Source organism: Bacillus sp. F9_6S_D1_P_5 (assembly GCF_054823925.1).
In genome coordinates this window covers 173,015-230,685 of the sequence record NZ_JBTREW010000007.1, presented here as the reverse complement: position 1 = coordinate 230,685, position 57,671 = coordinate 173,015, and the positions used below count along the sequence as shown (strand labels likewise).

Below are 57,671 nucleotides of genomic sequence, written 5' to 3'. Positions count from 1 at the left end.
CTTTGAACTACCCGCTTTTATTTTGTTTGTTAATTCATTAAAGTAACTTGTAGTTGCCGCTGGATATTTACTGCGATCCCAGTCGTGATCTTTACTTAATTGCTCATCAGACATATTAAAATATGAATATGTTACGCGCCCAGCTTTATCGGGTACTGGATCATCGAATGTAGTATCAAGATGATACCATTTGTTTTCAATGTTCACTAAATTCCATGCGTGAGCTTGTCCATTTCCTGTACCTGTTACAATATGGTTTTGGATACCCGCTTCTTTTAGCAATTCATATGTTAATAACGTATATCCTTGGCAAACGGCAGAACGATTTGCTAATGCTTCATATGCTGTATACGCTTTATAAGACGTATCATACGATACATGTTTTACAACGTAATCATGAATAGTTTTTACTTTCTCATGCTCATCCATTCCAGGTTTTACAATTGAACCGATAATTGCTTTTGCCTGTGATTTTACATATTGTGTTTGCTCTTTTGATTCACGGTATTTCACTTGCAGTGTAAACGTATAGTTTCCTGGTAGCCCTTTAATAGAATATTTAGTAGAGGCTACATTATATTTTACATACTCATCTGCATCTACAATTATATTAAACTCGCCATACAATTGATCCATAACATTTCTAGCATTTCTATCTTTCGTTTTATATGTGATTGTAATATTTTCTTCTCGATTATCAACCTGTTTTTTTAATTCTTTTCTGAAATCATTTAAAAGCTTTGTATCTGATTGTGTTGTCGCTACAGTCGGATTCGTAGCTGCATAAGATACTGATGACGCGTGTAAGCCTCCCATTACTATAGTTGAACAAAGCAGGGTAGCTGTCACATACTTACTTGTCTTTCCCATCTCGTCACTCCTTACATTCTATAACTATACGAAAAAAGTATCGTATAGTTTCAGAGTATACAATACTTTCTCGTATAGGTCATATGAGATTATGCATATTTAACATTGTAAAAAGGTTGCTCTTTTTACAAGAACAACCTTTTTCATTAACAAGTTTGTAATACACAACATGCATTTTCAAAGCGTCGATTTTTTAAGTCTTCATTTCCAATGCAGAAATAAAGCATCCCTAAATCTCCCCACATCATATTACAATTTTTAGTATCTGAATCAATTTGGAATAAAAGCGTCATTTGCTGCGGGTCTATTTCCATATATTGTCCAGTCTCATGCAATACCTCATCTTGTACAGAGAATGGCTCACCAAACATTTGATGGTTATCGTAGTTGTCTGGAATTAACTCTTCAAGCAATTGTAAGAATCGATCTGAATCCGCCTCATCTTCAATAAAAAGCTCTGGCAATTTATATGTCAGTTCAAAAGTAGTTGCACACTCGTTATAATTCGTTTTCAATTCATCGGCTCTTCGCAATTGTTCTACAGGAACATCATAATAAAGTACACGCCCCGCTTCAGTTGGATTCACATCTTCTTCAAAGTAATTTTCAATACTAAAGAAATATAACATCCCCGCCTTAGGAAGATCATGATCCATACTAACATTTTGTAAATCATTCAAATTAAATTGAGCGATAAACTGTAACGGATTTCCTTTGTGCATTGGGTATTCAAATGAATCTGGTAAATCAGGAACGCCTCCCATTTTAGAACTACCTATCGCTACTGTTCCCTCCTGCTTTGGCACAACTTTCACACAAGAGAATACAGTATTCATAAGTTCCTCTTTTAAATGTGTCAGTTCATATTTATCAATTAATACTTCAATTTTATTTTTCATAAATTCTCCTTACATTTACATACTTATTTGTATCATCGCACAAAGATTATACTCCATTCTTTGTAAAAACAACAAGCCTTCAAAAAAACGGGCTCTTCCTCCATACGCGAACAAGTTAAAAAAAGCATAGTATACATTGTTCCTACAAACACGATAGTTCATTATTTCGTCCAGTACATTTTCCCCTCGTTCATTTTTATTTTTAATTTAAGGAGGAATTCCACATGGGTTACGGATATAGTTGCTGTGGTTACGGATACGGTGGCGGCGGTTGTGGTTATGGAGGTTTCGCTTTATTAATCGTTTTATTTATCCTTCTAATCATCATTGGAGCTAGCTGTTGGGGCGGCTTTGTAGGCTGCTAGTAAATTTAAAAACTATTGTAAAAAAGCACGTACAATACGTGCTTTTTTGCCATTTTCAAATCTTTTATGTGAAAGGAAGTATGATTAATGAAGATTGATGGTGTTTTTGAAGGAGGCGGTGTACGCGGAATTGCGCATGTAGGGGCAATTTGCGCGTTAGCTGAAAAAGGTTATGAATGGGAGCGTGTAGCTGGAACATCAGCTGGTTCCATTATCGCTGCGCTCCTAGCAGCAGGATATTCTTGTTCTGAGTTAAAAACGATTATAACTGATATCGATTATGATAAATTTACGAAGAGAACCTTTATTGACAGAATCGCCTTTATCGGAAAAGGACTAAGCGCATGGACTACTCTTGGTGTTTACTCTAATATATTTATAGAAGAATGGATTGAAGAATTACTTCGAAAAAAAGGAGTTCACTTATTTACAGATTTACCTGATTTAAATAAGCTGAAAATTATCGCCTCTGATATAAGTAATGGTAAAATGGTTATCTTTCCTGACGACTTACCAAACTATGGATTTTTAAATTATCGCTTCTCTATTGCTAAAGCTGTAAGAATGAGTAGTACAATTCCCTTCTTCTTTGAACCTGTAAAATGGAGAACCCCTAAATGGAAGCAACCTTGTTATATGGTTGATGGAGGAATTTTAAGCAATTATCCAATTTGGATTTTCGACTCACCTTCCTCTCCTCGCTGGCCAACTTTTGGATTTCATTTCGTAAAAGATGAGATTCAAGCTGATCCTGCCCACTATAACGAGCCTATCTCCATGTTCAAAGGACTTTTTAAAACAATGATGCAAGCTCATGATTTACGTCATTTAGACAAAGAATCAAAAGCAAGAACAATTACAATTCCAACAGGAACCATTACTAGTACAAACTTCGACTTAACAAAGGAAGAAAAAGAGTGGCTATACAATTCTGGTTATAATGCCGCAAATAAGTTTTTACAATCGTGGAACTTCAGGCAATACGTTGATGACTATAGAAACGGAAATCAGGACCGAAAAACAAATAGGTATTTCCGTCAACTTGACTCATAATATTATTATTTTCCATACGAAAACACGTAACGCTTTCAAAAAAAATAAGCCTAGTAATAATATATTACTAGGCTTATTTGACTTCCTGCATAAAGTGAAACTTTAATCAGTGGGGGGTGTTTATCCCCCACTGATTATTAGTTGAACCAATCGGACGTTTACGGACAGTTGATCTCCCACCTAACATCTTTGCTCCAACTGAATTTTGAGGTGGGAGTTTTACTGTCCGTTAACGCGGGATAAATTATTATGCGTCTCTTACGGATACGTTAACCCTTGCGCTTCTTCCGCAGTAATAACGGTATATCGATTTCCCGTTCGTAATCCTAACAACTCTGCTTTTTCAATTGCTTCTTGCTTCGTCTCCGCATATGCAGCTAAATATTTATCTCCATTGATAATTTGGCAAATTACATATTGTTTCATTGTTTTCTCCTCTTACTTTTTCATTAATTGTGCAAGTTTTTTTATACCTATTTCAATTTCTTCTAACGTTGCGTATGAATAGGATAAGCGCAAAAATTGATTTGCACTTCTATCATACAAAGTACCTGGATTTAATAAAATCTTTTCTTTCAAAGCTTTGTCAAATAAGCTACGGTTTGAAACGGGTACATTCATATGTAACCAAATATAAAAACCACCTACTGGTTCATACCAAGTTGCTATATCACAACAATATTTCTCTAACATTTGTAACATAAAATCTCTACGTTTTTTCAACTGAGTTCTTACAAACTGTAAATGTTCATCATACAATCCATTTGTAAACCATTCCGCTGCAATTTGCTGGGATATAGAACTCGAGCCATAATCTGTTTGCATTTTTATATCTGCCAATCTTTGAATGACTGGCTCTGATCCAACAATCCATCCGATTCTTAATCCTGGACTAATGACTTTAGACATACTCCCAATATGTAGTACAATTCCGTTTTTATCATATGCTTTTAAAGGCTTTGAAATAGGCTCATCAAACCATAAGTCTTGATATACCGCGTCCTCTATAATAGGCAATCCAATTTCATTACATATTTCCATTACTTCTATCCGTTTCTTCGCATTCATACTAACGTTCGTCGGATTATGAAAAGACGGGATTGTATATAAAATAGATGCATTAAATTGCTTCTTATATTTTGGAATATATGATGCATGTAAACCGTTCTCATCCATCGGTATACCAATTAATCGCATTCCTGCTGATTGAAAAACATTAAGAGAATATAAATAAGATGGTTTTTCTAATAAAATAGATGCCCCTTTTGGTAGAAGCCCCATAGAAATAAGTTGCAACGCTTGAATTGCCCCTGAAACAATTAATATAGAATCAGGCGTTACATATACACCATGTCCTTTTAAATAGTCCGCAATTTTCTTCCTTAAATAAAAATTCCCTTTCGGTTCTTCATATCCAAGTATCATGTTCGACTTTAAAAGCTTATTCATAATATCTTTCATCTTTTTTTCAGGTAAAAGACTTGGCGCGAGCTCACCTGTTCCTAAACGAATTACATGCGGATAAAATTCAGCTTGATTAATTTCTTGAATAGCAGGCAGATTTGGATAATGAAGTCCTGTTTCTACATAAGACTGCCAATTAGGCGGGGGGGCGTATATGGAAGCATTCTCATTATTATTTACAACAATTGTTCCTTTTCTGCCATTCCCTTCAATATACCCCTTTGCCACTAGTTCATCGAAAGCCATTACAATTGTACTCCGGTTCACACCAAATATATGTGCCAAATCTCTTTGCGAAGGTAATTTCGTTCCAACAGTCCATTCACCATTAACGATTCTTTCCTTAATATATGTTTCTATTTGTTTATACATAGGAGTCGCTAGAGACATATTCGGTTTCCAAACGAATCTTTCCATCATATCACCTTATATTCTTTTTGGTTGGTAACCTCCCCAACCATATGGATGGATACAAATTTTCATTTCTTCTATACAATATACACTATCATAATAAATTTAAATAGGAGGTAATATGATGAGTGAGGCAATTATTCATGGTATCATTCTTGCATTTGGTCTTATCATTCCATTAGGCGTCCAAAATGTTTTCGTCTTTAACCAAGGTGCGAGCCAACCAAACATTTGGAGAGCAGCCCCTGTAGTATTAACTGCCTCAATATGTGATACGTTACTCATATTGATTGCGGTGCAAGGTGTCTCCCTTGTACTCCTTACTTTTTCTTGGCTAACAAACTCGTTATATATAATTGGATTTTTCTTTCTCCTATACATGGGCTTTATTATTTGGAGAAGTAACCCTTCCAACGATGTAAAACAAGAAAAAAGTATGCCATTAAAAAAGCAAATTCTTTTCGCCGCATCGGTTTCGTTATTAAATCCACATGCAATTTTAGATACAATCGGTGTAATTGGAACAAATTCTATTCAATACATAGGAAATGAAAAATGTGCTTTCACACTTGCAACTATTATCGTTTCTTGGATTTGGTTTATAAGCTTAGCTTTCGCGGGGAAATTTCTAAAAAGAATGGACTCAACCGGAAAGACAATCGTGTTATTAAATAAAATTTCTGGTCTCATCATATGGGGTGTCGCGCTTTATATGTTAAAACAAGTTATTTATTCTTAATGAACGAAAGAGAATTGCATGTCCCTAAAAACATCATGCAATTCTCTTACAAATTATGAAGTAGGTTCCGTTTTCTGTTTTACCGTCTTTGTATCTTTTGCTGGTTTAATCCAAATGATTGCTATAACAGCACCGATACAAGCGCATATACTTGTTACATAAAACACTTCATGGTCAGCACCTTTCATGAAAAAAGAATATAAAGGTGGTCCAGCTGCTACACCGATAAATCGCATGGAACTATAAAAGGACGTAACCGTTCCCCTTTGCTCCTTTTCAATTCCTTGTGTGATAAGGGCGTCTAAACATGGGAGTGCCATTCCAATTCCTATCCCCATAATAACGAGACAAAGAAGTAGTAAATAGATCCCTTTTATAAATAAAGGAATGATGACTGATGCAGCTGCCATTAAAAAACCAATATAAATACACTTCTTCATAACATTTTGATTATCTCCAATTTTTTTACCGGCCATATATGAGCTAAGTGACAGTACAAGCAACGGAATAGCAAGTACACATCCTTTCCATATACCATGAATGTCATACTTTGATTCCAGTATAGTCGATAAATAAAAGAGAATTCCAAATAAAATAAGCATTATAATTGCACCTAATACAAAAATGGCAATCAACCATCTTCCCTTTTCTCGAAACGTAGAGAGAATAGATTTGATAAACTCTTTAAGTGGCGGTACTTCTCCTTCTTGTTTCTTCGCCTTTACTAGAACAAGTAATAAAACAATAGATACTACGCATAAAACTGGAATCGCCCAAAATGGTAAGAACCATACAATTGCAGCAAGAGCAGATCCTAAAATAGGACTCAGTACTTTTCCAAATGTATTGGATGTTTCGATGATTCCTAAACCTGTACTAACTTGTTTTTCATCTTTATATAAATCACCAACACACGGTATAACAACTGGCATTGCACCAGCAGCACCAATACCTTGAATTGCTCTACCAATCAATATCCAAGTGTAAGGATTATCAACTTTCCAAGATACCCAACCAGTTATCGCTCCTCCTATAGCCGCAATGAGCAAACTCGGAACCATTACCATCTTTCGTCCCCATCTATCTGATAAATAACCAGCAATCGGTATAAGTAAAATGGCTACAATAGAGTAAATTGTAATAATCATGGATACTTGAAATGATGAAATATGTAATTTCTTTTCAATAGTCGGCAGGATTGGAATGAGCATTGAATTCCCTAATGTCATAACAAGTGGAACTGATGCAAGCGCAATTAAACAACAGTTTTCTTTTTTTAACATGTTGACTTCGGAACCTTTCATCATATATTTCTTACCATATAATAGCCCTGCTGGAACGTAATTTTTCATTCCACCAGGGCTATTACATCTTTACTACTTCCCATTTACAACAAAAGAAATTGGGGAAAATATAGTATCATTCCTATTCTTTGAATCCAGTTCGCAATATATCCATACCAATTAATTGAAAAAAAGAAAGGAAGAATCCTTCCTTTCTCCTATAACCTTCTACAATTAGCGAGTATATCCGCCACCAAGTTGTTGCTCTGCCATCGCTACTAGGCGTTTTGTAATTTCACCGCCTACAGAACCGTTCGCACGTGAAGAAGTGTCAGCTCCAAGTTGTACACCAAACTCTTGTGCAATTTCATATTTCATTTGATCTAAAGCTGCTTGTGCTCCATGTGATGCTAATTGATTAGAATTACGATTTCTAGCCATTACCAATCACCTCCTTATTTATATATAAATTGTGTTAAATTTCAATTTAAATACATGGTAATTTTTGGTTAATTTTTCATTTTAAAAAAAGAGTCTCTACAATGAGAGACTCTTACATCATTTTATATTAAGAAGTTACTACTTCTAACTTTCTATTTGTTAATACTTTCATTTCTTCTTTTAATATATCTTTCGCATTATGCCCAAACCATTCGAGTGAAGCGAAATGGTCAGTATCTCTCACTTCCTGAATAATCTCTTCATAATTTACGATACCTTCAAATAGTGGGACCATACCAATACGACTTCCCGCTGCTGCATATACATTATTAGGCTCAAACACATGTAAATAATCTGCTGACGATATATTCTTAAAATGGTAATGTTGTACCCAAGGCTTTAGTTGATGGAAACTGTCTATTGGATTTGCTCCTGACTCCCATATATGAAGAAAATCCAGGTTTATTTTCAAATTCGGATGATCTACTTCTCCTAATAATTCCAAAGTAGAAGGCAACGTATCCGTTAACGTATTTGGATGTGTTTCTAAAAGTACATACATATTATGCTGAGCAAATACTTCACAAATGATGCGAATACGGTTCACATACTCTTTTCTCTCCTGTTCCGAGAAATCTTCGCTACCTTTTTGTCCAGCAAACGTACGAATTTTGTTCGTTTTAAACCAATTAGCTAGTATTGCAAGTTGTTCACATTTCTCTATCGTTTTTTGAAAATCTGACGATAATGATATGTCTAAGTAATCACTTATCATCGTAACTTCCAAGTTTTTATTCTTTAAACAATTCAATTCTCGTTCTGTCGTTTCATACTCTTGCATATACAAATTTTGTGCATGCGTCCCCCACAATTCAATTCCTTCAAAACCGTTTTCATATGCAAATTGAACAATATCAGTAAATGAAATTAATTGATGACGAAAAGAAATAGTACATAATGAATATTTCATAGGTTCGAACTCCCTTATCTTAAATTCAGTTAGGTTTTTTTAATGCTAAGACAGACCCGTTTGTTTTCATTTCTTTCCATAATAAAAACTGTTTCTCTAATTCAGCCTTTATTTGCAGTTCAATTGCATTCATTTCATCCAGCTTTTCAACAATTGATAATAGCATATCTTTATTATTCATCATTGACATTTTAATTGCACGATACTGTACATTTGTAAAACCTTGTACAATATCTTCTACCCGATCACACCAATAATCAAACTCTTGCTCCGAATATTGCAACGTTTCACGGAAGTATGCAAAGGCATGTTCATAACTATATTTACGAATTGCAAGTACTGGTATTTGTTTTACTGCCGCTACAAGACCAGAAAGCAAATACCCATCTTCTTCATTTGCCATTTTTATAATTACATTTTTCAGCTCCATAGTCAGTTCATTGTCATTTCTTTTGAAAGTTTCTACGAAATAACTTGCTACCATTTCTTCTGTTGGCTCTTGAATTTCCTCTATATCAATGTAATACCCTCCGCCAAATGGGTTATCTTGAACAGAGTGAAGCACTTTTTCTCTTTCCATATTCCCTTCCCAGCGAAAATCAGGATCTAGCATGAACCATTCTTCTTCTTTCTCTGTCTCTGATATCATTAAATAATGCGGAAACGGTTTTTGATGGAATTTATTTTCCCTCTCAGGTAATAAAGACATATCAACCATTACAATGACATAACGATTTTCTGGCTTGTTTTCTACTAATTGTAAAAACGTTTCTACATTTCTATCCTTATCTTCTGCATGATTATACCATTCGTTCACTTTTATTCCATACAATTTTTCATACCATAATAAATAATTATCATGGTTAATATTTTCGGAGTGATACGAAATAATGCCACCTTCAGTTATATCAAAATCTCCGTCCCATAGTCCAAAATAAAAAGGACGAAAATCTATATCGCTACGCCTTTTTATAATTTCACAAAAACAACTCACTAAACAGTGAACTTTAATTGAAGTCATGTTCTCATCCACTTTCCTAAAGGTTAGTTATTTCCATTCACTTCCTGTAACGGCTGTAATTCCTCCATAAAATCAAGCAAAGATCCTACAGTTAGAAATGCTTTTGGATCTACTTCATCCTCTGGAACACATAGTTTTACATCCATTTCTATGTAAACTATGAGTTGTAACATCATTACCGAATCTATATATAAATCTTGGTTTAAACGCATTGTTTCTTCTAAATGTGTTACATTTTTTAATTCCATTTTTTCTTTCATAATTTTCAAAACTTCATTCTTTAATGTTTCACGTCTCATGTTGTAACCTCTCCCATCTCTAGTAACTTTCTACTTACTTTTCCAGTTTTATTTTTCGGAATTTCAGTTACACTTTCAATCTCATGCGGAACTTTGTAAGCTGGTAAATGCTGTATACACCATTCTCTTATTCGAACTGGATCAATATAAGAGATTACTTTCGCTTTAACTATTTCGCCCATCACAGGATGTTTCCCTCGATATACGATTGCCTCTTGAACACCTTCTAGTCGAAGCATCGTTTCTTCTACTTCTATCGGAAAGACTTTTAATCCTGAAACATTAATCACATCATCCATGCGCCCCATAAAATGAAGGCCTCGCTCAGACTTATATCCCAAATCTTTCGTGAAAATTTCTTTATCGTTCATTTTCACTACGATTTCTTCAGGTATATTTTCATCTGAACCTATATTTATACTCGCATGAGGTAGTGGATTTCCTAAATCTAAATGGCTCTTCATATCATGACATATACTAATACACCCTGCTTCAGAACAACCGTATTGTTGCATCATATATGTTGTCGTTTCTTTTAGTTTATAAAACAATGCTTCTGGCAAAGGCGCACCGGATGTCATAATTTTATGAAACTGAAACGTTCCTTGCGGGAAACTCCCCATAATATGTAACATAAGTGGTACTGCATATATAATATGTTTTTCTGTATTGCGAACTATATTTAAGGCGAATTTTGGGTTTTTATTCGTAATGATGATCGGTTTGCTTCCCCTCGTAATTGCAGATAATGTTCCACATATTAATCCATATGAATGTGAAACAGGAGCCATAACAATCGGTACTTCATCCACTTCACAGTTTAAAGCTACATTATATGCAGTAATTTCTGTATCAACTTCCGTCCATGCTCTACGAATCAATTTCGGTTCTCCTGTAGTTCCAGAACTATATTGCAATAAAGATGGCTCTTCTAGTAAAGAGTTCACTACTTCTAATTTTGTAAAATCGCTATTTTCTCCATATAAAATTCCGATACACTTTGCTCGCTTTGCCATTTCAATAGCCGTTTCTTTTGGCGTATCTTCATGTATAAGTAATACGGATGATTTCTTTTCTTTTAAGAAAAACACAAGCGTAATAATATCAAATGGATCTTTCAGGCAAAGCGCAAATCTATTTCCTGCTGCTTCTTGAAATTGTTCCATTTCCTCATAAGCTTGAAACCTCAAATCAAAATCACTTTTGCTATACTCTTCTTTATTAACGATTAGCATAATTTCCCCCTGTAACAACTGATTTTTGTTTGTTAAGTTGTTTTGCTCTATACAATGGATTTGGAACTTCATGAACTAGCGATTCCACATCCATATATAATCGACGCTTCGTTAATTGCTCAGCATAAAATGTAGGAGTGTATAGCTGAATACTTTCAAATCTATCTTTCAAATGTGGATATTTTCTAAAATGGTTTTCAATTTCTTCAAACACTATCATCCAAAAACTTTCTTCTTTCCACTCATATTCATCCGCAAGTACGAAAGCTAATTCTCCTACATTAAATAAGAACAGTGCATCTAATACCATCTCTTGTAAACATTCGATACGATCCATTTCAAAGAAATCATTCATTTTTCCATTCGTATACGCTTTATGCATTTTAGTAAAGTCGGGACAATTATTCATTTCTTTTAAGAATGGACGATAAAACTCAAGTCCTTCATGGAAATCCTTTAATGCAATACGGACAGGTAACCCTTCTTTATGAACTAAAATCATATTTTGTCCGTGTGATTCTAATGCGATCCCATGTTCTACAACAAGATGTATAACTGGAATAATTGCTTTTTGAATAAGTAATCGCAGCCAACTTTCTATCCCATATTTGTTTAACCATGTATCAATAACCGGTGTCCCGTTCTTCTCTTTTGCATATAATCCGTTAAAAGGTACAGCATCTTCTTGCTCATCTAAATAATTATGAATACTTTCACGCCAAATGCACCCTAATGAACCATATGTTGCTTTCTTATTCTCATCATACGTTACACTCGAAAATTCCTTTAACAAAATTACACGCGATTCATTCCTTAAATAAGAATCCCGACTTACGATATCACTTAGCCAATTCGATATAGCTGGTGCACTCGCAACTGAGTATGGTTTCAGCGTACGGAGTGTTGAAGTATTAAGTATGTTCAGTGATAACTTTACATATGGTCTCTTTGGATTCGTAATATTTCTTAACGTCCTCATAGATTGTTGCGCACAATAATTGTCCGCTGATTTTCCTACATAAATAATATTTTTATCTTGTATATGATCAGCGTAATTGGGAATGATAAAATTTTCCCACTGCCAAGGATGAACAGGTATAAACACGTACTGCTTTGGATCACATCCCGCACTGTGAATTCGTTCCATATACAGTTCTAATGTAGGCTCGTCTACCTCACTTTTTAAAATATTGTCATAAATCACTTCATTTTTATAACCTACAGTCGCATATTTCTTATGGGCTGCAATCCATATAAGTTTTATTGGCCTCATAAACTCATATCCATATTGAAAATTGTCACGATATTGAAATCCAATACGTGCTTTATAGCTAGGATGATATGGGTGACCATCTACTAAATGACTTTCAAAGTCATCGTATGATTTTTGAGTATATTTCACCTTATTGTGTCTTTCATATTGTGCAATCGTGTCTTTAAATATCGTTTGTTCTAATTCGTGAATAAAAGAATCTAATTTCATTTGTTCTACGTTAACAACTCGAAAAACTTCTTCCAAAAATTGCGAAACTGATTGTATTTCTTGTTTTTCTTCTTGAACTCTCACTATTAATGAATCTATAGAAATACGTCCAAATGTCATTCGTTCTCTTCCGTAACATTCGTACGTTACACTTTTGTCGTCTTCATTAAGTCCTTGTATAAGGAAAAGAATTTGTTCTTTGCTCTCTATACGAACTGGCGTAATGATTCCCTCATAAATTAACGATTCTACTAATTGACGTAATACCCTTCTTCGCACTAAAATGTAATCTTCTGATTCGAGCGCTTTCAATGTTTTCATATGACACATGTCCACTCTCATAACCCCCTCCACCTTATGAAAATACCATTATTTGTATTACGTGAAATTTTAACGTGCTTTATGAACGGACAGCCACTTCTCTAACGAGCGGATTCTGTACCTGTACATAAATTGCTTGTTCTAAAGGATTACTTAACTCGTCGACATCGAAAAATCTCGTTAATAAATTTGCTTTACATGCCAACTTATCCTCTTCTAACAATTCTCTTAAAAAGGTCGAAGGTTCACGGTTATAAGGAAGGAATGATTCAAGTACAGATCTTAATTCCGAGAGAAGAATTTCCTCCTTAATTAATCCAGCTGTACCAAATCCGTTAATCAGTCCAAACATATGATTGAAAATTAAGTAGTAACGAAATCTTTCATCTACAATATAATCGTCATATAAATTTCCAGTACGTTCTCCAATACCAGCTAACTCATTATTAAGCATCTCTTTCATTGAATTACAGAAATAAAACCCTTGATTATCACGGAAATAATATTTTACTGGGTAACCGTCTTTTAGCTGAACAACACTATTTTGCTGATGAGCTTCTAACGCAACACCATGACGTAAGTACATCCATACCATCGGCTTTAAAGAAATATTCATATATCGCCTAAACCAATCTAAACTTACTTCTTCACAGGTTCTATTTTCTAAATCCGCTAGTTGATGAATAATATTCGATAAACGAGTACGTTCTCCCGGTATAGCATCTTGCACTAGTCCAGCAATTAAAGTAGCGTCATTTGCATGTTCACTATAAAAAGGGTTCTCTCGTATAATTACTTCAAATCCAGATTCTTTTGCCCCGTAATTTAATGTAATAAATGCTGGATCACAAATAAAATCAAATCCTGGAAATTGTTCTAACACTTCACCAATTGCTGTATTTAGCATTTCTTTTCCTTCAAGACCACTCTCTAGTTCCTTCAATTTATTAATGCGCATTGAATTTGTTACTTTTACTGGAAATGAAAACTTAAGCATATACTTTGATTTTGGATGATATAACGTCCTAAGTGATGATGTTGCCATATAACACTTACCGGCAGGACCGATATATTCAAGTACTCCTTGATCTATCCAATCCTGTACGTAAGATTGGTGTAATAGCCATTCTGCCTGAAGCGGATGTATTGGAAGTAATGAATATGCATCTACCCTACAATACTTCGATATAAATTCTTTACTAACCATCTCATCATTACGTAACTCTTCTTTTAGAATTACTGTTGCAGAATCAAATAATAATGATTTTTCATTTACTATACTTTTATGTGCTCTAAAATAATGAAGCTGACATTCTCCTTTTAATTCTGGAGAATACATTGCATTTTTCCATTCCAAAATACCTTGTCTACTCTTTGGCGTTGGATGAGTTAAATGTCCAAATAATAAAGATTGCTCCGCCTCTATAAAGGACGTATGAAAACCGTATAATGCAGATGTATCTTCTATTCTCTCTCTTGTAAATTCCTCAATATTTTGACAACTACGTATAACTCGAAGCATAAGTTCGGCAGGATTCGTCCCTTCTCCGTAGTTGATAGACATCTCTTTTATTAAGAATGTAATAACTGTCACGTAATCAGCTTTAATAGCAGAATTACTATCTCCAATTTGATAATAAAATTGTTCTCCAAACAAATGGCGATCTGTTGCTGATTTATATATAACTTCTCCATACAAAGTAACGTTCTGTGCCGATAGCCGACAACATAAATATGTGGGGACTGTATCTCTATTCAATGTATTACTGAAGATACTTTCCATTCTTTCATCCTCTGTAATCCATTCTCCACTCCCTGTTTCTCTTAAATAACAGTTTAAAAAACTTTGTAACGTTGCATGTTCTGCGATTTGTTTCGCATGCTGCATACTGGTCCTCCTCTTTATATTAAAGCTATCGAAATTTTATACTATAAACAACAATTGAATATCGTTATCAACTTTGATTCTAATTGATAATGATATTCAATTCAATAGTATATTTCAGAATTTTTTTATCTGATTTAATTTTTCTTGTTTTCTCTCTTTTCTTTAATCTAGTTAAAAATACAAGAAAAAAATACTCAATTTCAAACTATATACTTACTACTTTTCATTAGTAATCTATCCAAAATAGTTAAACAAAAGAGGTATACCTTAATTGGTATACCTCTTTCAAACATAAAGTTTACATAATAATATTATTTATATCTCTCCAACAATATGCTGTCTCTTCTACCTGTACTCGCTCTAAAAATTTTGTATCAATTTTTTCTGGATTAAATTTTTCATAAAACTTTTTAGAAGGATTATTCGTAACAACCCATACTAAAAGTGATTGCATATCATTGTTTATACATTCCGATAGTAAAGCTTGAAATAACTTTTGTCCTATTTTCATTCCTTGATACTCTTGTAAAAGGTAGATCGCATATAATTCCCCATCACAATTATACGCACCACTTCTTTCAACTCCCCCGTCAATGAATCCGATTATTGTTCCATCTAACGTCTCTGCTACAAATCTATATTGGTATTTATCTTCTTGTTGAAAAATGGTTTCCCATTGTTTTTCTCGTTTCTCATATGTTATATTTTCTAAAATTTCGTCGGCAAATATCCCTTTATACGTTGTTTTCCAGCTATCAGCATGTACTTTTGCTATACCTGGTATATCATCTTTTATCGCTCTTCTAATATGTATTTCCATCATTTCTCCCCCCTTGTTATTCACCATTATATCAATTTCTTTCCTTAAAAATCCAAATTAAAAAAGAGTGAATTCACTTCACTCTTTTTTATCACCATTATCTACTTTCCACTTCAACTGAAACAACACGATCAATCTCTTTTAGGGAACTATATAACTCCGTCGTATACAAGTCTTCTGGAGCTAAAATAACCATCTCCAGTTGCTGAAATGCTCCACTATCTATATCTTTAATTTTTACGCGTTTCACATGCATTCCTAAATTTTTAATTTGCTTAAATATACCGTCTAACTCATGATGCTCTTTTACAGTAATTTTTATAGATAAATCCTTTTGTCTTAATGAATACGGACCTGCAATTTTCACAAGTTGCGGAAGTACATTAATCGCTAAAATAATTAAAATCATAGCAACCGTCGCTTGTAAATAAAATCCTGCCCCAATTGCTATACCTAAAGCTGACGCAGCCCACACCATAGAAGCTGTCGTTAATCCAGAAATAACGTCATTACTTCTTCGTAAAATAACACCTGCCCCAAGAAAACCAATCCCACTCACAATTTGAGCAGCGAGACGCATTGGATCCATATTTGTATGCCCTGGAACAGAATATACATGTACAGATTCAATTGAAACCATCGTAATTAAACAACTTGCTACAGAAATAACCATACTTGTTTTCACACCAAGCGGTTTATTCTTTAGCTGCCTATCTATCCCGATGAATAATCCTAAAAAGAGCGCTAAACCTAATTTGATTAAAAATTCATATGACATATTTCAATCTCCTTACTTTACAATGTTTCCCTTAGAATAATTCACTATAACTCTTTTATGATATCAATTCCAGTCTTTTCTATTCATTTAACGTAAAAAACCGAAAAAACATTTGTGACGATGTTTCTCCGGCTTTTTATTACGCTGAAAATTCTTCTTTATTTTTGATCTTTAATCTTAATCTCTGCATCTTTGTAGAATGCTAATTTACTGTCATTATACTCTTTTGTAAAATTGTTAAATTGCTCTTTTGATTTTTGTGCTTCCACATTTGATTCATTAACAGCTTTAACTTTTTCACCAATCTCTTTTAATTTCGTTTCTTTTACTTTTAATTTTTCATACAGTTCTTTTTCAGACGCTAACGCCTTCGTATAATTTTCATTCATCTTTTGGAATGCATCATAACGGTTTTTATACGACTCTTCTACTGCTTTCGCTTGTTTTTGTAACTTCTTATCTTCAAGCTTCTCTATATTTCCTTGCACAGATTTCGTTTCTTTCTGAGCTTTTTCTAGCATGTCTTTCTCAGTTTTTAATACTTTTTCACGTTCATCTACATTTGCTGTAGCTTGCTCTATCTTTTTCATAACAGCTTCATTATGATCTTTACCTTCTTGTAAAATTTGAGAATATAGCTCTTGCCCTTCCTTCTCTAACTTCTCTAACTTCTTCGCTTCATCAACTAATGATTTTTCTTTTGTTGCAGCCGTTTCAAAAGCTGTATAAAGATTTTCTTCTGGTTTTTCACCGAAACAACCTGTTAATAGTCCTACTGATAGTGCTCCAACTACTGCTACTTTTCCATACTTCAACGTTCATTCCTCCATTACATACGGTTATCATGCCAGAAATTCACTGGGAAGTGACTCTCTTCATGATAAGCTTCAAACTCATAACCCTTTTCTTTTAACCCCTTTAAAATTGCTGGCACAGCAGCAACTGATTGTGGGTGAATGTCATGCATTAAAATAACTTCCTGTGGCTTTGTTGCATTTGTTAATACATTTTGAGCAATTTGTGCTGCTGCTGCATCAACTTGCATTTTGTTATATTTCCAATCTAATGAATCAATTGTCCAATCCCATACTTTAAAACCGCCCTCTACCACTTTATTTCGAAGACCTTCATTTAATCCAGGCATCGAACCGTATGGTGGACGTGTTAATTTAGGTGATTTTCCAATAATATTTGCGATTAAGCTTTGATCTTCTTTCATCTCATTTACATACTCACCATTTTTATATAGCTTTGCAAAATTATGTGTCATACTATGCATACCCACATAATGACCCTCTGCATTTTCACGTTTCACTAAATCCGGAAATTCTTTTACATTTGCTCCGATTAAAAAGAACGTCGCCTTCGCATCATGCTGTTTTAACATATTTAACAATTCAGCCGTATATTTCCCTGGGCCATCATCAAATGTAAGATAAGCAACTTTTCTTTCTTTCCCATTAAAACGACTTGGTGCCGTTTTATTCATTTCTACTTTCGGTTGTTCACTTGCAAGCTGTACTACGTTTTCTTGTTTTGCAACAGCCTTTGCTGGTGAAGTAATGGATTGAAACATGAAATACCCAATAGCTACTGCTGCAATCGCTATTAAAACGACTACTACTCGTTTAATTTTTAAAGCTTTTTCCATTCTATCGAATTCCTCTCCCTATTAATCTTATATATAAATCACCCAATATAATTATACATCTATTTACTTTATTACACTATATAAACAGACTTTATATGTATTATAATGGGAGTTTTATCCAAATGGTTGTTCCTATTCTTTCTTTACTTATAATACTAATTGTACCTCCATGAAGCTCTACCATTTTTTAATGATAGCTAAACCAAGACCAGCATCTGTAGCACGGTTATTAATCTGGTAAAATGACTGTTCTATATATGGTAAATGCCCTTTAGCAATTCCAATCCCTTCGTCTTTCACCTTTATCACTGCTTGTCCTTCATTTTTATTCGCTTCAATGCGTATTGTACCTTTTTCATGTGAATATTTAATAGCATTTTGAACAATATTCAAGAAAATTTGCTTTAGCCTATTTCGATCTCCCATCAATTCAATTCTTTCTATCTTATGAATAAATTGAATTTGTTTCTCTTCAGCGTTAGGAGTTAATTGCCAAATCGTCTCCTCTAGTATATCGTATATTTGCACCTTTTGTTTATATAAATTGAAATGATTTAAGTATAATTTTTCTAAAATATAAAATCGCTACAGAAAAGTTACAAATCCATTCGATAAAAAAAGATTGGCAAAGGCCAATCTTTTTTTATTATTCGTTTCGAACTGGTTTTGGTGTTACACCTAAATGCTGATTCAATTTATTTGAAATGTCTTTCACATTTTTTTCATTTGGAGTGTAATAATAAATACCACCGATACGTTTATCCGTACCTTCAATTTGCATTTTTTCCATTTCCAAGTTAGATCCTGCCATATTTTTTGTAATAGCAAGCATATCATCGAAAGTTAAGTTCGTTTTCATATTGTTATCAACCGCATCAAGTAAAGAGCCCATTTTGCTAATTGATTGGACAGACATCGCTTTTTTAGCAATTGCTTCTATTACAAGTTGTTGTCTTTGTCCACGCATTGCATCACTATCAATTTTACGTGTTCTTGCAAGTGCAAGTGCTTGTTCTCCATTTAAATGTTGGAAGCCTTTTTCTAAATGAATCATACCTGCTTGGTCTTTACTATCTTGCTCTGTGAAAGTAACTGGTACATCAATATCAATACCACCAAGTGAATCGACAATTTGTACGAATGATTCGAAGTTAAACTTCACATAATAATCAACAGGAACATTTAAAAATCTTTCCACTGTATCTCGTGTACTTTCAACACCACCAAATACGTGTGCGTGGGTAATTTTATCTAATTTTTTTCTAGATGGAATATAAACACGTGAATCACGTGGAATACTTACTAATTTAACTGACTTATCATCTTTATTAATTGTCGCTAATAAAAGTGCATCTGTTCGAACTGCCTCACCGTATTGACTTTTTCGCATTTCACTACCATCTACACCCATAATTAAAATGGAGATGTTATCCTTTAAAGGCTCAACTTCTTTATCACGTTTTGATGATTTATCAATTTTTGCATACGCATCACTTACAACTGCTTTTGCTTTATTATATATTAACGATCCATACCCTACTCCTCCAAAAATAAGTAAGAACAATGGAATTATAATGAACCATTTTATCGCCTTTCTTTTAGAACGTTTTTTTCTGCTTCTCGTATTTTGTTCTAATTCAGAGCTCATATCCATTCGCCTCTCTTTCTCTTTCCCTAGTATAATGTATGTCTAGTATTCTTCATATTGAATTTCCTTTCAATTACCTTACAATTTTGTAAGGTTACTGCATGAATCCAATATGTACTCCATTTCACATTATACTCTCGTACTTATTTTTAGCAAGTCACTATTTTCCAACTTCAAATATTTAGCACTTCAAAACATCCTAAATTACAGATTTATAAATGTATTTGTTTCGAATCGCTCGATTTCCACCTAAAAAGTCCGCAAGATTAAGGAACAAAATTAGTAATGCAACAATACATTTCATATTATTTCTCAAGTGGTGTATACATTGTTTTCTTCCCATAATTATTAATGAAAGCGGATTTTGCTTTTAGTTTCGTCTTGTCTATTTCTATTTCTTCATTCGAGAAATTCACAATAATTTTAATATCTTTTCCATAAGAAGCAGATTGAACTAATTTATCTTCTGACAAATATGCAAAGTTCGTCATTTCTTCTTTTACTGCCTTTTCATGAACTTCATTCCAAACTTTCAGATGGTGCGTAATTTCTTGCTTATGCTTTTTCCACTCTACTTCATCTAAATGGTACAACGGAGGAACGTTATACAATAATTCGTATAGCATACGGTTTCCTACTTCATCTTTTACTTTCAAACTTCCCCATTCCCAGTGGTGTGTTGTAATAACTGAATCATTGTATACTAATTTATATAAAGGTACCGAATATACTGGATTTAAATATACTTTTTTATATTCTTCTTTTAACGGTACTTGTTTTGCATATTTTTCTGGCACATTTTGATTCGGTGACCAATATCCACCCACATAATACGGACTTGTTTTGTTTTTCCTCATATCTTCATCGTCCCATTTAATAACAGGTGTTTCAATGCCGTGAGCAAAAGCAATCGTGCTACTTGCAAAATCATTTCCACCCTCAGATCCAACTACCATACCTTTTTCTTGCGCAATATAATCCATACGTTGTAGTCTTGCTTTTAAATCTTGTTCTTGTGTCGTTATATGTTTAGCCGAATAGTCATCGTAAATTTCCCCTGTTGCATCACAATCAATAAACCATGAATTGTATTTAGGCCCATTTTGTAATATATCGTTCATTCGCTCTTTTACACTAGGAAGAGATAAAGTTGGATTTAATTTTCGCCCTCTTCCTAAAAACCCTTGCACCTTTTCACCATTTTTCTTCGTCACAGTTGCCTCTTCATATAACGATGGATTATGAAAAGAAGCTGTATTCCAATTTTTATCAGCTTTTTCATGAATAGAATGGTAAGAATCATACGGACCAACTAAATATCCCATTTTCTTAGCTTCTGTCACGAAATTAGGCTGCATATAGCCTTGTTCCCAGTTTGGTAAACCAATCCATGCATTATCTATTCCTGCTGCTTTCATTTCCTTTATAATATCCGTTCCATCTGCGTTACCCCATTTACTTACGTCTTCAATCGCATCCCCGAGCGCTGATTTTAATACATGCTTATTTAAGTTATATAACTCCATGTTCGATAAATGATCTACACCTTTGTTTAATAACTCACTAGCGTTCCGATCAACTTTTCGGAAAATATCCTCTTTATACAATTCCTTCATTGATAATACTTCATTTATATAACGCAAAATCACATTTCTTTGGTACTTATCAATGAAATCTTGTTTACTTACTTGCTCAAATACATTCAATTCTCCAGGCTCCGAACTATTCTTTTGAATAAGTTCTTTTATATGACTAAATACAGGACTATTTATTTGCTCTCTTATCTTCGGCCAATTTACGTTACTGTCAGACAAACCATTTTGATTCCAAAAATAAAAATGAGCCGCACCATAAAGTTTTTCAATCTCTTTATTTTTTCTAGCTTTTTCTTGTAATGTTTTAAATTCACCTTTTCCAGTAATATTATCCTTATACAGTTTAGCAATACTGACTGCATCATTATTTGTCACATATAATTGAAATCCATATGTTTTATTTTTATTTATACTCGGGAATTCATGTATAAAATCAAATCCTATTTTCGGATTCGAATGAAATTTCAATTCATTATTAAACATATTGTTCGCAATATATACAATGGAATATTTCGAACCATTTAACGCAAAAAACTTCATAGAAAATGATTCAGCAAATGAATATGCATCATCCTTTAAAAACTTCTTCCAATTTTCATCATTACTCGGAATTTGCTTTCCTTCCCATAACGGAAGTGTATAATTTTCAGCTTGTACTTTCGGCCATGTGAAGCTTTCTGCACCAATTGATTCCACATCAATATTTAAATGATCTTTTTTCTTTTCTACATTCACTTTTACTTTTTGATCTGGATATTCCCAAGATGTACGCCCCTTGTCTTTTTTTACATTTGACACCTTCATTTTCGGTAACGGCTGTGACGCCTGTTCCTTTATACCATCATGTTCTACAGTTAACGTGAAAGTCTCTGGATTTACATCGTAAGTAAACTCTTTATACGTCGCTTTCTTTATTTTAGACTCTTGTACAGCATTATTACCTTTTACATCACACCCAGCTAATGTCGAAAATGACATAGTTGTAAACAGGCATATTGCTATCATTTTTTTCATTTTCTGCACCTCCACCACTGAATATACAGGGGCTTTGTTACAGGAATGTGGCAAAAAAATAGAACTAGCATAACGCTAGCTCTGTTTTACGTATTAAAAATATATTTAACATATTATCCGAAAGAAGTCTCCTTCCTCAGTCGTGTGAAAGACGATAGTCTAGCGACAGGTGGGAGATGAATTTCGGTTTGGCGTAGCCAAACATTTGTTTTTCCTATTTATTTCGCCTCTAATATAATCAGTCTTATAAGAGGGGGGTTTGGTATAACAATGAAAGTAGATAATAATCTTATAGTGTTCAGGTTGTGTGATCACCGTCATAGCTTATGGAAAATGAAGCAGAAAATGAGGTGAATGGATATGCCAAAGCAGAATAAGGCGTACAAGTTTCGTCTGTATCCAACAGAAGAACAAGCACATCTCATACGTAAAACGTTCGGGTGTGTACGCTTTGTATATAATAAAATGCTGGCTGAACGAATAGAAGTATATGAAAAATATAAAGAGAACAAGGAAGAGCTAAAGAAAGAAAAATTCCCTACTCCTGTAAAATATAAGACAGAGTATGAATGGTTGAAAGAAGTTGATTCATTGACATTGGCCAACGCGCAATTAAACTTGCAAACTGCGTATAAGAATTTTTTTAGTGGTCAAAGTGATTTTCCTAAATTCAAAAGTAAAAAGAGTAGAAAATCCTATACAACGAATCGAGTAAATGAAAATATTATGTTATTTCATGGTTATATCAAATTACCAAAGTTGAAAATGGTGAAACTGAAGCAACATAGAGAAATCCCGCCAAAACATATCATCAAATCGTGTACGATTTCGATGACACCTACTGGTAAGTATTACGTATCTATTTTGACCGAATATGAAAAAGAAATCACTCCAAAAGAAGTAGAACGTGTAGTTGGATTAGACTTCGCAATGGCTGAATTGTACGTGAGTAGCGAAGATGAGAAAGCCAATTATCCTCGCTTTTATCGTCAGATGTTAGAGAAATTAGCGAAGGCACAACGAGTATTAGCAAGACGTGTGAAAGGTTTAGAACGCTGGAATAAACAACGCATTCGTGTAGCGAAATTGCATGAAAAGGTCGCCAATCAACGTAAAAATTTTCTTCATCATAAGTCTAAAGAATTAGCTACGAGTTTTGACGTTGTAGCAATCGAAGACTTACATATGAAAGGAATGTCACGAGCATTTAGATTTGGTAAGAGTGTAGCGGACAACGGTTGGAGGATGTTCACGACATTTTTAGCATATAAGCTACAAGAACAAGGAAAACAGCTTGTAAAAATAGATAAATGGTTTCCTTCTACAAAGATGTGTAGTAATTGTGGAAATAAAAAAGAAATGCCGTCATGTGAACGCACGTATGCGTGTTTGTGTGGACTCACAATTGGCCGTGATTATAATGCAGCAATCAATATCAAAAAGGAAGCCATCCGCTTATTAGTGTTGGCATAAATAGTAATAAAATAACCTTTGGAACAAGGGAGTTAGCTCGGCTGTCCTAGGACAAATTCGTTAGCTATCAAAAGTAGCGATGAACCGAGAAGCCCCTACTTCAAGTAAGCTCGTAAGAGGTACTAAGTGGTGGGTAGTTCACTATGGACAACTGTAACTTGCTTTTATAAGTAGTGTTTTTTCATGCTCACTACTTATAAAAGCAAATAATTCTAGGCATTAACATACATTTCTTAACTAAAAAAATAAGTGTATATAATATAGCCTAAAGCTAGCACTAAAATTACTAAGGCTGTACCTTTCCAATTCATACCACCTGTCATATCCACTGGACTACCTGTTTCAGCTCTGTTTAATCCATCCTTTAAAGAACCAGTAGGATTATTTTTCAATTCACTTTGCCGTATACGTTCTCTTTTTTCTTCCGGTGACTCTTGCTTCATAGGATCACCTCCAAATGAATACACACTTTACTAAATTATACATTATTACTTTTCTTTTATATGCCAACTGAAAAACTATTTACAACAAAAAAAGCTAGCCATGCTAGCTTTTTTATAGTTCTATATGTTCTTCTTTATTTACTGTAATACCTCTATGATCGATTTCTAGCTCACACACTTTCATTGACATAAATACTCTCGCTAATTGCTCTGCAATTTCTTGACGCTTCTCATACGGTGTTAATATAAAAATGGATGGTCCTGCACCACTAAGTGCTGTGCCGTATGCTCCAAACTCTTTTGCACATTTACGGATTGAGGGTAATAGCGGTACGAGTTCTAAACGATACGGCTCGTGAAAATGATCTCTTTCCATCATTTCACCTACAACTTCCCATTTCTTTTGACAAAACGCAGCTACTAATACATTGCTGATCGCACTAGCCTTAACAGCTTCATGAAACGGAAACACATCTGGTAATACAGAACGGCTTTCATCTGTATTTAGCTCTTCATTCGGAATAAGAGAAATTACACCTAATTCCTTACTTTCAATTCTTACAACCGAAACATTCTTTCCATCAAGTGCTCCGATTACAGTGCCTCCTAATATAGAAGCAGCAACATTATCAGGATGTCCTTCAAAATTTGTAGCAATTTGTACTTTTTGATCCGTAGTTAAATTCAAATTGCCTAGTTGATTCGCAAGCTCTATCCCAGCTACAATTGCTGATGCACTACTTCCTAACCCTCTTGTTAATGGGATATTACTAGTAACTTCTATTATATGGGATGATAAAGAAGGGCTTACTTTACATGCCGTACTAACGATTAAATTTTTATCATCTGTCGGAATTGAATCATCAAAGGAATGGATTACTTGCCATTTATCAGCTTTCTCTTTTACTACTACATTTAAATACAATGACAACGCTATTCCTACTGAATCAAATCCAGGTCCAACATTCGCTGTACTAGCAGGAACACGAATACTTAATGGTATCACGACATAATCACCCCTTTAATATGCTCTTTAATTTGTTCTATATCATTTGAAACACTTGCAATATCTAATGTATTAGAAGAAATTGCGATATTAGGATCTTTCAAGCCATTTCCAGTTAAAACCGCAACAACTGTTTCTCCTTTTTTGATTTTTCCAGATTGAACATGTTTAATTACGCCAGCTAATGAAGCATTTGATCCTGGCTCAGCGAAAACTCCTTCCGATTTTGCTAATAATCTATACGCATGTAATATTTCTTCATCTGATACCATATCTATTTCACCGTGAGACTGCTTAGCAGCCTCTACTGCATATGACCAACTTGCTGGGTTACCGATGCGAATCGCTGTTGCAATTGTTTCAGGTTCTTCAATGACATGTCCTTTTACAATAGCTGCTGCTCCTTCCGCTTCAAATCCGTGAATTCTTGGCTTCTTATAGCCTTTTTCTTTCTCATATTCACAGAAACCTTTCCAGTACGCTGTAATATTTCCGGCATTTCCAACAGGAATTGCTAAAACATCTGGTGCACTTTGTAACTGATCACAAATTTCAAACGCTGCTGTTTTTTGCCCTTCAATTCGATAAGGATTCACTGAGTTTACTAATGTAATCGGCTCTTCTGCAGCAATATTTCTTACAGCCTTAAGTGCATCATCAAAATTTCCTTCTATTGAAATGATTTCAGCTCCGTAAGCAACTGCTTGCGCTAATTTTCCATGTGCAATCTTTCCTTCAGGGATTACGATTATACATTTCATTCCAAGGCGTGCTGCATATGCTGCGGCCGATGCCGAAGTATTACCTGTTGATGCACAAATAATTGCCTCCGAACCTTCTTCTTTCGCCTTCGCAACAGCCATTACCATACCACGATCTTTAAAAGAACCTGTCGGATTCGCTCCTTCATACTTACCGTATAACTGAATTCCTAATTGTTTTGATATATTTAATAACGGGATAAGCGGTGTATTTCCTTCCATTAAGCTCACATCAGGTGTATTTTCATTCACCGGTAAATAAGAAGCATACTGTTTTAATAATCCTTTATACATATTGTTTTTCCTCCTCAATAATGTAATAACTGTTTATTTTACTTGCGACATTTTCTATCGCTCCTAGCACTCGTTCAAATTGATATTTTGAAGTTTGATGTGTCACAACAACGACTTCTGCAAGTTCACGATTTAAAGGTAACTGTATAACTTCTTTTAAACTTACGGAATAATTAACGAAACATTCTGTTATTTTTTGCAACATCCCTGGTTCGTCTCGTAATGAAATACGTAAGAAATATTTCGAAACGACTTCTTCATCTCCCTGTAATTCGTACGGTTCTGGTTCTTTTAGCACACTTTTATTTTTCTGAACTTGATTCATATTTTTAACGATTGAAATAATATCACTTACTACAGCAGAACCAGTCGGTAACTTCCCAGCTCCAGGTCCGTAAAACATTACTTCTCCTACCGCTTGCCCGTGAACATACACTGCATTAAATTCATTATTTACATTCGATAATGGATGATGACTTGGTAAAAGAGTCGGTTCTACACTTAAATGAATGGCTGATCCTTGTTTCTCTGCTTTCCCAATTAATTTCATAGTAAATCCTAATTTTTCAGCCATTTGTAAATCTTCTTTTTCGACCTTTCGAATCCCTCTTACTTGCACATCATCTAAAGAAACATTCATCGAAAAACCTAAGTTTGCAAGAATAGCTACCTTTCTCGCCGCATCTAGTCCATCTACATCCGCTGTTGGATCCGATTCTGCGAAACCTAATTTTTGTGCTTCCTGTAAAGCCTCTTCATACGACCATCCATTTTGACTCATCTTTGTTAACATGTAATTTGTTGTGCCATTTACGATTCCCATTATTTTTTCAATTTGATCTGATGCTAATCCGTCTGTTAACCCTCTTAACACAGGAATACCGCCCGCTACACTTGCCTCGTAACATAAATCACAATTATTATCGTTCGCCAGCTGGAGAAGCTCTGCACCGTATACAGCCATTAAATCTTTATTTGCTGTTACGACATGTTTCTTATTTCGTAAAGCCTTAACAATATGCTGCTTTGCTTCTTCAATTCCGCCCATTACCTCTACTACAATATCAATATTTGAATCATTTAGAACTTCATCGACATGACTTGTTACTACGATTCCATCAATGCAAACATCACGTTCTTTTTCTAAGTCACGTACAACGACTGTCTTCACTTTCACTTCATACCCTGTATCAAGTGCAATTTTTTTATAATGTTCTTTCAAAATATGGACAACACCACTTCCGACCGTACCTAATCCTAACACCCCAACATTAATAACGTTATTCATCTTCTAATCTCCTCCTACAATTTTATTATTTATCTCTATCAATCACCTTGCTCTGCTTTTTAATCATGCAGGTGGTGGTTATTTCCGTACGTCCAAATCGTTTCATGTTACTGCACCTCCTTTCAAAGTAATAAAAAAAACACACCCATCCCTAGGAAAGGGACGAATGTGTTTTCGTGGTTCCACCCTTGTTCCAACCTAGATGTACTTCTCCCTAGATTGCTCAAGTTCAGATAACGGCTGATTCCGTCAATAATTACTAGATTGCTCGTTCACTATTGAAGTTCAAAGGTGGTAAAATCATTTCTCGTGTTAGGAAGCTCACACCCTAGGCTTCCCTCTCTGTAAACCGTAAAAATGATTTCATGTCCTTATCGTTACTTTTCGTTCATGTTTATTTGTTAATTTATTATACTCGCATAAAAAACAAAATCAATACTATTTTTTAATTATTTTTAATTTTCAATCTTAAAATCTATAAAAAAACACACTCATCCCTAGGAAAGGGACGAATGTGTTTTCGTGGTTCCACCCTTGTTCCAACCTAGACGTACTTCTCCCTAGATTGCTCAAGTTCAGATAACGGCTGATTCCGTCAATAATTACTAGATTACTCGTTCACTATTGAAGTTCAAAGGTGGTAAAATCATTTCTCGTGTTAGGAAGCTCACACCCTTGACTTCCCTCTCTGTAAACCGTAAAAATGATTTCATGTCCTTATCATTACTTTTTCGTTCATGTCTATTTGATAACTTATTATAGTTATCAACTTTTTAAAAAGCAAGCCTATTTTTACTAACTATTTTCAAAAACTTCTTTTATTATATTTTACAATAGCGTTATTCATCTACAGATTGATTTACCTATTTGTAATTTTCTCTACTTATAAATTAACAGTTTATATATAAATATCCCATTTTAAAACACATAGACACTCGCCGGAATAAAATATATTAATATAATTTTATTAATACAATCTTTTCGTGTAACTTTCTTCTAAAGAACGTGCAACATCTTCTTCTGAAGCATTCACTTTCGCATGCTCCAGTAACATTTTTGCTGCTGATGGTAACTCTTTTTTATGTAACCAAGATTCTGGATCCCACATATTAGAACGAATAAAAGCTTTTGCACAATGAATATAACACTCTTCTATTTCAACAACAATTCCAAGTAACGGATTGCGTCCATTCGCCTGCATTTCTTGCAAAATTTCTTCATCGTTTGTAATATACGCACTGCCGTTTATTCGGAGCGTCTCCCCAAGGCCAGGAATAAAAAAGAGTAACCCTACGTGCGGATTTGAAATAATATTCAAAATGGAGTCTATACGACGGTTGCCTGGTCTTTCTGGAATGATAATTTTATTATTATTTAATACGTAAACAAATCCAGGTGCGTCTCCTCTTGGTGAGGCGTCACACTTTCCTAATTTATTTGCAGTAGACAATACTAGAAAAGGAGATTTAGACAAAAAATCTATGCAATGGTGGTCTAGTGATGAAATAACTTTCTTTAACGCTCTCTCACTTGGTTGCCCCAATATTTTTCGTAATTCTTCCTCTGTTGAAATAATCGATTTTATTTCCGTCCTCTCTATACCCATTTATAACCTCTCCTTTTTTCTTTATTTTCCCAAAATTCAATACGAATATTGTATAATAAAATTTGCAGAAAGGGGAATTAAAATGACGGAGTGGTTAACAATATTTGATACTGAAAGAAATATACTTGGGAAGAAATTACGTGAAGAAGTGCATCGTGACGGTGATTGGCACGAAACATTTCATTGTTGGTTTGTAGAAAAAGATGATGAAGATATGTTTTTATATTTCCAATTACGCTCTAAAAATAAAAAAGAAGCACCGAATATATGGGATATTACTTCAGCCGGACATATTATGCATGATGAAGATGTACAAATTGGTGGTCTTCGTGAAATTGAAGAGGAATTAGGGCTTTCTTTCCAAACGACTGATTTAGCATACAAGGGCATCTTTGAAATAGATTATGAAATTTCAAATCTTACTGATCGCGAGTTTTGTCATATGTATTTCCACAATGTCATCAATCCACTTCCATTCGCACCAGGTGAAGAAGTAGACGATGTGATGAAAATACATGCAACTTCTTTTCTACAACTATTACAAAGAGAGATTTCATCTTTTACAGCTACTTCTGTTTTGAGCAATAAACCGATAACGATAACTTTTAATGATATTTATCCATATGATCTTGCATACTATGAATTTGTTGTTGAACAAGGAAAAGAATTACTAGAAAATAATAGTTTGTAAATAAAATAGGATTCCTAGCATTATATTGCGTGGAGTCTTATTTTTTCATTATTGTTCAAGTATTTTTAATCTACTCTCTACTCGTATAAATAAACGAATGATTAATAACAGCATAACTATCATAATCGCTATCATTGTATGTGAATATCTAAACAGTATACTAATAACACTTCCAATGAACATCATGATGAATCCGTTTTGCTTCATTACTTCTGCACTATACCTATTACCCGCATCCCATAATTCCTTATTTTTCATAGATCGTTTCGTACGATAACCATATGCCGCATTAATATCGGTCGGTGGATTTTTTTGAAGGATAATTGCCGCAAATATAAATATAATACCTATTAAAATACTCATTCCTATGTTTATTAGTGCATACATCAATTATATCCCCTCCTAACGTACACCTTCATTATACGACACAATCCTATTTTCCCCAATTTATAACACATTCATTTTCGTTCTTTTGATGTCTGGAACATACTTGGAAGCGTTACAAAACGTGCCCCTTTCGTTTTTAACTGCGGAATGATTTTGTCTAATGCATCTACAGATCCTTGTAAATGCCCACCTGGTGTTGAATGCTGAAGGATGACACTTCCAGGAAACGAATTCCCTAACACATTATTTGTAATTGTTTCAGCGCTTACGCCTTTCCAATCAACTGTATCAACACTCCACTGTACAATCATAAAATTTTGCTCTGTTGCCCACTTCAATTGATTTTCAAGTATTTCACCATATGGAGGACGAATAAACTTCGGTGCATAACCAGCTAAACGATTTAATATTTCTTCTGTTTTTATAATTTGATTACGGTACTCAGCATCATTTACTTTCGCTAAATTAGGATGGCTATACGTATGATTGCCAATTACATGCCCTTCATTCGAAATACGTTTTACTACATTCGGAAACTTTTCTGCATTTTCACCAAGTAAGAAAAAAGTCGCTTTTACATTATGTTGTTTTAACTTATCTAATATTTTTGGCGTGAATTCTAAATCTGGTCCATCATCAAATGTAAGAGCAACTTCCGCTTTATTGTACGGTCCTGAAAATGCATACGCATATTTTTCGACCCAAGAAAATGGTGTCCATGATCCACGCTCATCTGCTTTCATCTGTACTTCATAATTTTGAGGGATATATGCGTATGGCAATGAGCTTATATAGTCTCCATAATAAAATGAGTTATATGGCATATAGGCGTACGAAACATCTCGTTCTAGTCCCCATTGATATGGAGCAAACATTTGTGACGAATAAAAATAATACATGATAAAAACCTCCCTAAAGTTTCATATGTGATTCCTCTGCACTTTGTTAGAGAAATTCCTATTCATGAACAAAAATAAGACTGTCCGTAATTTGGACAGTCTTACTGCTTACTATTATTAATAAATCGATGTACTCTCTTTCGGTAAAGCTTTCACATGTTTTAAATAGCTTGTCACTCTGTCATCATCACCTTGCGGGTATTGATATCCATAAGCATTAGCAATTTCATTCGCCACTCCCCTAAATAAATTACCCATGACAAAGAACGATTCCCATATGTTTTCATATTCTGCATCAGAAAATGTCCTTTTAAATTGCTCCCACATATCTTTTTCCATATACTGCTCAAAATGCTTTCCAAATTTACCTGTATTAACTGTAAAGTCTGTTTTCATACCAATATGCCATTCTAGCATTACGATGAACATATCTCGCACCGGACCATCAAGTATTCCTTTCGCATAAGAAAGTTCTTCTCTCCATAGTCCTTTTGCCACATTCGTACTACACCACCAAAATTCATTACAGCAATCTAAAAACTCTTTTTCTGTAGGCTTTTTTATTAAGTAGTCTTTATCGCTTGCTGGTGGAAATTCAACCATACAATTATCTTTATCCAGAAGCAGTTCACTTAAACTATCTTGCCCTACAAATATATCTATTAAATCTAATGGAACTAACGTTAAATCGATTCGGTTCCCATCTATAAACTGCATTAAATACGGAAATTTCCCGTCTGCATCCGCAGGAACTAATGACATTTCTTCTGGCATTTGTACAATCATTATTTCTCCAAATCTACATATCCAATTATGATTAGACGTAAAAGAGCGTATATCTTCTACAACATAAATAATATCATAGTCTTGAAAACAGTCTTTTTTCACATTTGGATTTACACGTGATCCATTCATGATGACAACTCGAATTCTTTCATCCTCTTTTGCTGTATTCATAATTAAGTCTATCATTTCTTTTTCAGTTCTCATCTATCCCTAACCTCCAATTTTTAATATAATCTTATATTTTTAAGTGTGTTGGAGGTCCACGAGCTAGCTGTGTTGCACACGATACATGTTATAATTTTTGAAATTTCTTTTTCACTTTTTTATCTCCTTTCGTCATTATTTTACGACTGCGATTACAAATCCATCATAGCCTTTACTTCCGACAGTTTGAAGCGCTGTAGCCCTAACACATGGCTCAGCAGCTATTAATTCTTAGAAACAAAATATTCCTTTTTAAAGCTATTTATCATTTACATTAGATTATACAGAGCATTTCGTTTCATGTAAAAATAAAGAAGGGACATCTACTCCATTACAGAATAAATATCCCTTCTTTAATTTATACATTTATCCCTTACGGATTTGTAGACCAAAGTCCAGCTGATTTAATAAATGTACGTTTATTTAATTTCAGCTGCGCTACGATAAACTCTGCAATATCTTCTGCTTGCATTACTTTATCTGGATTTCCGTCAGTTAATCCTAAATCTACAGCCATATCGGTTGCTACTGTACTTGGAGTTAAAGCTGTTACACGAATGTTATGTTTGCGAACTTCCATCGCTAACGATTCCGTTAAGCCAAGAACACCAAATTTAGAAGCACTATATGCACTTGTTACAGGTGCACCTTTTTGTCCTGCTGTAGATGAAATGTTAATGATATCACCAGATTGTTGTTCAATCATACTTGGTAAAGCTGCACGAGTTGCATAGTATACACCCATTAAGTTTACTTGAATGATTTTTTCCCAATCAGCAACGTCTAATTCTAAAAACTTACCGAATTTAGAAATACCAGCGTTATTAATTAAAATATCGATAGATCCTAAGCCGTTTTTTAACGTCTCAATCGCAGTAGTCACTTCTTCGTATGAAGAAACATCAGCAGTCGCAATAACAGCTTTTACGCCTTCTGCTTCTACTTCTTTCGCAACAGCTTTTAAGTTTTCTTCTGAACGAGCTAAAAGACCGACATTTACGCCCTCTTTCGCTAATGCAATCGCTACAGCACGACCAATCCCTCTACCTGCTCCTGTAATTAAAGCATTTTTGCCTTGTAATAATTCTGCCAAGTATAACACTCCTTAATCATCTCAGTTATGTATTATATTAAAATTGTATCTATGTTTATGTAAAAAGGCAATGATGCACTTTCATGTGCGTAGGTTACTTGTAGGTAACTATAGAAAGTTTTTATTTATAATTCTCATGTTTTTTCCATAATTCATGTAAAATAGTAATAAATTCCACATAGGAGAGTGTATTTCTATAAAAAGAAAAAAATGGTTCTTGTCACTAACTGCAGTCGGACTATGTATCATATTTTTGGCTATGCACTTTATATTTGGTAATCCACTACATTATAAAGTAATAGAAAAAGATACTAGCGAATATCTCCATACTATAAAAGGATATAAGCAAAAAGACATACAAAGCATAACCGGAAAATATACTCCCCTTTATAATATCGGCTATTATGCAGAAGTCGTATATAAAGACGAACCTTATTTTACATACTCTTATACATACGATAATAATAAAAAAATAATACAAGACAACGGCATTTTAGGAAGGCATACTGAGTCATTTGAAAATCTTAATTTAAACTGGTCATTGTTTGACGAGTTAGTAGATGGTATTCATAAAAACTTGCAAGAAAGTGGTTTAAGTGAAAAGAAAGATTATTCTATACGCCACGTTCAATTCGTTGATATCGATGATAATAAAAACGGTGTAGCAGCATACGTTGACTTTAAGAAAGATAAAGAATCAGACTACTCATACCGTATGAATAACGAAGGAAAAGCTTATCAATATAGTTGCAGTAATGGGAAATGCATTTTTAAAGAGAAATAGTGTTAGAAGGATTCCCTCCTAACACTATCCCTCTTCATAATTCGGAATACAAACAATAAATTCCGTCCCATTCCCTTCCTCACTCTCGACTTTTATTTCTCCTTGATGAAGGTCGAGTACTTTTTTTACGATGGCCAAACCTAAGCCACTTCCCCCATAAGCACGATTTCGTGAAGAATCAGCTTTAAAGAACCGTTCAAATATATGTTGTTTTTGTTCTTCTGAAATACCAATTCCCGTATCACGTATACGCACTTCTACTAATTTCACTCGTTCTTTTAGCTGAATTGTAATCGTGCCACAATTTGGCGTGAATTTAATGCTATTATGAATTAAATTGATCCACACTTGACTCATACTTTCTTGATCGGCAGTAACATGTACTTTATCCAAATCAAGTTCTAATTCAATTTCTTTTTCAGCCCAGAGCGGTTCACTATTTAATACAATTTGTTTTAACTGTTGATCTAATCGATAAGGCACTCTTTCTGGTGTATACTCTTCCGATTCTAAAAGAGTTAGTTTCAGTAAATTTTGACTTAACTTGGATAATCTCGTCGTTTCTGTTTCAATAATGGTAAGATAATGCTTTCTTTTTTCCTCGGAAAGATTATCATCTTGTAGTGCTCTAGCAAATCCTTTTATAGAAGTTAATGGTGACTGTATTTCATGTGAAACATTCGATACAAATTCCTGACGCATTTTCTCCATCGCATTTAGTTCATCTGTCATATCATTTATACTTTTTACGAGCACACCAATTTCTCCATCATACTTTTCTTCATTTCGTATTTTTACGGAGAAGTCTCCTTTTGCAATTTTTTGTATCGGTTCAATAATCGTCCAAATCATTGCCTGTCGTTTTGGCTTCATTAATATCCCAAACAATGTCCAAATAAGAACAATAAATACAAAACCGACCATATCACTAATTAGAAAGGCAACAAACGGCGATACATGTATTTCAAGAGCATTCAATATACTAGTTGCTACATAAAACGCGATAGACCAAATTATAGTGAGAAAAGAAAAGAGCGCTATTATCGCTCCTGTTACTTTCAACATCTTCAACTTACCCATTCGTTTTCTATTCCTCATTTACTTACCTCTAAGCGATATCCTAAACCTCTTATCGTTTTAATACTAAATTTCGACTTCTCTTCTTGAAACTTCTCACGTAACCGGTTTATATGAACGTCTAGTGTACGTCCATTCCCTTCAAAATCATATCCCCATACGTCTTCAATTAATTGCTCTCTCGAACAAGTTCTTCCCGCTTTAGAACCTAAAGTAAAGAGCAATTCGAATTCTTTCAGCGGTAACGTAACCGTTTGTTCTCCAACTGAAACTTCAAATGTTTTACGATTTAACAATACATTTCCAACTTGAATCGATTGCGACACTGTAATTTGGTAACGTTTCAATAAAGCCTTAACTCTCACTACTAATTCTATCGGATCAAATGGTTTTACAAGATAATCATCCGTGCCAAGGTGAAATCCTTTTACTTTTTGACACGTTTCCCCTTTAGCAGTTAGCATCAAAATCGGAATATCATAGTACTTCCTTAATTCAAAACATACATCAAATCCATCCATATTTGGCATCATGATATCAAGAATAACCATATCAACTTTTACTTCATCTATTTTCTGAAGTGCATCTAGTCCATCAATTGCCTCATATGTTTGAAAACCTTCTCGTTCTAAAAATACAGAAACAAGTTCTCTAATATGCGGATCGTCGTCCACAATTAATATTTTAGGTATCAAAAGAACCATTTCCTTTCTACTCAACATCTATTTTATTACTGTTAAAAACAAATAATCAGTGAAGCAAATTCCCCACTGATTATTCATTTTATAATGCCGCCTCTTTAATTTTCAATTGTTGCGTTGCAAATTCACGATACATGTCATGTGTGCGTAACAATTCATCATGTGTACCGCTTCCTGTAAGATTCCCTTTTTCTATAAAGATAATTTTATCTGCATCTACAACAGTAGAAAGTCTATGTGCAATAACTAACGTTGTTCTCCCTTTCATTAAGTTATTTAACGCCTTTTGAACGACAGACTCTGATTTACTATCTAAACTAGAAGTTGCTTCATCTAACATAAGAATTTGTGGATTTCGAAGTAACGCTCGGGCAATCGCAATTCGCTGTCTTTGTCCTCCAGAAAGCTTCACACCACGTTCTCCAACTTCTGTTGCATATCCATTTGGCAAATCGTGAATAAATGCATCAACATATGCCATCGCTGCTACTTTTTCAATTTCTTCATCTGTCACTTCGCCCTCAACACCGTAACAAATGTTATCACGAATTGTTCCATCGATTAACGGACTATCTTGTGAAACGTAACCAATTTGACGTCGCCATGATTGTAGTGAATAATTCTTAATTGAGTCTTTTCCTAATTTAATAGCACCGCTAGTCGGCTCATAAAAACGTTCTAATAACGAGAATAACGTCGTTTTCCCACTACCACTTGGTCCTACGATTGCTGTTACTTTTCCTGATTCAATTGTAAAATCAATATTCTTTAACACTTGCTCTTCTTCGTTATACTCGAAATGTACATTTTCAAGTACGATTGGCTGCTTAGCATCTGTAATCTTCACACCAGTTTCATGATTTTCTACTTCATATTCTAAAATTGTATTAATTCTTTCCGTTGCACCAATTGCCTTTTGGAATTGTGTAAAGAACATAGATAGTTGACTCATTGGCATTATAATTTGGACTAAATATAAAATAAACGCTACAAGTTCACCTGTAGTTAATGCACCGCTAGAAACACGCATTCCACCATACCCTACGATAATAACAAGCAATGCCATTAAAACAAACGACATAACTGGTGAAATTAACGCTTGCACTTTACCTTCTTTCAAACCAAATTGCAATAACTTTTCAATACCTTTATTTCCAGTTTCATATTCCCTTTTTTCTGTGTTCGAAGATTTTACTAAACGAATTTCTGATAACACTTGTGTTAATACACTAGTAAAAGAAGCCGTTTCATCTTGAAGTGCTTTTGAAATCTTATACATTTTTCGTCCAAGTGGAACTAAAATAAGTACTGATAATGGAATAACAGTTAAAAGTAAAAGTGTCATTTTCCAATCTAAAACAAATAGTACAATTAAAGATCCGACAATTGAAATACCACCTGTTAATAAGTTTGACAAGTGCTCAGAAATTAATGTTTTCACAACTCCTGTATCATTTGTCATACGGCTAATTGTATCGCCTGTTCTATTTTGATCATAATAAGTTACCGGTAAAATAAGCACCTTTTTCCACAAACGTTCTCTTAGTCCAGCTACAATCTTCTGTCCTATATAATTTAATAAATATATAGATAATCCTGCAGCTATAGTTTGCATAATAAAGAATGCAACTAGCCCAACAATTTGCCCTGTACTAATTGACGAAAGTGAGAAATTATCTACTAGCCCCTTCGTTAACATCGGTATAAATAAACTCGCTCCTGTAGAAAGCAAACTCATTAATAATGCAAAAGCAAGAATCCCCTTTGGAGGATTTGTATCTTGAATAAGGCGTAAAAACTGCCTCCAGCTCCCTTTTTTCTTCATTTCATTTTTAACTTCCATTATGTTCATCTCCTCGTGTTAAACCAAACTGTTCTTTCTAAAAATAGAATACAATACGAATGTAAACTGAATGTAAACACACTTTTTCTGTTTTTACAAAATATACATACAAACGTATCTTTACAACAGATATAAATATCTGATATTATTACCTAGTACTAAATATTATTCTATGTGAATTATAAATAACCAATTTACAATACTATATAAATCTCCCGTTATTGAAAGGAGTATCCTTTTTGCAAACAAATATACATTCCGAAAAGGAAACAATTATTTTTATTCATGGATTAGTCGGCAATCGTCGTGCCTTCAAAAAAGAGCATAAACGATTTTCCGCCTCGTACAACGTTATTACTTATGACTTATTAGGTCACGGCGATGATAAAGGAGAAGCTATTGAATTTTCATTACAGCGCCTCGTAGATCAACTATTGAAATTATATGAAAAAGAAGGTATTCAAAAAGCACATATTTGCGCTCTAAGTTACGGCTGTTATATCTCTACTATTTTTGCACAAATGCATCCAGAAAAAGTTTTGAGCATTTGTCATATTGGTGGACATTATAATAACCCTTCCCTTTTATATAACGTATTTCAAAAGTTTTGGGAGAAGCGAGGAGACGATTACTCTAAATGGCTCTCTCAATACGCAAATACTATTTTTCCAAGTGGCATATTAAAGGCAAATCCGTTTGCAGTCATTTCAAGAAATATTTATTATCGTTTCGGATTGCAATTACATTCATCAATTATTGCCCAATCATTACGACACCGGTTAGAATTCGACTTGAAATCTAAATTAAAATCACTTCCCCACCCTATTCTATGGGTAATGGGTGAACATGATCATCTCTATAAATCTTGTCTTTTTGATTTAAAATCTATTCTTCCTAACGTTTTATATAAAGAAATACCACTTGCAGGACATGCAGCAAACTTATTTCGGCCGAACTACTTTCATGACCTATACGCTCGATTTTTAAATGGGAAGTTACAGTAAAAACTACTACATTCCCAATTTATTCAACTATAAAAAGGCTTCCCAAGTTTCCCTGGAAAGCCTTTTCTCTATACGAAAAGTATATAAAACTACTTTTTCTTAGTATGCTTTTGTGTAACCTAATAGGTGCTTGCTCCAGTAAGAGTTACTTACAGAACTAATACGTACGCCAGTTGCATCAGTTTCTGCACTAATGAACTGTCCGTTTCCTAAGTAAACGCCCATGTGAGAAGGACCTGATTTATAAGTATTTTGGAAGTATACTAAATCGCCTGGTTGTGGATTGCTAGTCTTTGTTTTAGAGCTCCAGTATCCAGCAACTGTTTGACGAGCACCTTTATGACCAGTTTGATTTAATACGTAGTGAATGAATCCACTGCAGTCAAAACCAGCAGGTGTTGTACCAGCAGTTCTGTATGGTGAACCATTTAAAGATCTAGCGAATCCAGCGATTGAAGATGTATTTCCACCTGTTGTTGGTTTTTGTACGTCTTTACCTGGTTGTTGAACGTTATTTGTAACGTTATTGTTATTCGTAACGTTGTTTACTCCGCCTTTTACAAACTTAACGAAGTCTGCACTTACGTAACCTGTACGGCCGTTATGGTTAATTTTGTACCAACCATTTTCAGCGCCAGTAACGTTTAATACTTTACCTTGTGTTACGCCACCGATTACAGCATTGTATGTAGCTGGGCCTGTACGCACTTTTAAAGCACCAGTGTTAACAACATAAGAACCACCAGTTTGAACTGTAGTAGTATTGTTGTTTGTAGTTGGTTGTTGTGTTTGGTTAGATACAGCAGAACCACCTTTTGTTACGAAGTCTTTGCTTACGTATCCAGTTCCACCATTGAAGTTGATTTTAAACCAATCCTGTACTTCACCAACAACTTGTACTGTTTTACCTTTATTTACAGAGCCTAATACTGTATGAGATGTACTTGGGCCTGTACGTACATTTAGTGAAGAAACGTTTACTGTGTAAGTACCAGTTCCTTGTTGAACAGTAGTTCCTGTTTTACCACCAGTCGTTACGAAGTCACCACTTACATAACCAGTTTGACCGTTTACAGTTACTTTAAACCAACCGTTTTCTTGTCCAATTACTTGTAGTACTTGACCTGATTTCACTTTAGAAATCACGTTATGTCCTGTACCAGCACCTGAACGAACATTTAATACATCAGCAGTTACTGTGTATTTTAAGTCAGATTTTGTTTCTACAGTTTTTGTTTCAGTTACAGTCGTTTGATTTTGAGTTTGATTTTGTCCATTAATTTCTTTTAGCGCCTCGTTTGAAACTTGTGCTTGAGCAGAATCCATACCTGGAACTGCAACACCCACTACAGAAGCTGCTGCTAAACCTGCAATTACTTTTTTCATAAGTTGTCTTTACTTCCTTTCCCTACTATCCTCTTAAAAAAACTTATAAACTTAATACTTTACAATATTATCAAAGTAAAATATTCATTAAGTTCCATTTTTTAGCAAGAGTTTTATTTTTCACACAGAGTTCATTTTAAATGAATGAAGTGAATTCCGTGTGAACTTCATGTGAACTTTACCATTAAACTTAGTATTTTTGCAATGCTTTTTTCAAATTCCTTATGTATTTCATTGAAAATTCGACATTTCATTCATTATCTTAATATACATTTCCCTATACACTCCGAAAAACTCTATTAATCTAATGCAATGCAAAGAATGCATTTCCTAGTAAAGTTATTTCCATGAAGCATACTCTTATCATGACAAAAAATGCTTTTTTTATCAATAGTATAATATTTTTAGAAAACTATTTTTTATACTGTCTATCGCTTTTAAAAGATTTGACGATTTGTAAGATTTAACTTTAATAATTCTGTTCTAATTTGACGAAAACAAACACTCCACTACCCATTTTTAACTATATATGGAATTTGCAGGATATTTATATTATCATATATATAGTAGTATTTTAATTCATACAATTTTTTTGCCCTGCACTGAAACCTATCGAACTTTTAAAGGTCCGATGCATTGAATTTTGAGATGGAAGTCTTATTGCCCGCAAATAGTGGAATCAAAAAGGAGGTATATTTATGAAAAATATAATAGATGATCCTATCAATAAAAATATAGAACTGTACTATGCTTTTTTTCAATTCGTTTCAATTATCACCTTACAAAAAATATCAACTATTGAAACACGTAAAAACAAATTAAAAAATCAGATGAAAAATTCCTATCAAAAAAATCCTTACTACTTATAAAAAGGTGAACAGAATTATAATTCTGTTCACCTTTTATCGTTCCTACACTATTTATAAATTTTCACACGAGTTTCTAATGGTTGGTATTCTTTTTCACCTGCAGGTACCGCTGGTTTGCCAAACGGCATTTGCGCAGTAAGTTTCCAGCTTTCTGGAACTTCCCATTCTTTTCTCACTTCTCCATCAATTAATGGATTGTAATGCTGCAATGTAGCACCAAATCCTTCAATTTCTAAAGCTGTCCAAATTGCAAATTGTAACATTCCTGAGGATTGCTGAGACCAAATTGGAAAATTCTCTTTATATAAGGCAAAGTTTTCTTGCAGTTCTTCCACTACTTGACTATCTTCGAAGTATAAAACCGTTCCATAACCACTTTTAAATGCATTCATTTTTTCTTCAGTAGATGCAAAATTATTTTCAGGTACAATTTTTCGTAACGTCTCTTTCGTAATATCCCATAACTTATCATGTTGTTCTCCTAGTAAGACGACAACGCGGGCGCTCTGAGAGTTAAAAGCTGAAGGTGTATGTTTTACAGCATGATAAATCACTTCTTGAATTTTCTCATCAGAAACTACTTGCTCTTTACTAATTGCGTAAATAGATCTTCTGTCTTCAATTGCTGAGTAAAAATCTTTTGCCATCATAATTCCCTCCAATTTTTCATTTGAGGCTTTTTCATATGTACACATCGTATTACGCCACTCAAAACTTATCATTAATAAGTTTCTAACTTTAGAATATCAACAAACAATAATAAACTCAAATAATAATACTCATATTTTTACCTTTTCACTTCCTAACGCTAAAAATAAAAAGACAATTTGTTGTTACTAATAATAAGTAACAACAAATTGCCTTTCTTAAATGATGATTTAACCCAATATTTTACTTAATTAACTAAACCAAATGCATAAGTCATTAGCTTATTCGTCTCTGTAAAACGCTTCGTTTTACCTTTCGTTCCCATAACAACTGTAATAATACGAGTATCACCTTGTTTTGCTGTACCCGTGAAACAATACCCCGCGCTATCTGTAAATCCTGTTTTTAATCCGTCTATTCCTTCTATATATAAAGCTTTATTATTTTTGTTTAACATATCATTTGTACTTATAACATTAATATTGTTAAATGCTAACTGACTTTGACGCAAGTGAGTCACTTCTAATATTTCTGGATAATCTTTTATAAGATTATACGCCAATTTTGCTACATCAGCAGCTGTCATCTTCGTCTCACTTCCATCAGGTTCTTGTAGTCCTGATGCATTTGCGAATTTAGCATACTCCGACATTTTTAACTGCTTTGCTTTTTCATTCATAAGCTGAACGAAATCTTTCTCTGTTTTTGCCATATGTTCTGCTAAAGCCACAGCCGAATTATTTGCTGATTCAATCATTAATGCATGGTACAAATCTTTAACAGTTAATGTGTCATTAACTTGGACCGGGATTCTCGCACCCTCTGTTTGTGCCGCTTTCGCACTCATTTTCACCGAATCTTCCCAGCGAACTTTCCCATTGTGTACATTTTCTAATAGAAGGTAGGCTGTCATCATCTTAGACATACTTGCTGGTGCAAAAGCTTCATTCTCATTATGTTGATAAATAACATCTCCATTACTCGCATCAATAATCATAGCTGCTTTTGCATCAATTTCCGGTGGTATGTACTTTGGTGGAACTACTTTTTCAGCTAATCCTGTTTTAGGTAGTTCTGCCACCTGTAAAGGTTGTCCCTCTATTTTTGTTGCACTCTTTTGAGTTCCTTGGAATAAGAACCAACATATCCCTAAAATAATGACTACTAGGATCGTCAGCCTTCCCCATTTTAACCGCTTCATTTCAAAACTCCTTTAGCAAACCTTTTATACACTCACGTTTAACCATAACAATAATTACTTTATACCGTCAAGGTAAAAAGCATATTTATTCATATAATACAGTTATGTTACACTGAAAATACCGAAATATAAGAATATTAAATGATGAATCATCGTAAATTAACTATATAATAGAAAGGATTCTTACAATGCTACTTCCAAAATCATTAAAATACGGAGACACAATTGGGATTTACTCACCTTCTTCTCCAGCAACCTATACTTCTCCAAAAAGATTTGAACGATCGAAATCTTACTTACAACAGAAAGGATTTCACATATTAGAAGGTCCACTAACAGGTCGATATGATTATTACCGTTCTGGCAGTATACAAGAGCGTGCCGAGGAACTGAATGCTTTAATAAGAAATCCTAATATATCTTGTATTATGTCGACAATTGGCGGTATGAATTCTAATTCAATATTACCTTATATTGATTATGACGCTTTTCAAAATAACCCTAAAATAATGATTGGTTATTCAGATGCAACAGCTTTATTACTTGGAATTTATGCAAAAACAGGCATTCCAACATTTTATGGTCCAGCACTCGTCCCCTCCTTTGGAGAATTTGAACCTTTTGTTGATTATACATACAAATATTTTGCAAAAACATTACTACATGATCAAGCACTTCCTTACAACATAAAACCACCTTTATTTTGGTCAGATGAATTTATTAATTGGGAAGAGAAGACGAAAGAAAAAGAACGTAGACCCAACAATTGGATTTCTGTAACAAATGGACAAGCTACTGGACGTATTATTGGTGGGAACTTAAATACAATAGAAGGAATTTGGGGTAGCCCTTATATGCCAAGCATTCAAGAAGGCGATATTTTATTTATTGAAGATAGCTCAAAAGATGCAGCTACTATTGAAAGAAGCTTTTCATTGCTTAAAATTAACGGTGTATTTAATAAAGTTTCAGGTATACTTCTTGGAAAACATGAGCAATTTGATGATTGTGGTACAAATCGCAAACCTTACGAAATATTATTAGAAGTACTGCAAAATCAAAGAATTCCTTTACTTGCTGACTTTGATTGTTGTCATACCCATCCGATGATCACTTTGCCTTTAGGTGTTCAAATAAACATGGATGTAACTAATAAAACAATACATATTTTAGAAAAATGGAAGATATAGACGACGCTTATACTATAGGAAGAAAATATTATACACGTTTCCATTAGGAAACAAAAAAGGCTCCGTTCATTACGGAGCCTTTTTTATTATTGCCCTAAATTTTGAACCTTGTCTTTCAATTCACGAACTTGATCTATCGTCTGCATAAGCTCAGAGTTTTTAAACTCTTCTACATTCACTTTTCCTTCTTCTATCTTCGTCATCGCCGTATCAATTAATGTATTTAACTTTTCGTTATATCCAACGATTTGCTGATGAAGATCCTTTGCTACATCAGGTGGTGTTAATTCATTGAAAGCGGGTATATCTTGCTTAATTTCACTAAGCTTCGTTTCTAATTCTTTTCGGGCTTCGCTATCATTAACAGCCTGTTCAGCTAATGCTGGTGCATCATTTGCAAATGCACTTATTTCATTTACATAGTCTGTCGCTTTTTGAGCATAATCTAGGGAGTTTTTCCCTTCTTCTACTATTGAACATCCCATTAAACCAATTGAAACTATACATACTAATAAAATTGATTTGATTTTCATTTTCGACTCCCTTCGTCTTTATACTTGTCTGTACTTTATCATTACTTCTAGCTAAATCACCTATAACCTTTTTCAAATAGCTATTTAACCTCTCACATGTCCTATTATCGTTACAACATCTACTTCTATATGTACGCTAATAATATCTTCAATTATATCCATATATCCTTGTCCTATAGCTGCTCCATACTGTAAAGTAAGCCCCTTCTTTTCATATACTGACTTCGGTACTGAAAAAATAAATCTCCTCAAATTCCTTTCATCAGCAGGCTCCATAATTAAAACAATCCCATCCTCATCAAACATATACGTTCGCCCTCCAACTTTACATTCACTATGGCTCAGTATTGCCTTGGTTAGCAAAATTTAAAACATAATAAGTTAAGATACACTCTGCTCTATCATAAAAATAAAAAAACATTAATTCTTTTCTGTTAAGAATTAATGTTTTTTAAAAAATCAATTTCTAACTCTAGCATCTTTTTTTGTCGAGGTTTTACTTTTCTTGCGGGAACTCCAGCATAAATATACCAATCATCTAAACTTTTTTTTACCATACTCATCGCGCCGACTGCCGCTCCTTCGCCTACAGTTACATTTGGAAAAATAATAGAGTTAGCACCAATGATTGCATGTTTTTTTAAAATAACTTCTTTTGTTTTTACATTCCTATATTGATTCAGGACAGTTGGCCCCATTAATGCATTTCCACTAAAATCGTCCAGTACTGCATATACGATTGTTTTGGCTGAGATGTTTGCAAAGTCATGCATTTCAATCCCAATTTCCCCTCCATATAACGCTACATAAGCTGATATATGCGAATAACTTCCAATTGTGATTTTACCACTTAAAATGCAAAAATCGTCAATTCTTACATTATTACCAACTGATATAGTGCCTGGATTATATATACTCGCTTTTTTACTGATCAATACATTTTCCCCAACAGATAAAAATCCAATTTTCTTTAGTTCTTCTTGACTATAAAAACTATTCATCTGCCGATACCACCTTCTGCCCTAAACAGATTACAATTTGTTCTACTATTTCTTTCGTCATTCCTTCCCATAAAGGTAAACTTACTATTCTTTTGGCTATTTTATTCGTTTTTATTAAATCTGTAGACTTATAGCTTCTAAAAAGAACTTGTTGGTGGCAAGATGGTGAAAAGTATAATCTAGCTTCTATTTTCTGTTTTTTTAGTTCTTCTATTACTTGTATGTTACAAACTTCTTTTGGACAAAGAATAGGCATAAATTGTTGAATAACCGCTTCTGTCTTTTGGACTTGCCATCCTTTTTTCATTAATCCATTACTTTGTAACAATTGTTTATACCATTCAGAAATACGGGTGCGTTCTTTTAATTTTTGATCCCATTTTTTCATAGTCGCAATCCCAATAGCTGCTGCATATTCAGACATTTTACAATTAAACCCTATCATCGTACATTCACGATTTTCATCAAATCCGAAATTCCCCATTCTTTTAATACGTTGTATATCTTCTTCGTTTTTACTATATATAAGCCCACCCTCACCAATTCCGAAAGGCTTTGTTGCATGAAAGCTATATACGATCATTCCACTAAAATCCTGACCGTAATGCATATTTCTATTCATTAATCCGAATCCCGGTGCCGCATCTACGACAACCGGAATTCCCTTCTTCTCTAATTCTTCATATTCTTCTAAGTTCATCCATGATCCAAAAGTTGCGTACGGGACGACAATCGCAACCTCTTCTTTTAATTCTTCAATTTTATCCAAAAGTACTGTTTTATCCATATACCAATCATCTAGTGAAATATCAATAAAATAAGGCTCCAACCCACACCAAATAGCTGCTAACGGAGTCGCAGGGAATGTAAAACTAGGCATGAGGGCATATTTTCCTTTTCTTCTTTTCTTAAGTTGAATAGCCGCCATTAACCCTAACGTTGCGTTTGCCACTGTTGTAACAGCTCCCCTGTTCTGAAAAAATTCCGACATAATTGTTTCTTCAAAACGTTGATTTATAGGTCCATAATTCGTATATATGTGAGATTTATCAATTTCCTTCAATTCGTCCAAATACTCAATTACAGGTACAGTTGAAGCACGTAAAAAAGGAATATTCTCCATATCTATCTATTCCTTCCTATCATTTTCGGACAATATAGAGCATATCTGTTTCAGATAATCCAAATTTCCTAGCACTTTTCATTCCTTGTCTTTCAGCTATGTTATATAATTCCACCTTAAATCCTGCATTCATTAATCGTTGAATGAATCCCGATTGATTATAAATTCTCACATGATCCTCTTGACCAAAAGCTAATTTTCTCAATTGTGGTGTTACAATTAATTCATTCTCTATAATAGAATCTACATTCATTACGATTGGTACTTGAATAATTCCCCATCCATTTGGCTTTAAAACTCTATATAACTCTCGCATTGCTTTGTCATCATCAAGAACGTGTTCTAATACATGGCTACATAAAATTACATCAAAAGTATTACTATCATATGTAATGCTTGTAACATCAATTTCCTTCATTAATGGGTCCTTTGGTTGTAAATCCCCACATACATAAGTAATATTTTTATACTCGTTAAACCAATCCCTTACCTTTGCTTCAGGTGCAATATGAAGCATTGTATAATGTTTACTTAACAAGTCCGTTTCCGCTTCAATGTACGCACGATACAATCTTTCACGATCCATTGAACTACAAACTGGACATATCCCTGTATCTTTATTCCACATTTCAAATTTATATTTTGGAAAATCGTAATGTGCTGGCCAAGGTGAAAATTTTTCAAATTGTTGATTGCAATATTGACAATAACAAGATTCTTTTTCAAACATATGAGCAATTAGCTTGTTTAACCCTTTTTTTATCTTTTCATTATAAATTTGATCTAGTTCGCCATTTCTTACTGCATCCTTAACTATAAATCCCGCATTTTCTAAGCAATAAGATAAGCTCTCTTTATAATCTCTTTCAGAACTTAAAAATCCACTATTATACGCATCTATAATTAATTCAATCCATTCTTCAATTGTCATTAAAATAAAATGCATTTGTTTTTGATTTTGTCCACTATGTTGTCTAAAAGAACTAAGTGGTTCTTGTATATAAACTACTTTTCCTTTCCTCATCATATCAAGCCAAGTTGCAATGTCATTAATAGCAGAATAAGCCTTTCCTTTAAAATACCCAAATTTCCCTTCAAACAAATCTCGATTAAATAGAACAGTTGTCGGCTCACCAACTATATTTTTTAAATTTTTTAATATGTAATTCCCTAATTCTTTCCCTTCAAAAAGTGTAGTTTCTTTCGCAATTTTCATATTCAATGTTGAAGGTGGTAATATCTCTCCATTCTCATCAATTAGTTCACGATATGACGTCACAAATGAAATATTTTCTAACGTCAAAAAATATTTCATCATTTTCTCGATCTTTTCATGATGAAATAAGTCATCATCTAATAAAAAGTTTATATAATTACCGTTCGCAAGTTCTATACACTTATTAAAGTTTTCAGCAACTAAAGGTGTTTCATTTTTAACATATGTAATACACTCATATTCACGTAAATATGGTTGAATCATAGCATTAACTTCATTATTTGTACTGTCGTCAGAAATAATAATTTCAATATTTTCATATGTTTGATTCAGAGCGCTATTGAGCGCTACTTCCAAGTAATAAGGTCTATTATACGCAGGAATAAGTATACTTACTTTCGGTAAAGGAGAATTATTATTTATATGTTGTTTTTTCTTTTCTATGTTTATTTTCTTTCTCCTAATTTTTTGATAATAATCTAATGTATATAATATCGATGATGGAACTATCCTTCTTGCATAATCTAGAAAATTAGTTATCGCTTTATCTAACTCTTTTTCGTTGGATAAGAAACCATATTTTTCTCCTACTATAATACTATGGGAAAAGTCTTCTAACCCATCCATCATTTTATTAGATTCATTTAACTGTTGATCTTGATGTAATCGAAAGTAACTAAGTGTCTCTGCTATGTATACTGCTTTTCCTTTACTTAATAAAGATAGCCATGAAGCAATATCTACGTTACATAGATACCTCCTCTTATCAAAAACCCCATACGGTTCTTGTAAATCATTTTTACGAAATAAAACTGTTGTCGGTTCTCCAATATAATTTTTTTGATCTACAATTACCCTATTTCCTAATTCTGTTCCCTCTATAATCGTATCCTCTTCAAATAAGCGGACAGTTGAATAAATATGTCTTAGTTCTTTCCCTTTATCATCAATTACTTGACGATGAGATGTTATAAGCTTAATTTCATTATCTAGATCATTGAAAAAATACTTCATCATTTTTTCAATTTTATTCACATGAAATATATCATCATCCATTAAAAAATTTATATACTCACCGTTCGCTTCATTAAATAACATTAACGCATTTTCAAATTGTCCGAGAGTTGACTTGTTTTTTATATAAATAATATTTGAATAGTCACACAAGTATTTTTGTAACACCTTTTCTGTTTCGTCATTCGTACTATCATCTCCAACTATAATTTCTATATTAGGGTATGTTTGTTCTAACACACTACATAACGCTTTTTCAAAGTAGTGAGGACGATTATACGTAGGAATTAAAACACTTACCAATGGAAGTTGATCTCCCGCCTCTTCACTTCTTTCAAAACGAGTTCTCATTTTACTCTCTCACCCCTTCGCATATTATTTGTATACTCGATGCAAAAATCACATTACTTAACTGTATGGAGCCTATTTACTTTTATGCAAACATAAAACAAAATATCATACTTTTCGTTCCTGAATAAACATATTTAATAACGCGGACATTTTATTTGCACCTTTTTTATTCATATGATCACTATCATAAAAATCATCATCACAAAATAATGGTGAATCAAATAAATCTATCACTTGAAAAGAATATTGAGTTTGAAAATCATTTATAACTTTATAAAAATCTTCTTTTAATTTCTTACTACTACAATTGAAATAATGTGAAGTAACAGGGAATACAACGATTAGTGGCTTTATATCATTTTTTAACAGTAATTCTAAATATGTTTTAAAAATCGTTTTATTTTCAACTAAAGTATGAGGATAAGACAATTTAGCATGTGAAGCTGCTCTTATTTTCCCATGTTCTTCAAAAGGAATATGAAGGGGAGTGTTATTCCATTCAGCATTTATCCATGGTAGTTTCAATGATTCATCTTTTAGTTCGTCTAGTAAAATATATTCAAAATGCAAATTAAAAATAGAAAAAAGTGGTTTCGGAGTATCTAGATGTGAGAATCCATCAGTGGGTAGAGGTGAATGGACTGCAGTATGATGCCCGTCTTGAAACAATGGATAATATACTTTGTGAATTCTATATGCTTCAGATGATAACGACATGTCAAAGTAAAAAGAGAAATAGGCTATTCCTATCAAACAATATTGAAATGAATGTTTGTTTAATAGAAGTTGTGACGCGATTAAATAATCATAGTATAGATCTTGCGATGGAAGTGTTAATTTAATTGATTTTTTTGAGAGGAGCTCCGTACTTATGCCACAATGCGGATAAGACAAACCGGTAGCAAACAATTCATACGTCGGATCACCCTTTGCTTTTTTCATAGAAATGTATAAAGACATAAGATCCGGATTTATTTGATATATAGAAATTAATTTATCCTTCCATTCATACATGTATTTTGTTAAATTTATAATTTTTGTACTTTGCACGCCCCTATTTATCAATTCATTTGCAATTTTTTCTGCGTCCACCCTCCAAATGACTATATATTGAAAAGAATTTTCTACACGAACAATATTTGAAACGTTTACAACATGAACTATTGTTTTACATTTATTTTTGTCTAATGCATTTCGAATCCTACCCACTGATAATTCATCACTTAAAACAATAATTTTATACTGCTCATTCATGTACATCCCCTCCATTATATGTATAATATGAAGTTCATTTTTCATTCGTAACGATCATATATATATTTAATTCAATACAAAAAAATAGCTGCACCATTAGGCGTAGCTATTTTACAATTATTACTTATTCAAACTATATTCCTTTATCTAACTCATAAAGCTTTCGATACTTCTCATTTTCCTTCAGAAGTTGTTCATGACTCCCTTGCATCACAATTTTACCACGATCAAGGAATATAACTTCATCTACATGTTCAATTCCTACAAGATGGTGCGTAATCCAAATTACTGTCTTTTCTTCCGTTGCAGAAAACATTGTTTCTATTAAAGACAATTCTGTCTTTGGATCTAAGCCGATTGTAGGTTCATCCAGTACAATGATTGGTGCTTCTTGCATGAGCGTTCTAGCAAAAGCAACCCGTTGTCTTTCCCCGCCAGAAAACCTTTTTCCCATTTCATGCATTTTTGTTTGTAATCCATCTGGAAGGGTAGCAATATGCGAAGCTAATTGTGCTTTCTCTAAAGCTGTCCATATCTCTTCATCCGTAGCCTCTGGTTTACCGATTCGTACATTATTTCCAATTGTCGTATCGAATAAATGCGGCTTTTGATTCAATACAGAAATATATTTTGATAAAAGATTCGTATGAGCATGTTGACTATTTAATAAAACTTCACCATGCAACGGGCTTAGCGCACCTGTTAACAATTTTAACAAAGTAGATTTCCCTGTTCCGCTTCTTCCTAAAATGGCGATTTTCTTTCCTGCCTTTATTTGTAGTGATACTTCTTTCAATACGAATTCATTACTATCTGGGTAACTATACGATACATTATTTAATTCAATGTCTATATGTTTTGATGCAGCATAATCTTTATCTACATGTAATTCCTTTTCATCGTGTAAAACATCATTACCTTCTATTTGATTTAGACGATGAGCAGATTCTACATATGATGGAATGCGATCAATAGCATCTGAAAGAGGAATAAGCGCGTTTGTGACAGATAACGTCATTAAGACGAAAGCCGCAATAACGGTAGGTGCAATTTGTTCACTTGCCGCCTCATTTCCAGTCCATATGATCATTGAAATAACTACAATACCCACTACTAATTGAATGATACTGTCCCGAATGTGATTCCAGCGTTTCATTCTTTTTTCCGTTTTTAACAACTGCGCATTTTGTTCTACATACTTATCAATGAATTCATCTTTTCTACCACTTGCTTGCCAATCAGATAATCCAAAAACAGCGTCTGTTAGTTGTTGATACAAACGGTTTCTTCCTTGTTTTAGAGTAACATGATGTCGCTTCATTAAAAGTAATGATACAAATGGAAGAAGAAAGACGATAATCGCTAGCATACACCCTGCAATAAGTGCAAACACTACGTCAAACGCACCGATAACAAGTACGAATATGCTATATACAACTAATGCTAATATGCTAGGAAATATTGTACGTAAATATAGGTTTTGCAAATGCTCTATATCTTCCGATAACACCCCTAGCATATCGCCCGTTTGAAATCGCGAACGGAAAAATAACGCCTGCGGTTCTACTATTCTATATAGTTTCGTTCTCATTTTTTCTAATATGCGTAATACGACATCATGTCCAACTAAACGCTCTAAATAATGAAATACCGCTTGCCCTATACTAAACGCACGTGTTGCAACGATAGGAACATATACAGCCATTACATTTTCTGGTCGAAGAGCAGATTTAGAGATTAAATAACCTGAAATAAAAAGTAACATTGCACCTGAACTAACTCCAAGAAGACCAAGGAAAATAGTTACAGTCATTCTACCTTTATTTTGCTGTATATAAGGTTTAATCCAGTTACCCATCTCTATCTCCTCTCTTTCCTATGAAAATGTAATGCCTCATTCTTTAAAAGCTCTTCATACGTTCCACTTTCTATCATTTTCCCTTTATTTAAAACAAGAATATGATCCATCTGTTTCATCCAGTGAAGACGATGCGTTGCAAGAAATACTAGCTTACCTTCAAACAGACGTAACATCGCTTGCTTTATTTCAAACTCTGTTTCTATATCAAGATGTGCCGTAGGCTCGTCTAATAAAATAATTGGCTTTTTACTTAAAATTGCACGCGCCATAGCAACACGTTGTTCTTGCCCGCCACTAAGCATACGTCCACCTTCTCCAATTTTTTCGTACATCCCGTTCGGAAGCGATGTAACAAGTGAACGAAGACCAACTTCATTAATAACTCTTTCCACTTCTTCATCCGTTGTATTTGTTTCGTAAAAACAAATGTTATCTTTTAATGAAAGCGGGAAAATATAAGGGTGCTGCGGAATATAAGCAATATTCTTTTGCCACTCTTCACGAGTAGCCCCGTCAATTTCCACACCATTTACGATCATCTTTCCAGCTGAAGGAGTTAAAAATCCTGCTAATACGTCGATTAACGTTGATTTCCCTGCCCCACTTTCACCAATTACACCTATAGCACCAGTGCCTTTCCAAGTAAAATCAATTCCCTCTAATATAGCTTTTTCAGATTGATCACTCTTTACTTTTATATCTTGTAATTTCAAGTTACTAGTTGAATTCCATATTAAATCTACATTAGATTCTTTCTTTCCTATTTCTTTTTGTTGCTGTAAAATCTCTTCTATTTGCTCCATTGCAAGTTGTCCATCTAACGTAGCATGATAATTTGCACCAACTTGTTTAATTGGCAGAAAATATTCCGGAGCTAAAATTAAAATTGTAAGGGCTGGCAGTAGTACAATTGTCCCATCTATTAAACGTATCCCTAATCCGACTGCCACAAATGCGATTGATAAACTCGTAAAGAAATCTAATGCAAAAGAAGAAAGAAAAGCAACTCGCAAAGTACGCATCGTTGCTTTTCTATATCTTTTACTTACTTTTTCAATCTTTCCTTCATGCTGTTTACTTTTCCCTAAATACTTTAATGTTTCTAACCCTTTTAACGTATCTACAAAATGATTAGAAAGTACACGATATGTCTCATACTGACTATCCGCCATTTTCTGCGCTGCTAATCCGAGTAGAATCATAAATATAATTACGATAGGAATCGTTACAACTAAAATGATTCCAGACTCAATATCTAGCGTAAAAACATATAGTACAATTAGTCCCAGTACGATACTACTTCTAATCATTTTAGGAATTGTTAATTCAATATATGTTTTAAATTTCTCAATACCTTCTATCGATAAGGTAACCAGATGACCTGTTCCAGCAGTTTGAACATACCGTGGACCTAATGTGAAATACGCCTCTATTAATTGTTTTCGCAGTAGCGATCCTGTTTTTTCAGCGAAACGTTCCACTAATATTTGCGATACTCGAACTAGCATGTGACGTAATGCAAACGCGATTCCAAAATAAACCGTTTCATTTAACACAGATTGCACTGTTTCTCCTTGAAATAAAAACGTAATAGCCCGTGCTAAAAACACTGTTTGCGCAATAATACTAAAAGCTTCTAAAATGCTAATGATTGTTAACACTACATATAAAACTCGGCTACCAGGATACGACGGAAGTCCTCTTTTTCTTTTCATTAGTACTCCAAATCTTTATCTGACTTAACAGGTTGTCTAAACACATAGAAACTCCATATTTGACTTCCCAAAACAAATGGCAATATAGCAATTGAAAAATACGTCATCAGTTTTAGTGCATAATCTCCCGATGCTGCATTATAAATTGTTAAATCGTATATTGACCCTAACGAGCTAATTAAGACACGTGGGAACATGCCGGCAAACACACTCGCACTTAGTAAAACGATTGTTAAACTCGTCATAACGAAAGCCCAACCATCTCTTCTTCTTTTATTTAATAATGTTGACGCACATAATGCTACAAAAGCTCCGATCGGAACCATAATCCACTCTGTACCATGACCAGTGAATATATCTGTTTTCCATAACCCTACACCGGCAAAAATTAGAAGTGCTATAATTGCAAGCGGTGCAATTTTCAACGCAGCAATACGTGCACGTTCTCTTAACTTACCAGTTGTACGTATAGTAAGGAATTGCAATCCGTGAACAATACATAGCAGAAGGAACATAACTCCTCCAAGTAATGCAAATGGATGTAGTAATTGTAAGAATCCACCTACAGCATTTTTCGTCTCATCAATTGGAATACCTACCATAAAGTTAGCAATGGCAACTCCCCAAAGGATAGGCGGTAGTAAACTTCCTAAAAACATACCCCAATCCCAAAAACCTTTCCATTTATGATTATCTATTTTCGCACGGAATTTAAAGGAAACGCCTCTAATAATTAAAGCGAGAAGCATAAATACAAACGGAATGTAAAATCCGCTAAATAAAGTTGCATACCAGTGCGGGAATGCTGCGAACATAGCTCCACCTGCACAAACAAGCCATACTTCATTGGCGTGCCAAAATGGACCAATTGTATTTAAGTAAATTCTTTTCTCTAAATCGTTTTCCCCTAAAAACCTTGAGACTATACCTACACCAAAATCGAAACCTTCAAGTACAAAGAAGCCTACGAATAAAACTGCAATAATGATAAACCACAACTCATTAAGAGATAACATACTCATCCTCCTTATCAAATGGATCATGGCTTTGAGAATCCTGTTTCGCTTTCTTATTCTCATGTCCTTTAATAGTACGAACGAATAAGTAAATAGTAATTCCACCTATAATTAAATATAGTGATGTGAACGAAACTAAAGAGAATAATACTTCTCCGAACGTAACATTTGGAGATACAGCATCTTCCGTTTTCATAACACCGAAAACTACCCAAGGCTGACGTCCCATTTCAGTCATAATCCATCCTACTGTATTACCGATAAACGGTAGTGCAATTGCATACACCATTAATTTTAAATACCAAGTTTTTTCAGCTAATCGATCTTTTCTTGATAAGAACCATCCGTACGCTCCTAGAAGAAGCATAAATGTTCCACTCATTACCATCGCTCTAAAACTCCAGAACATAGTGTGTACTGGTGGAATATAGTCTCCAGGCCCATATTTTTCTTCATATTGCTTTTGAATTTGATTCATCCCTTCTACTTGACCGCTAAATTTATCAAATGATAATAGACTTAGCATATAAGGGATTTGAATTTCAAACGAGTTTTCTTGCTTCTCTGCATCAATTTTTGCAAATACTGTAAATGGCGCTGGATCTTCACTCGTATTCCATAACGCTTCAGCTGCTGCCATTTTCATTGGATGTGTCTTAATTAATTGTTGTGCTTGCGCATGACCGAAGAATAATACTAGCGCAGTTGTAATTGTTCCAACAATGATAGAAATGCGGAACGATTTTTTAAACACTTCAGTTTCTTGAGCTTTCGTTATTTTCCATGCACTCACACCTGCAATAAAGAATGCACCTGTTGCAATCGCCGCTGTAATTGTATGCGGGAATTGTACCCATAATTGTGGGTTTTGAATGATCGCTAAGAAATCATTCATTTGTGCACGTCCATCTGCTGCCATTTCATATCCTACTGGCGATTGCATAAATGCACTTGCAGTTAAAATCCAAAATGCTGATAACATTGTTCCAATTGAAAGGAGCCAAATACATAAAAGGTGAATACGCTTCGGTAATTTATCCTCACCGAATACCCATAAACCTAAGAATGTAGACTCAATGAAAAATGCTAATAAACCTTCAATCGCAAGTGATGGACCAAACACATCACCTACGAAGCGTGAATATGTTGACCAGTTCATACCAAACTGGAATTCTTGTAAAATACCAGTTACTACACCTACCGCAAAGTTAACAAGGAATATTTGTGTCCAAAACTTCGTCATCTTCTTATAAATTTCTTGTCCCTTTACTACATATAACGTTTGCATTAACGCAATGATAAAAGCTAAACCAATAGACAGCGGAACAAAAAAGTAATGGAAAATCGTTGTTGATGCGAATTGTATTCGTGCCAATTCGAGCGTTTCCATACTACAATCACTTCCTTCATAATTTTTTATATCGTAATTTCAATTGAGTTGTATGAATAAAACAACTCAATTCTTAGAAATATAGAAAGATAAATTTGTTTATGTACTTTTAGAAAATATAAATTTTCAGTTTTCAAGATAATTACAAAAGAACTTTCTCATAAAATTTACCTTTTCACTATTTCAGTAGTGTTTTATTCGTTAATCGAATTGTATAATATACCTGCATAGTAAATTCAGCTGATTTTTGACGTATTATTGACATCATTTTGTCTGAAATATGTCTTTTGTCATTTTCTTGAATTAGATTTTTCTCATTAATAAAATGTATTTTTTAAATATAAGACTTACTTCCATATCAATAAAATAATCATTTTTCTCTTCATACACTTGACTTTCATGCGAAAAAATGTCCTCTAAACCAACAAAGAAATCAGTGAGTTTTTTGTCAAGAGAAAAATATATTTCTAAAATTCAAACACGAAATAATGTTATTCAAAAATAGAAAATACCCTCCCTCTTTCTAGACTAAAAATTCATTTTATTGTCATTTTTTCGAACTAAATTCATACATAAAAAATACCGAGAATCGATTACACTCTCGGTATTTTTTAAATTATTTTGCTGTATGTTTTCTAATAGCCGGTAAAATCTCAGTAGCAATTAGTTCGATATTTTTCTCAATTTTATTAAGTGGTACACCACCAAAATCAATTTGTGCCATAAAACGTTGTTGTCCAAACAATTCATATTGGTAAAGCATTTTTTCAATAATTTGTTGCGGACTACCAACCATTAATGCATCACGATAATCTACTGCATTTGTAAATTGTTGTTTCGGATACCCACCACCGCGCAGTGTAAGCATACCAGCATTAATATGAGGATAGTATTCATTAAATGCATCTTGTGAATTTTTTGCTGTATAAAATAAACTCGTCGTTGCAACTGGTAAACTTGCTGGATTAAATCCACTTTGCTCTGCAGCCTCACGGTAAGCATCTACTGATCCTTTAAAGTTAATAGCTGGACCACCTAGTGTTGTTATCATCATTGGTACGCCCGCACGTCCTGCTTTAATCGCACTAGCTGGTGGGCCACCGACTGCACGCCAAATTGGTAAATTATTATTTTTCGCTCTTGGAATAACCGATGCGTGTGCAAGCGGTGCTCTGAACTGTCCATTCCAAGTTACATGTTCCTCATTATTAATTTTCAATAAAAGTTCCATCTTCTCTTCAAATAATTCTTCATAATCATTCACGTCATAACCAAGTAAACTATATCCCCCAATACGAGATCCACGACCAGCCAC

Annotated in this window: 53 protein-coding genes, 2 pseudogenes and 2 other annotated features (2 of these 57 running past the window's edge); of the genes and pseudogenes, 9 read left to right on the top strand and 46 right to left on the bottom strand. The window is 33.9% G+C overall.

Features of this window, described 5'->3' with window-relative positions:
- Both ACUXEY_RS11315 and ACUXEY_RS11310 read right to left on the bottom strand, forming a co-directional pair.
- A protein-coding gene (locus ACUXEY_RS11315; RefSeq protein WP_166704541.1) for a transglutaminase domain-containing protein crosses the window boundary here: on the bottom strand, window positions 1–870 show its 5' portion. The gene continues 291 nt to the left of window position 1, outside the view; only the first 870 of its 1,161 coding nucleotides appear in the window; its start codon is at window positions 868–870; the stop codon falls past the left edge of the window.
- 146 nt (window positions 871–1,016) lie between these two features.
- Window positions 1,017–1,769, bottom strand: coding sequence for a YwqG family protein (locus tag ACUXEY_RS11310; protein WP_461300701.1), 753 nt, complete (start codon window positions 1,767–1,769; stop codon window positions 1,017–1,019).
- 224 nt (window positions 1,770–1,993) lie between these two features.
- Between ACUXEY_RS11310 and ACUXEY_RS11305 the strand changes: the two genes are divergently transcribed.
- Both ACUXEY_RS11305 and ACUXEY_RS11300 read left to right on the top strand, forming a co-directional pair.
- On the top strand, window positions 1,994–2,134 hold the full coding sequence (locus ACUXEY_RS11305) for a YjcZ family sporulation protein (RefSeq protein WP_000540419.1): 141 nt from the start codon (window positions 1,994–1,996) through the stop codon (window positions 2,132–2,134).
- An 87-nt stretch (window positions 2,135–2,221) separates the two neighbouring features.
- A complete protein-coding gene (locus ACUXEY_RS11300) occupies window positions 2,222–3,187 on the top strand; it encodes a patatin-like phospholipase family protein (RefSeq protein WP_461300700.1) in 966 nt (321 codons plus the stop codon).
- Between the two features lie 258 nt (window positions 3,188–3,445).
- Here ACUXEY_RS11300 and ACUXEY_RS11295 read toward each other — a convergent pair whose 3' ends face one another.
- A complete protein-coding gene (locus ACUXEY_RS11295; protein WP_144611042.1) occupies window positions 3,446–3,613 on the bottom strand; it encodes a DUF3933 family protein in 168 nt (55 codons plus the stop codon).
- A 12-nt stretch (window positions 3,614–3,625) separates the two neighbouring features.
- Window positions 3,626–5,068, bottom strand: coding sequence for an aminotransferase-like domain-containing protein (locus ACUXEY_RS11290; RefSeq protein WP_429602235.1), 1,443 nt, complete (start codon window positions 5,066–5,068; stop codon window positions 3,626–3,628).
- A 118-nt stretch (window positions 5,069–5,186) separates the two neighbouring features.
- On the opposite strand from ACUXEY_RS11290, the gene ACUXEY_RS11285 reads away from it, so the two are divergent.
- Window positions 5,187–5,801 (top strand): LysE/ArgO family amino acid transporter, encoded by a 615-nt coding sequence (locus ACUXEY_RS11285; RefSeq protein WP_461300699.1) that lies wholly within the window; start codon window positions 5,187–5,189, stop codon window positions 5,799–5,801.
- Window positions 5,802–5,854: 53 nt separating this feature from the next.
- On the opposite strand, the gene ACUXEY_RS11280 is transcribed toward ACUXEY_RS11285, so the two are convergent.
- The 15 genes and pseudogenes from ACUXEY_RS11280 to ACUXEY_RS11210 form a co-directional block, all read right to left on the bottom strand.
- On the bottom strand, window positions 5,855–7,084 hold the full coding sequence (locus tag ACUXEY_RS11280) for an MFS transporter (RefSeq protein ID WP_461300708.1): 1,230 nt from the start codon (window positions 7,082–7,084) through the stop codon (window positions 5,855–5,857).
- Between the two features lie 234 nt (window positions 7,085–7,318).
- Window positions 7,319–7,525, bottom strand: coding sequence for an alpha/beta-type small acid-soluble spore protein (locus ACUXEY_RS11275; protein WP_000113545.1), 207 nt, complete (start codon window positions 7,523–7,525; stop codon window positions 7,319–7,321).
- A gap of 127 nt (window positions 7,526–7,652) precedes the next feature.
- The gene (locus tag ACUXEY_RS11270; protein ID WP_274431311.1) at window positions 7,653–8,495 is read right to left on the bottom strand and encodes a sugar phosphate isomerase/epimerase family protein; all 843 of its coding nucleotides are present in this window, start codon (window positions 8,493–8,495) and stop codon (window positions 7,653–7,655) included.
- A gap of 25 nt (window positions 8,496–8,520) precedes the next feature.
- A complete protein-coding gene (locus ACUXEY_RS11265; RefSeq protein WP_461300698.1) occupies window positions 8,521–9,516 on the bottom strand; it encodes a DUF6005 family protein in 996 nt (331 codons plus the stop codon).
- A gap of 23 nt (window positions 9,517–9,539) precedes the next feature.
- Window positions 9,540–9,815, bottom strand: a complete 276-nt coding sequence (asbD, locus tag ACUXEY_RS11260) for a petrobactin biosynthesis protein AsbD (protein ID WP_166704548.1) — start codon at window positions 9,813–9,815, stop codon at window positions 9,540–9,542.
- Window positions 9,812–11,050, bottom strand: coding sequence for a 3,4-dihydroxybenzoic acid-AMP ligase AsbC (gene asbC / locus ACUXEY_RS11255; RefSeq protein ID WP_461300697.1), 1,239 nt, complete (start codon window positions 11,048–11,050; stop codon window positions 9,812–9,814). The genes asbD and asbC overlap by 4 nt, the downstream gene beginning before the upstream one ends.
- Window positions 11,037–12,875 carry an IucA/IucC family protein gene (locus tag ACUXEY_RS11250; protein ID WP_461300696.1) on the bottom strand — a complete coding sequence of 613 codons (1,839 nt, stop codon included), beginning with the start codon at window positions 12,873–12,875 and terminating at the stop codon, window positions 11,037–11,039. Before ACUXEY_RS11250 ends, asbC begins: the two co-directional genes overlap by 14 nt.
- A gap of 58 nt (window positions 12,876–12,933) precedes the next feature.
- Window positions 12,934–14,742: an IucA/IucC family protein gene (locus tag ACUXEY_RS11245; protein ID WP_166704551.1), complete on the bottom strand. Its 1,809-nt coding sequence runs from the start codon at window positions 14,740–14,742 to the stop codon at window positions 12,934–12,936.
- A 298-nt stretch (window positions 14,743–15,040) separates the two neighbouring features.
- On the bottom strand, window positions 15,041–15,589 hold the full coding sequence (locus ACUXEY_RS11240) for a GNAT family N-acetyltransferase (protein WP_208326613.1): 549 nt from the start codon (window positions 15,587–15,589) through the stop codon (window positions 15,041–15,043).
- Between the two features lie 70 nt (window positions 15,590–15,659).
- Window positions 15,660–16,340 carry an MgtC/SapB family protein gene (locus ACUXEY_RS11235; RefSeq protein ID WP_087959543.1) on the bottom strand — a complete coding sequence of 227 codons (681 nt, stop codon included), beginning with the start codon at window positions 16,338–16,340 and terminating at the stop codon, window positions 15,660–15,662.
- Between the two features lie 158 nt (window positions 16,341–16,498).
- Window positions 16,499–17,155, bottom strand: coding sequence for a YkyA family protein (locus ACUXEY_RS11230; protein ID WP_461300695.1), 657 nt, complete (start codon window positions 17,153–17,155; stop codon window positions 16,499–16,501).
- Window positions 17,156–17,169: 14 nt separating this feature from the next.
- Entirely contained in the window at window positions 17,170–17,991 is an 822-nt protein-coding gene (locus tag ACUXEY_RS11225; RefSeq protein ID WP_166704553.1) for a peptidoglycan-N-acetylglucosamine deacetylase, read from the bottom strand.
- 100 nt (window positions 17,992–18,091) lie between these two features.
- A pseudogene (locus ACUXEY_RS11220) lies at window positions 18,092–18,558 on the bottom strand (sensor histidine kinase); the annotation flags it as partial.
- A gap of 79 nt (window positions 18,559–18,637) precedes the next feature.
- Window positions 18,638–19,639: an LCP family protein gene (locus ACUXEY_RS11215; protein ID WP_461300694.1), complete on the bottom strand. Its 1,002-nt coding sequence runs from the start codon at window positions 19,637–19,639 to the stop codon at window positions 18,638–18,640.
- A 305-nt stretch (window positions 19,640–19,944) separates the two neighbouring features.
- On the bottom strand, window positions 19,945–22,248 hold the full coding sequence (locus ACUXEY_RS11210; protein WP_461300693.1) for a glycoside hydrolase: 2,304 nt from the start codon (window positions 22,246–22,248) through the stop codon (window positions 19,945–19,947).
- A 360-nt stretch (window positions 22,249–22,608) separates the two neighbouring features.
- Between ACUXEY_RS11210 and ACUXEY_RS11205 the strand changes: the two genes are divergently transcribed.
- Window positions 22,609–23,721 carry an RNA-guided endonuclease TnpB family protein gene (locus ACUXEY_RS11205; protein WP_461300692.1) on the top strand — a complete coding sequence of 371 codons (1,113 nt, stop codon included), beginning with the start codon at window positions 22,609–22,611 and terminating at the stop codon, window positions 23,719–23,721.
- Between the two features lie 233 nt (window positions 23,722–23,954).
- On the opposite strand, the gene ACUXEY_RS11200 is transcribed toward ACUXEY_RS11205, so the two are convergent.
- The 5 genes from ACUXEY_RS11200 to ACUXEY_RS11180 form a co-directional block, all read right to left on the bottom strand.
- Entirely contained in the window at window positions 23,955–24,164 is a 210-nt protein-coding gene (locus ACUXEY_RS11200; protein ID WP_113712372.1) for a DUF6366 family protein, read from the bottom strand.
- A gap of 112 nt (window positions 24,165–24,276) precedes the next feature.
- Window positions 24,277–25,170, bottom strand: coding sequence for a homoserine kinase (gene thrB, locus ACUXEY_RS11195; protein WP_166705523.1), 894 nt, complete (start codon window positions 25,168–25,170; stop codon window positions 24,277–24,279).
- Entirely contained in the window at window positions 25,167–26,225 is a 1,059-nt protein-coding gene (gene thrC / locus ACUXEY_RS11190) for a threonine synthase (RefSeq protein ID WP_461300691.1), read from the bottom strand. Before thrC ends, thrB begins: the two co-directional genes overlap by 4 nt.
- On the bottom strand, window positions 26,218–27,513 hold the full coding sequence (locus ACUXEY_RS11185; RefSeq protein ID WP_461300690.1) for a homoserine dehydrogenase: 1,296 nt from the start codon (window positions 27,511–27,513) through the stop codon (window positions 26,218–26,220). The genes thrC and ACUXEY_RS11185 overlap by 8 nt, the downstream gene beginning before the upstream one ends.
- Window positions 27,514–27,668: 155 nt before the next feature.
- Window positions 27,669–27,900 (bottom strand) — a binding site (T-box leader).
- A 114-nt stretch (window positions 27,901–28,014) separates the two neighbouring features.
- Window positions 28,015–28,246: a binding site (T-box leader), on the bottom strand.
- Between the two features lie 234 nt (window positions 28,247–28,480).
- Window positions 28,481–29,119: a pyridoxamine 5'-phosphate oxidase family protein gene (locus ACUXEY_RS11180; RefSeq protein ID WP_461300689.1), complete on the bottom strand. Its 639-nt coding sequence runs from the start codon at window positions 29,117–29,119 to the stop codon at window positions 28,481–28,483.
- An 82-nt stretch (window positions 29,120–29,201) separates the two neighbouring features.
- Between ACUXEY_RS11180 and ACUXEY_RS11175 the strand changes: the two genes are divergently transcribed.
- Entirely contained in the window at window positions 29,202–29,810 is a 609-nt protein-coding gene (locus ACUXEY_RS11175; RefSeq protein WP_376906987.1) for an NUDIX hydrolase, read from the top strand.
- 48 nt (window positions 29,811–29,858) lie between these two features.
- Here the strand turns inward: ACUXEY_RS11175 and ACUXEY_RS11170 are convergent, their stop codons facing one another.
- The 5 genes and pseudogenes from ACUXEY_RS11170 to ACUXEY_RS11150 form a co-directional block, all read right to left on the bottom strand.
- Window positions 29,859–30,197, bottom strand: coding sequence for an SdpI family protein (locus tag ACUXEY_RS11170; protein WP_461300707.1), 339 nt, complete (start codon window positions 30,195–30,197; stop codon window positions 29,859–29,861).
- 71 nt (window positions 30,198–30,268) lie between these two features.
- On the bottom strand, window positions 30,269–31,096 hold the full coding sequence (locus ACUXEY_RS11165) for a peptidoglycan-N-acetylglucosamine deacetylase (RefSeq protein ID WP_461300688.1): 828 nt from the start codon (window positions 31,094–31,096) through the stop codon (window positions 30,269–30,271).
- A gap of 117 nt (window positions 31,097–31,213) precedes the next feature.
- Window positions 31,214–32,086: an aminoglycoside 6-adenylyltransferase gene (locus ACUXEY_RS11160; RefSeq protein WP_461300687.1), complete on the bottom strand. Its 873-nt coding sequence runs from the start codon at window positions 32,084–32,086 to the stop codon at window positions 31,214–31,216.
- A gap of 135 nt (window positions 32,087–32,221) precedes the next feature.
- Window positions 32,222–32,317: pseudogene (locus ACUXEY_RS11155) on the bottom strand (O-methyltransferase); the annotation flags it as partial.
- Window positions 32,318–32,459: 142 nt separating this feature from the next.
- Complete coding sequence (locus tag ACUXEY_RS11150) at window positions 32,460–33,179, bottom strand: 3-ketoacyl-ACP reductase (protein WP_000818985.1); 720 nt, start codon at window positions 33,177–33,179, stop codon at window positions 32,460–32,462.
- Between the two features lie 196 nt (window positions 33,180–33,375).
- Here ACUXEY_RS11150 and ACUXEY_RS11145 point away from each other — a divergent pair, with 196 nt between their 5' ends.
- Window positions 33,376–33,963: a DUF3139 domain-containing protein gene (locus ACUXEY_RS11145; protein ID WP_461300706.1), complete on the top strand. Its 588-nt coding sequence runs from the start codon at window positions 33,376–33,378 to the stop codon at window positions 33,961–33,963.
- Between the two features lie 24 nt (window positions 33,964–33,987).
- Here ACUXEY_RS11145 and hitS read toward each other — a convergent pair whose 3' ends face one another.
- From hitS to ACUXEY_RS11130, 3 genes are all read right to left on the bottom strand, one after another.
- Complete coding sequence (gene hitS, locus ACUXEY_RS11140; RefSeq protein WP_461300686.1) at window positions 33,988–35,061, bottom strand: envelope stress sensor histidine kinase HitS; 1,074 nt, start codon at window positions 35,059–35,061, stop codon at window positions 33,988–33,990.
- Window positions 35,058–35,735: an envelope stress response regulator transcription factor HitR gene (gene hitR, locus ACUXEY_RS11135; RefSeq protein ID WP_461300685.1), complete on the bottom strand. Its 678-nt coding sequence runs from the start codon at window positions 35,733–35,735 to the stop codon at window positions 35,058–35,060. Before hitR ends, hitS begins: the two co-directional genes overlap by 4 nt.
- Before the next feature lie 88 nt (window positions 35,736–35,823).
- Window positions 35,824–37,584: an ABC transporter ATP-binding protein gene (locus ACUXEY_RS11130; protein ID WP_461300684.1), complete on the bottom strand. Its 1,761-nt coding sequence runs from the start codon at window positions 37,582–37,584 to the stop codon at window positions 35,824–35,826.
- A 239-nt stretch (window positions 37,585–37,823) separates the two neighbouring features.
- Here ACUXEY_RS11130 and ACUXEY_RS11125 point away from each other — a divergent pair, with 239 nt between their 5' ends.
- Window positions 37,824–38,588: an alpha/beta fold hydrolase gene (locus ACUXEY_RS11125; protein ID WP_429602250.1), complete on the top strand. Its 765-nt coding sequence runs from the start codon at window positions 37,824–37,826 to the stop codon at window positions 38,586–38,588.
- Window positions 38,589–38,687: 99 nt separating this feature from the next.
- Here the strand turns inward: ACUXEY_RS11125 and entFM are convergent, their stop codons facing one another.
- Window positions 38,688–39,974 carry an enterotoxin EntFM gene (entFM, locus tag ACUXEY_RS11120; RefSeq protein WP_429602251.1) on the bottom strand — a complete coding sequence of 429 codons (1,287 nt, stop codon included), beginning with the start codon at window positions 39,972–39,974 and terminating at the stop codon, window positions 38,688–38,690.
- Window positions 39,975–40,672: 698 nt separating this feature from the next.
- Here entFM and ACUXEY_RS11115 point away from each other — a divergent pair.
- Complete coding sequence (locus tag ACUXEY_RS11115) at window positions 40,673–40,843, top strand: DNA mismatch repair protein MutT (protein WP_166702625.1); 171 nt, start codon at window positions 40,673–40,675, stop codon at window positions 40,841–40,843.
- 47 nt (window positions 40,844–40,890) lie between these two features.
- Here the strand turns inward: ACUXEY_RS11115 and ACUXEY_RS11110 are convergent, their stop codons facing one another.
- Both ACUXEY_RS11110 and ACUXEY_RS11105 read right to left on the bottom strand, forming a co-directional pair.
- Entirely contained in the window at window positions 40,891–41,493 is a 603-nt protein-coding gene (locus ACUXEY_RS11110; RefSeq protein ID WP_208326580.1) for a nitroreductase family protein, read from the bottom strand.
- Between the two features lie 245 nt (window positions 41,494–41,738).
- Window positions 41,739–42,692, bottom strand: coding sequence for a D-alanyl-D-alanine carboxypeptidase family protein (locus ACUXEY_RS11105; protein WP_166702621.1), 954 nt, complete (start codon window positions 42,690–42,692; stop codon window positions 41,739–41,741).
- Window positions 42,693–42,880: 188 nt separating this feature from the next.
- Between ACUXEY_RS11105 and ACUXEY_RS11100 the strand changes: the two genes are divergently transcribed.
- Entirely contained in the window at window positions 42,881–43,882 is a 1,002-nt protein-coding gene (locus ACUXEY_RS11100) for a S66 family peptidase (protein ID WP_461300683.1), read from the top strand.
- Window positions 43,883–43,968: 86 nt separating this feature from the next.
- On the opposite strand, the gene ACUXEY_RS11095 is transcribed toward ACUXEY_RS11100, so the two are convergent.
- The 11 genes from ACUXEY_RS11095 to ACUXEY_RS11045 form a co-directional block, all read right to left on the bottom strand.
- The gene (locus ACUXEY_RS11095; protein ID WP_166702617.1) at window positions 43,969–44,415 is read right to left on the bottom strand and encodes a DUF6376 family protein; all 447 of its coding nucleotides are present in this window, start codon (window positions 44,413–44,415) and stop codon (window positions 43,969–43,971) included.
- 84 nt (window positions 44,416–44,499) lie between these two features.
- On the bottom strand, window positions 44,500–44,721 hold the full coding sequence (locus tag ACUXEY_RS11090; protein WP_166702615.1) for a hypothetical protein: 222 nt from the start codon (window positions 44,719–44,721) through the stop codon (window positions 44,500–44,502).
- A gap of 128 nt (window positions 44,722–44,849) precedes the next feature.
- Window positions 44,850–45,416, bottom strand: a complete 567-nt coding sequence (locus ACUXEY_RS11085; protein WP_461300682.1) for an acyltransferase — start codon at window positions 45,414–45,416, stop codon at window positions 44,850–44,852.
- On the bottom strand, window positions 45,409–46,539 hold the full coding sequence (locus ACUXEY_RS11080; RefSeq protein WP_461300681.1) for an aminotransferase class I/II-fold pyridoxal phosphate-dependent enzyme: 1,131 nt from the start codon (window positions 46,537–46,539) through the stop codon (window positions 45,409–45,411). Before ACUXEY_RS11080 ends, ACUXEY_RS11085 begins: the two co-directional genes overlap by 8 nt.
- 19 nt (window positions 46,540–46,558) lie before the next feature.
- Window positions 46,559–49,120, bottom strand: coding sequence for a glycosyltransferase (locus ACUXEY_RS11075; protein ID WP_461300680.1), 2,562 nt, complete (start codon window positions 49,118–49,120; stop codon window positions 46,559–46,561).
- A 105-nt stretch (window positions 49,121–49,225) separates the two neighbouring features.
- A complete protein-coding gene (locus ACUXEY_RS11070; RefSeq protein ID WP_429602260.1) occupies window positions 49,226–50,374 on the bottom strand; it encodes a hypothetical protein in 1,149 nt (382 codons plus the stop codon).
- Between the two features lie 133 nt (window positions 50,375–50,507).
- The gene (gene cydC, locus ACUXEY_RS11065) at window positions 50,508–52,232 is read right to left on the bottom strand and encodes a thiol reductant ABC exporter subunit CydC (protein WP_461300679.1); all 1,725 of its coding nucleotides are present in this window, start codon (window positions 52,230–52,232) and stop codon (window positions 50,508–50,510) included.
- Window positions 52,233–52,234: 2 nt separating this feature from the next.
- Window positions 52,235–53,950, bottom strand: coding sequence for a thiol reductant ABC exporter subunit CydD (cydD, locus tag ACUXEY_RS11060; protein WP_461300678.1), 1,716 nt, complete (start codon window positions 53,948–53,950; stop codon window positions 52,235–52,237).
- Window positions 53,950–54,966, bottom strand: coding sequence for a cytochrome d ubiquinol oxidase subunit II (gene cydB / locus ACUXEY_RS11055; RefSeq protein WP_071757894.1), 1,017 nt, complete (start codon window positions 54,964–54,966; stop codon window positions 53,950–53,952). The genes cydD and cydB overlap by 1 nt, the downstream gene beginning before the upstream one ends.
- Window positions 54,953–56,356 carry a cytochrome ubiquinol oxidase subunit I gene (gene cydA / locus ACUXEY_RS11050; protein ID WP_461300677.1) on the bottom strand — a complete coding sequence of 468 codons (1,404 nt, stop codon included), beginning with the start codon at window positions 56,354–56,356 and terminating at the stop codon, window positions 54,953–54,955. Before cydA ends, cydB begins: the two co-directional genes overlap by 14 nt.
- Window positions 56,357–56,972: 616 nt before the next feature.
- Window positions 56,973–57,671: the 3' portion of an LLM class flavin-dependent oxidoreductase gene (locus ACUXEY_RS11045; RefSeq protein ID WP_429602264.1), read on the bottom strand. The gene runs 357 nt beyond the window's last position; 699 of the gene's 1,056 nt are visible here — the last part of the coding sequence; the start codon falls outside the window, past its right edge; it ends in the stop codon at window positions 56,973–56,975.

Coding starts and splice junctions, on each gene's coding strand:
- thrC (WP_461300691.1), bottom strand. CDS start 26,225: ATGTATAAAGGATTATTAAAACAGTATGCTTCTTATTTACCGGTGAAT.
- ACUXEY_RS11200 (WP_113712372.1), bottom strand. CDS start 24,164: ATGAAGCAAGAGTCACCGGAAGAAAAAAGAGAACGTATACGGCAAAGT.
- ACUXEY_RS11250 (WP_461300696.1), bottom strand. CDS start 12,875: ATGAGAGTGGACATGTGTCATATGAAAACATTGAAAGCGCTCGAATCA.
- ACUXEY_RS11215 (WP_461300694.1), bottom strand. CDS start 19,639: ATGAGCTCTGAATTAGAACAAAATACGAGAAGCAGAAAAAAACGTTCT.
- ACUXEY_RS11070 (WP_429602260.1), bottom strand. CDS start 50,374: ATGAATGAGCAGTATAAAATTATTGTTTTAAGTGATGAATTATCAGTG.
- ACUXEY_RS11080 (WP_461300681.1), bottom strand. CDS start 46,539: ATGGAGAATATTCCTTTTTTACGTGCTTCAACTGTACCTGTAATTGAG.
- ACUXEY_RS11270 (WP_274431311.1), bottom strand. CDS start 8,495: ATGAAATATTCATTATGTACTATTTCTTTTCGTCATCAATTAATTTCA.
- ACUXEY_RS11225 (WP_166704553.1), bottom strand. CDS start 17,991: ATGGAAAAAGCTTTAAAAATTAAACGAGTAGTAGTCGTTTTAATAGCG.
- ACUXEY_RS11185 (WP_461300690.1), bottom strand. CDS start 27,513: ATGAATAACGTTATTAATGTTGGGGTGTTAGGATTAGGTACGGTCGGA.
- cydC (WP_461300679.1), bottom strand. CDS start 52,232: ATGGGTAACTGGATTAAACCTTATATACAGCAAAATAAAGGTAGAATG.
- ACUXEY_RS11205 (WP_461300692.1), top strand. CDS start 22,609: ATGCCAAAGCAGAATAAGGCGTACAAGTTTCGTCTGTATCCAACAGAA.
- ACUXEY_RS11265 (WP_461300698.1), bottom strand. CDS start 9,516: ATGACTTCAATTAAAGTTCACTGTTTAGTGAGTTGTTTTTGTGAAATT.
- cydA (WP_461300677.1), bottom strand. CDS start 56,356: ATGGAAACGCTCGAATTGGCACGAATACAATTCGCATCAACAACGATT.
- ACUXEY_RS11235 (WP_087959543.1), bottom strand. CDS start 16,340: ATGTCATATGAATTTTTAATCAAATTAGGTTTAGCGCTCTTTTTAGGA.
- hitS (WP_461300686.1), bottom strand. CDS start 35,061: ATGAGGAATAGAAAACGAATGGGTAAGTTGAAGATGTTGAAAGTAACA.
- entFM (WP_429602251.1), bottom strand. CDS start 39,974: ATGAAAAAAGTAATTGCAGGTTTAGCAGCAGCTTCTGTAGTGGGTGTT.
- ACUXEY_RS11110 (WP_208326580.1), bottom strand. CDS start 41,493: ATGATGGCAAAAGATTTTTACTCAGCAATTGAAGACAGAAGATCTATT.
- ACUXEY_RS11130 (WP_461300684.1), bottom strand. CDS start 37,584: ATGGAAGTTAAAAATGAAATGAAGAAAAAAGGGAGCTGGAGGCAGTTT.
- asbC (WP_461300697.1), bottom strand. CDS start 11,050: ATGCTAATCGTTAATAAAGAAGAGTATAGCAAAAGTGATTTTGATTTG.
- ACUXEY_RS11115 (WP_166702625.1), top strand. CDS start 40,673: ATGAAAAATATAATAGATGATCCTATCAATAAAAATATAGAACTGTAC.
- ACUXEY_RS11105 (WP_166702621.1), bottom strand. CDS start 42,692: ATGAAGCGGTTAAAATGGGGAAGGCTGACGATCCTAGTAGTCATTATT.
- ACUXEY_RS11240 (WP_208326613.1), bottom strand. CDS start 15,589: ATGGTGAATAACAAGGGGGGAGAAATGATGGAAATACATATTAGAAGA.
- ACUXEY_RS11245 (WP_166704551.1), bottom strand. CDS start 14,742: ATGCAGCATGCGAAACAAATCGCAGAACATGCAACGTTACAAAGTTTT.
- ACUXEY_RS11100 (WP_461300683.1), top strand. CDS start 42,881: ATGCTACTTCCAAAATCATTAAAATACGGAGACACAATTGGGATTTAC.
- cydB (WP_071757894.1), bottom strand. CDS start 54,966: ATGTTATCTCTTAATGAGTTGTGGTTTATCATTATTGCAGTTTTATTC.
- ACUXEY_RS11180 (WP_461300689.1), bottom strand. CDS start 29,119: ATGGGTATAGAGAGGACGGAAATAAAATCGATTATTTCAACAGAGGAA.
- asbD (WP_166704548.1), bottom strand. CDS start 9,815: ATGAGACGTGAAACATTAAAGAATGAAGTTTTGAAAATTATGAAAGAA.
- ACUXEY_RS11210 (WP_461300693.1), bottom strand. CDS start 22,248: ATGAAAAAAATGATAGCAATATGCCTGTTTACAACTATGTCATTTTCG.
- ACUXEY_RS11275 (WP_000113545.1), bottom strand. CDS start 7,525: ATGGCTAGAAATCGTAATTCTAATCAATTAGCATCACATGGAGCACAA.
- ACUXEY_RS11165 (WP_461300688.1), bottom strand. CDS start 31,096: ATGTATTATTTTTATTCGTCACAAATGTTTGCTCCATATCAATGGGGA.
- ACUXEY_RS11280 (WP_461300708.1), bottom strand. CDS start 7,084: ATGTTAAAAAAAGAAAACTGTTGTTTAATTGCGCTTGCATCAGTTCCA.
- ACUXEY_RS11290 (WP_429602235.1), bottom strand. CDS start 5,068: ATGGAAAGATTCGTTTGGAAACCGAATATGTCTCTAGCGACTCCTATG.
- ACUXEY_RS11160 (WP_461300687.1), bottom strand. CDS start 32,086: ATGAGAACTGAAAAAGAAATGATAGACTTAATTATGAATACAGCAAAA.
- ACUXEY_RS11075 (WP_461300680.1), bottom strand. CDS start 49,120: ATGAGAACTCGTTTTGAAAGAAGTGAAGAGGCGGGAGATCAACTTCCA.
- ACUXEY_RS11305 (WP_000540419.1), top strand. CDS start 1,994: ATGGGTTACGGATATAGTTGCTGTGGTTACGGATACGGTGGCGGCGGT.
- ACUXEY_RS11085 (WP_461300682.1), bottom strand. CDS start 45,416: ATGAATAGTTTTTATAGTCAAGAAGAACTAAAGAAAATTGGATTTTTA.
- cydD (WP_461300678.1), bottom strand. CDS start 53,950: ATGAAAAGAAAAAGAGGACTTCCGTCGTATCCTGGTAGCCGAGTTTTA.
- ACUXEY_RS11175 (WP_376906987.1), top strand. CDS start 29,202: ATGACGGAGTGGTTAACAATATTTGATACTGAAAGAAATATACTTGGG.
- ACUXEY_RS11300 (WP_461300700.1), top strand. CDS start 2,222: ATGAAGATTGATGGTGTTTTTGAAGGAGGCGGTGTACGCGGAATTGCG.
- ACUXEY_RS11095 (WP_166702617.1), bottom strand. CDS start 44,415: ATGAAAATCAAATCAATTTTATTAGTATGTATAGTTTCAATTGGTTTA.
- ACUXEY_RS11285 (WP_461300699.1), top strand. CDS start 5,187: ATGAGTGAGGCAATTATTCATGGTATCATTCTTGCATTTGGTCTTATC.
- ACUXEY_RS11170 (WP_461300707.1), bottom strand. CDS start 30,197: ATGTATGCACTAATAAACATAGGAATGAGTATTTTAATAGGTATTATA.
- ACUXEY_RS11090 (WP_166702615.1), bottom strand. CDS start 44,721: ATGTTTGATGAGGATGGGATTGTTTTAATTATGGAGCCTGCTGATGAA.
- ACUXEY_RS11295 (WP_144611042.1), bottom strand. CDS start 3,613: ATGAAACAATATGTAATTTGCCAAATTATCAATGGAGATAAATATTTA.
- ACUXEY_RS11310 (WP_461300701.1), bottom strand. CDS start 1,769: ATGAAAAATAAAATTGAAGTATTAATTGATAAATATGAACTGACACAT.